Origin of the sequence: Flavisphingomonas formosensis (assembly GCF_009755815.1) — a bacterium.
GTDB classification, from domain to species: Bacteria; Pseudomonadota; Alphaproteobacteria; order Sphingomonadales; family Sphingomonadaceae; genus Flavisphingomonas; species Flavisphingomonas formosensis.
Genome location: NZ_WRPK01000007.1, coordinates 221,425 through 278,120, shown reverse-complemented (window position 1 = coordinate 278,120; position 56,696 = coordinate 221,425). Strand labels below are relative to the sequence as shown.

Here is a 56,696-nt window from a genome sequence, read left to right as displayed (position 1 = left end):
CGGCGGCGCGCCCGATTTCGCGCGCGCCGCGATGCGCTCGCCGGGTGGGCTCTCGATGATCCTGATGCCGGCGACGGCGCGCGGCGGCACGGTCTCGCGCATCGTGCCGCGGATCGAGGCGCCTTCGGTCTCGCTGGCGCGCACCGACGTCGACGCCGTCGTCACCGAGCATGGCGTCGCGATGCTGCGTAATGCCTCGCTCGACGAGCGGGCGGAAGCGTTGATCGCGATCGCCGCCGAACCCGCCAGGGACAGTCTTTCCCGCGCGTGGCATAGCCTGCGCCGGTCTATGTGAACGCGGCACACGCCGCATCGAGGGAGCAGGAAATGGTGGAAGTGACGTTCGTGACCCACAAGGGCGAGAAGAGAACGGTTGAGGGCCATGAGGGTGACAGCGTCATGCAGGTGGCGCTGAACAACGGCGTCGCCGGCATCCTGGCCGATTGCGGCGGTGCGCTCTCCTGCGCCACCTGTCATGTCCACATCGCGCCCGAGTGGATCGAGAAGGTCGGCCGCCCGGGCGTCGAGGAGGAAACGATGCTGGAGATGGCGGTAGATCCCGACGAGACCAGCCGCCTGTCCTGCCAGATCCCCCTGACCGGCGCGCTGAACGGTCTGGTGATCAACCTGCCCGCCTCGCAGCTCTGAAACGGATCATGCATATGTCGGGATTGCTCGCAGGCAAGGTCATCGCCGTTACCGGCGCGGGACGCGGCATCGGACGCGCGATCGCGATGGAATGCGCTGCAGAGGGCGCCGCGGTCGTCATCAACGATTTTGGCGGCTCACTCGGCGGCGAAGGCATCGATGCGGGGCCCGCCGCCGAAGCGGTCGCCAAGATAGCCGCTTCGGGCGGCCGGGCTGTGGCGAATGTCGCCAATGTCGCCGATCCCGCAGGCGCGCGATCGATCGTCGACGATGCCATCCGCACATTCGGACGGATTGACGGCATCATCAATAACGCCGGCATCTCGCGCGACGCCATGTTCCACAAGATGAGCGCGATCGACTGGCAGGCGGTGCTCGACGTCCACCTCGGCGGCAGCTTTCATCTTTCGCGCGCCGCCGCGCCGCATTTCCGCGAGCAGGGCGGCGGAGCCTTCGTGCACATGACGTCGACCTCCGGACTGATCGGCAATGTCGGCCAGTCCAACTATTCGGCGGCCAAGATGGGCGTAATCGGCCTTTCCAACTCGATCGCGCTCGACATGAAACGCTTCGGCGTGCGCTCCAACTGCGTCGCACCCTTCGCCTGGAGCCGGATGACCGCCAGCATCCCGGCGGAAACGGAGGCGCAGAAGGAACGGATCGAGCGACTCAAGACAATGACGCCGGAGACGGTGGCGCCGATCGTCGCCTATCTCTGCTCCGATGCGGCTGCGGATGTAACCGGTCAGATCTTCTGCGTCCGGCGCAACGAGGTATTCCTGTTCTCGCCCCCGCGTCCGGTGCGCTCGGTCCATCGCCAGCAAGGCTGGACGCCAGCGACGATCGCGGATGAATTGATGCCGGCGATGCGGCCGAACCTGTTTCCGCTGCAGGTATCGGCGGACGTTTTCGCATGGGATCCGATTTGAGACGCCGTTCGATGCATTGAGTCTTCTCCCGCGCTTGCGGGAGAGGACCTATCCGGCAATCATGAGCCTACGTCAGGAGGACGTCGCAAGCCGACATCATCCGGCCATGAGCGCGCCCGTCTCGTCGAGCGGCATGTGCGGGCTCCAGACGACTTCCCAGCTATTTCCCTCGGGATCGGCGAAATAGCCGGTGTAGAGCCCCTCGTCGCGATCGCGAATGCCGCTCGTTCCCCGTGCGCCAGCGGCGAGCGCGCGGGCGTAGATAGCGTCGACTGCCTCCTTCGATTCGACGAAGACCGCCGGCGAGCTGCGCGATCCCGTGCTCAATGCCTCGCCGCGTTCCGCGGCCAGATAGTCGCCGTTCAGGAACACGAGCACCGAGTGGCCGACCGTGTACATCGCGACATCGCCGAATGTCGCCCCCCCCAGGGCGTCCAGCCGAGCCCCTGCTCGTAGAGGGCACGCAGCGCCGGCACGTCCTGGGCACCGGTCATGACCATGCTGACGCGCTGGTCCATCGCGCCCTCCCCCTCAGCGCTCGAAGACGAGATGCAGTTCCTCCACCCCGAACACCGCCCCGCCCACGGTCCGGAACGGCGCCCCCTCCTTCAGCCGGAACGTCGGCAGCCGATCGAAGATCTCGTTCATCGCCACCACGAATTCGCGCCGCGCAAGGTGCGATCCCAGGCAACGGTGCGGCCCGTATGAAAAAGCGACATGCCGGTTGGCGGGCCGATCGAGGATGAAGGTGCGCGGATCCTGGAACTCGGCAGGATCGAGGCTGGCGTTGAAGGTTGGCACCGTCATCCAGTCGCCCTTCTTGAGCGTTACGCCGGCAATCTCGGTATCCTGCACCACGCGGCGGTGGTTGATGACGATCGAGTAGAGCCGCATGAACTCCTCGACCGCGGTCGGGATAAGGCTACGATCGGCGCGCAGCTGCGCCTGCAACTCGGGATGCGTCGCCAGATAGTGATAATGGAAGCCGAGCGACGAGGCGACCGTATCCAGCCCCGCGATGAACATCAGGAAGCAGATCCCGATCACCTCGTCGTCGGTCAGCGCGCGTCCGTCGACCTGCGAATGGGTCGCCCAACTGATCAGGTCGGTGCCGGGGTTGGCGCGCCTATCCTTGATAGCATTGCGCAGATAACCGACAATGTTGGCAGCCGCACGTTTGCGGTCCTCCAGACTGAAGCTCTTGAGCAGTCCCGCCTCCCACTCGAGGAACTGCGGCATCTCTTCAAGAGGCAGGCCCAGCAGTTGCAGGAACACGGAAACCGGGAAGGGCTGTGCAAACGCGCCGATGAACTCGACCTCATCCGCATCTGCAAACCGATCGACCAGGCTCGTCGCGGCAAGCCGTACGCCGGTTTCGAGCTTGCCGACCTCCTTAGGCGAGAACAGCGGATTGAGAAGCGCGCGAAACGGCGCATGATGAGGCGGATCGAGCTCTACCGGAATCAGATCCCAGGCTTCGTCGATCAGCGCGGAGAAGCCGATGCCGCCGCTACTGGAGAACAGCTCCGGGGTCTGCAGCACGTAGCGGATGTCCTCGGCACGCGTCACGACCCAGCAGCCCGGCAAAAGGTAATGGGTCGGAGAATAGAAGATCCGCGGCCCGGTCGTCTGCCAGGCGACGGCGCCGAACGGGTCGGTCGCGAAGCCCGGGCCGCTGTGGAAATCGGACTCGATAACCAGATCAGCGGGCACATGTGGCGGCACCGTTCGGGTCGCTTCCATCGCAAGCGCAGCATCGGCCATTTTCAGCAACTCCCGATCGTCTGTATCGCCGGAGACAGGGCCGGCCTTTCCCGCCGCTTTCTACACGCCGAGCAGTTTGCATGCAATATGGCAGATACACGCGATCACATCAAATCCGCCGCCGCCCGACTAGAAACGGCACGAGACATTCCACATCGGTGACCGTGGCCAGGATCGGCAGGGTGTATTCTAGTGAATGGCGGTGCGTTTCCGGCGTTCCGCCTGCCACGCAGTCCGCCGGGATCACCACCGAGAAACCGCGGTTCACCGCCTCGATCGCCGTGCCGATCAGGGCGATATTGGTCGAGACGCCGGTCAGCAGGAGGGTTTCGACACCAAGCCCGCGCAGGATCGACTCCAGTTCGGTGCCGTGGAAGGCGGTGATACCGTGCATCCGGTCGGAGACGATATCCGCCGGATCGGCGCCAAGCGCGCGGTGCAGCCAGGATTCAGGCCGATCGCGCCGGAGCAGCGGATTGCGCTTCATGATCGCCTGCAGCGGCGAGCAGGCAGGGAAGGCGTACGCATCGGGCAACAGCCGCACGGTGCAGTGAACTACCGGAATGGCAGCAGCCCGACATAGAGCGGCCAGCCCGGCAATCCGCGGCAGCACGCCTCGCTGCTCGACGTCCTCGGCCAACCCCTTGAACATCGCGATCGCCGGGTCGACGATCGCCGACTGGCATTCGGACGTCACCAGCGCCAGCCGCTCGCCGCGATCGATGCCCTTCAGTTTCGCTTTGGCCATATCCGCTCCGATCGTCCACGCCGCATCCATAGAGCCGGCTTGATTGCATGCAAAGTGAATGATAGCTCTGCGGACGAGAGCGGGATCGCAGGATCGCGTCAGGAGAGACGATGAACACGCACAGTTCGATGAGCAGCCTCGCGCCGATCCCGGATCATGTGCCGCCCCATCTGGTGCGCGACATCGACATATTCGGGCTGAAGCCGGTCGATGGCGACATCCATCTCGCATGGCATGCGCTGCACGACGGGCCCGACATCTTCTACACGCCGCGCAACGGCGGCCACTGGGTGTTCACCCGCGCGGAGGACATCCAGGAGGCCTATCGCAACCACGGCCTGTTCTCGAGCCGGATCGTGGCGGTGCCCTTCGTCGACACCGGCTTCCGCTTCGCGCCGGCCGAATATGATCCGCCCGAGGTCAACGAATATCGCAATGCGCTCGCCCCGGCGTTCTCGCCCAAGGCGCTGAAGCGCTACGACGAGATCGTCGGTGAGCTCTGCGCCGAGCTGATCGAGGGCTTCCTCGCCGACGGCGAATGCGAGTTCCAGAGCGCCGTCGCCCAGCGTCTCCCGATCGGCGTCTTCCTTGGCATGATGGATTTCCCGATGGAGGATGCCGCAATGCTCCTCCCGCTGGTCGAAGACCAGACGCGCAGTCCCAATCCGGCGGCCGTGCAGGCCTCGATGGACGCGATGATCGCCTATCTGGGCGGGAAGATCGCCGAACGGCGCCGCAATCCCGGCGAGGACCTGACGAGCAAGGTGATCGCCAGCACCATCCACGGCCGACCCGCGACCGAGCAAGAGGTGTTCAGCATGTGCATCAACCTGATGTTCGCAGGGCTGGATACGGTCGTCGCCGAGCTTGGCTTCTCGATGCGCTTCCTCGCGACCCACCCGGAGCATCAGCGCCAGCTCGCCGAGCAGCCGGAGATGATCCCCGACGCGACCGAGGAGCTGCTGCGCTATCACGGCATCACCAATCTCGCCCGCATGGTACGCGACGACATGGACTATAAAGGCGTGCGGATGGGCGCGGGCGAGCCGGTCGTCCTTTCGACCACCCTGTTCGGGCTCGACGAGCGCCAGTTCCCTGAACCGACCCGGATCGATTTCCGCCGCGAAAACAAGACGCACCTGATCTTCGGCAGCGGCCCGCACCGCTGCCTTGGCTCGCATCTCGCCCGGCTGGAACTGCGCAAGTTCCTGGAGGCCTGGTTCACGCGCATACCCTCCTTCTCACTCAAGCCAGGCGTGGAGGTGGTCGCGGAATCCGGCAAGAACAACGCGATGATCACACTTTCGCTCTGTTGGCCACGGTGAGCGGGTCGAACGCGATGCCCGGTTCTCGATCCGCAAGCGGCGAACGCCGGGGGACCGAGCCCATTACAGCGCTGACGGTCGAGCCCAAGCCGCCAGCACAGGGCACACTCTCTTCGTAAGCCACGCCTACCAGCTTCGCCATAGAAGGCGCGTCGATCGGATCTCGCGCAATCGTGAGCGCTCTTGTCTAGGGTCAGAACTCATTGGTCATATCCAGAAGATGACGGTGGCGGCGAGCGCGATGGCGGAGAAGAACGTGGTCGGGCATCGATCGTAACGCGTGGCGACCCGACGCCAATCCTTCAAACGGCCGAACATGATCTCGATGCGGTTGCGACGGCGATAGCGGCGTTTGTCGTATTTGATGGGCTCGTTGCGGGATTTTCGGCCTGGGATGCAGGGTTCTCCAAGGCATCCCTGAACCAGTCGGCATCGTAGCCACGGTCGGCGAGCAGCCATTGCGCCTTGGGCAGTTCGTCGAGCAGGGCCGCTGCGCCGATATAATCGCTGATCTGACCGGCGGTCATGAAGAAGCTCAAAGAGCGACCGTTCGCATCGGTAACCGCATGGAGCTTCGTATTCATGCCGCCTTTGGTGCGGCCGATCAGGCGTCCGAGGTCCCTCTTTTTATCGCGAGGCTTGATGCCGTGCGGTGCGCCTTCAGATAGGTCGCGTCGATCATAACCGTCTTCCGATCGGCGCCTGCGAAGGACAATCCTTCCATCATCCGGGTGAAGACACCCATCTGGCCCAAGCGCTTCCAGCGGTTGTACAGCGTCTTGTGCGGCCCATAATCTTTCGGCGCGTCCCGCCAGCGCAGCCCGTTGCGATCACGAAGATGATCCCGCTCAACACCCGCCGATCGTCAACCCGCGGCCTGCCATGGCTCTTCGGGAAATACGGCTCGAGCCGCGCCATCTGCTCGTCGGTCAGCCAGTAGAGATCGCTCACATCCAGTCTCCTTGCGGAGCCTGAATCAGATCGCGCCTCTCACATCAATGGGTCCTGACCCTAGCAACCCCAGATTCTACCAATTCAAAAACTGACCTGATTACGGTCGTATCGCTCACGAGCGGACCGCGAACACGCGCTGCGCTGCCATGAAAGGGATTTCGGTCGCGCTTTCAATCCCATGGTAATCGGGCATACGCAGCGGCTCGTTCAGGTACCAGTGCGGAGCGCGTCGGGTTCATGCCTCGCCGCTCCGCTTCTTCGAGATAATCGGATCATCACGCGGCGGTGCTGGAGATAGCGAGCGGAATTGCAGGCCGCGCGCACGCCGCGCGGTTGATGGGCGAGTTGATGCTCGATCCAGTCAGCCTGAAATTGTCCGCTTTCGTTGAGTACTGTGCTGGCGAGATCGCGAAAGCCGTGGACCGTCGCCTTGCCGCGCATGCCCATCCGGTACAGGATATCGAGCATGCGGTTCTCGCTGATCACCTCCGAACGGGCGCTCGCCATTGGAAAGAGGTAACGGGCCGCATATTACCCGTTTTCCGAAAGACGTTCAGACCATGAAGTTCCCTCAAGATCGGGATAGCTTGGGACGATAGCGGCACGAGATGCTCCGAGCGCATTTTCATCCGCTCGGCGGGAATGCGCCAGAGCGGCTTGGCACCATCGAGATCCTCGAACTCGGACCACTCAGCAAACAGCGTTTCCTGCGATCGGACCATCGTCATGATCGTCCAACGCACAGCGAGATGGCTCAGCCTTTCTCCACCGTCGGCGTTCAGTTGCGCAAAAAACCGGGAAGCTCCTTTGCGGCTACCTTGGACATATGCCGCACGGGTGTGGGGCGCGCCATTGTGGGGGAGAGGTCGCGGCACGGATCGCTGTCACAACGTCCGTCTGGAATGGCGTAGCGGAAGATCTCGCTGCAGTGATTTTTGACCCGATGAGCCATCTCGACGGAGCCGCTTTGCTGGATTTCGCGCAGCGCCTCGAGCATCTGCCGCGGCGTGATGTCCCTGATCGGTTCGTTGCCGATCACGGGGAAGATATCCCCTTCGAGACGCCGCATGATGACACCGGCATATCTGGCAGTCCAGCCGGCGCGGCGCGTGCCGTGCCATTCCCGCGCTACCGCCTCGAAGGTCGCCCCCGTAGCGGCAGCGGGTGGTTCGGCGTCACCATCAAGGATACCATGCGGCCGCGCAGTGGGCTTCATTCCCAAGATCAGCTGTGCCTTTACGGCTGCGCGCCAATCCCTGGCTTCCCGCAAGCTCACGTCAGGAGAGGCCGCCGCTCAGGAACCGCTGTTTGCCGTTCACCCTGACCGCGAGTCCCCAGGATTTTTCTCCGTTTGGTCTAACCGAGATGAAGAGGCCGCCTCCATCTGCTTTTTTATAAGCTGTTGGCTTGGGCTGGAGGGCCCTGAGACTGATATCGGTCAGCATCGCGTGTCTGCCTGGCTCGCCAAACTGTTGGTTTGGTGTTGGTTCGGAAATCGTTGAACAAACAAATAGCCGACAACAGCAACGCGCTGCAAGGCAAGCCTCTGAGCCGCACTGAGACACTAAGTCATTGATTTAGTTAAAAGACGAGGGGCGCACCGATCCATTCCGAGCACCTCTGGGATGGCCTGAAAATGGGTCGATGGTCGGGGAGACAGGATTCGAACCTGCGACCCTCTGCTCCCAAAGCAGATGCGCTACCAGACTGCGCTACTCCCCGACTGGAGCATCGCCTTAGTTTCCTCCGGCCGATGCCGCAACCCGGCCAGGCATGCATTATAAAAGGGCGCCAATCCATCTAGGAATGACGCCCTTGTTCTTGTCTATCCGTAAGCGATCACACCTTGTTGATCGCTCCCTTTACGGCACCTTTGGCTTTCTGCACGTCGCCCTTCGCCTCCTGGGCATCGCCTTCCGCCACGATATCGGGGCGATCCATAGCGTCGCCGATCGCGCGCTTCGCCTTGCCGACGGCCTCGTTCGCATGGCCTTTCAGCTTGTCCATCATCTCGCCCATCGCTGGTCTCCTTCGCTGCCGGCGCGGCCCACGCCGCACCCGTTGGAATTGCCAGATAAACGAGCGGGAAAGCGGCCTGGTTCCGCTGCTCGCCTCAATCGGCTTGGCACGCGCAGCGACAATGTGTCCGGGACGGCGGCAAGGAGCAGGATCGAACTGGTCGATGCGGCGAGCGAGAAGGGCGTTTGCGATCCGATGGCGAACGCCGCACCGCCTGCGCCGGTGGTAAACATCCAGACCACCAAATGCCATCAGCATCATCGGCGCCTGGCCGGCGCCAGCCAGGATTCAGATGGTCCCGCAGCTTATGGAAGAATTGGGTGCTCGCGCAGACGAGCCCGGCATAGCCGGCCCGATCCGTCTCATGCCCCTGCCGCTTGCGAAGAAGATCCTGCCCTCCGCGCCATCGGATTCAGATGAGGCCGGCAAGCGGGCTGGAGGGATCGGCGTAGCGGCGCTTGCCCATCCGGCCTGCGCGATAGGCAAGGCGTCCGGCCGCCACCGCAGCCTTCATGGCGCTCGCCATCATCACCGGATCCTTCGCCTCGGCGATCGCGGTATTCATCAGCACGCCGTCGCAACCGAGTTCCATCGCCGCCGCCGCATCCGACGCGGTACCGACGCCGGCATCGACCAGCACGGGCACCTTGGCCCCTTCTACCATCAGCCGGATCATCACCGGATTCTGGATACCGAGGCCCGATCCGATCGGCGCGCCGAGTGGCATGATCGCGACCGCGCCGGCATCCTCGAGCCGCTTGGCCGCGATCGGATCGTCGGCGCAATAGACCATCGGCTCGAACCCTTCCTTGGCAAGGATCTCCGTGGCGCGCAGCGTCTCGACCATGTCGGGATAGAGCGTCTTGGCCTCACCCAGCACCTCGAGCTTGACGAGCGTCCAGCCGCCCGCCTCGCGCGCCAGGCGCAGCGTGCGGATCGCATCCTCCGCCGTGAAGCAGCCGGCAGTGTTGGGCAGATAGGTGATCTTCTTCGGATCGATGAAATCGGTGAGCATCGGCGCCTTGGGATCGGCGATGTTCACGCGCCGCACGGCGACGGTGACGATCTCCGCGCCGGAGGCTTCGACCGCAGCGGCGTTCTGCGCGAAATCCCGGTATTTGCCGGTGCCGACGATCAGCCGGGAGTGGAACGTCTTGCCGGCAACGGTCCAGCTGTCGTCCACGACGGGTGCGGGATGGTCACCGCCGCCGACGAAATGCACGATCTCCAGATCATCGCCATCCTCGGCCAGCACCTGATCGAGCGTCGAACGCGGCACCACCTCGAGATTGCGCTCTACGGCCACCTTGGCCGGATCGAGGCCGAGCTCCTCGGCGAGGGCAGCCAGGGTCAGCCCCTGCGGCACGCGGCGATGCTCGCCATTCACCGTGAGCATGATCGTGCCGTCCGTCGTCATCGTCCTGAACCCTTGTCTGCTGCCTTTGCGCGAACGCGCATGGCGCCATATAGGGATCGGCCAAGCGACGCCGCAACCGAAAGGCACCCGATGGCCGATACCGTCTTCGTCCTCAACGGCCCGAACCTCAACCTTCTGGGTCTGCGCGAGCCCGAAATCTACGGCCATGACACGCTCGACGACATTGCCGGCCGGCTGGAGGATCAGGCGCGCACGCTCGGCCTCGTCATCGATATGCGCCAGTCCAACCATGAAGGCCATCTCGTCGATTGGCTGCACGAGGCCAATGCCGCCGGCGCCAGGGCGGTGCTGCTCAATGCCGGCGCCTTCACCCATACGTCGCTAGCGCTTTACGATGCGATCAAAGCGATCACGGTGCCGGTGATCGAGGTGCATCTGTCCAATCCGCACAGGCGCGAGGAATTTCGCCACAGGAGCTTCGTTGGACAGGCTGCAAAAGGAACAATCGCCGGCTTCGGGGCGCTATCCTATGCCCTCGCGCTGGACGCGGCGGCAAAGCTCTGACATGGGCGCCCCGACATCAACAACAAAGGGTCACTGATGAGCGACAAGAACGGCAGCGCGATGCAGGTCGATCCCGATCTCGTCCGTCAACTCGCCACTCTGCTCGACGATACGCGGCTGACCGAGATCGAGGTGCAGGATGGCGATCGCCGCATTCGCGTCGTGCGCAACATTTCGGTGCCCGCCCAGACGCTGTCCGTAGCCGCAGCGCCGGTTGCGGCCGCGCCCGTAGCCGTTGCCGCGCCGCAGGCCGCGCCGGTTGAAATTGCCAGCGCGGAGCATCCGGGAGCGGTCAAGTCGCCCATGGTCGGTACCGCCTATCTGGCCGCCGAACCGGGCGCCAAGCCCTTCGTCCAGCCCGGCGACAAGGTCGCTGCCGGCGTGACGCTGCTCATCGTCGAGGCGATGAAGGTGATGAACCCGATCGTGTCCCCACGCGGCGGCACGGTGAAGGCGGTGCTGGTCGATAATGGCCAGCCCGTGGAGTATGATCAGCCGCTCGTCATCGTCGAGTAAGGCACGCGCATGGCCATCCAGAAAGTCCTGATCGCCAATCGCGGCGAGATCGCGCTCCGTATCCACCGCGCCTGCCATGAAATGGGCATCAAGACGGTGGCGGTGCACAGCACCGCCGACGCTGACGCAATGCATGTCCGCCTTGCGGACCAGGCCGTCTGCATCGGCCCGCCACCCGCGACGGAAAGCTATCTCAACATCCCGAACATCATCTCCGCCGCGGAGATCACCGGCGCTGACGCGATCCATCCTGGCTATGGCTTTCTCAGTGAAAACGCCCGCTTCGCGGAGATCGTCGAGAGCCACAACATCATCTGGATCGGCCCCAAGCCCGAACATATCCGGACGATGGGCGACAAGATCCAGGCGAAGACGACCGCCGCTGCGCTCGGCCTGCCGCTGGTCCCCGGGTCCGATGGACCGCTGACCGATCTGGACGAGGCGAAGCGTGTCGCCGCCGAAATCGGCTACCCCGTGCTGATCAAGGCCGCGTCGGGCGGCGGCGGCCGCGGCATGAAGGTGGTCCCGAGCGAGGATCAGCTCGAGACGCTGATGGCGCAGGCCGGCAGCGAGGCCAGGGCGGCGTTCGGTGACGCCACCGTCTATATGGAGAAATATCTCGGCGATCCGCGCCATATCGAGTTCCAGATCTTCGGCGACGGCAACGGCAACGCCATCCATCTCGGCGAGCGCGACTGCTCGTTGCAGCGCCGCCACCAGAAGGTGCTGGAAGAGGCGCCCTCTCCCGTGATCAGCGCCGAGCAGCGCTCGGAGATGGGCGGCATCGTCGCCAAGGCGATGGCGGAAATGGGCTATCGCGGCGCCGGCACGATCGAGTTCCTTTACGAGAACGGCCGCTTCTACTTCATCGAGATGAACACCCGCCTGCAGGTGGAGCATCCGGTGACCGAGGCGATCACCGGCCTCGATCTCGTGCGCGAACAGATCCGTATCGCGGAAGGCCATCCGCTGACCCTCCGCCAGGAGGACGTCCAATTTCGCGGCCATGCGATCGAATGCCGCATCAATGCCGAGGATCCGCGGACCTTCGCGCCCTCCCCCGGCCTGGTGAAGCAGTTCCACGCGCCCGGCGGCATGCATGTGCGCGTCGATAGCGGCCTCTACGCCGGCTATCGGGTGCCGCCTTATTATGACAGCATGATCGCCAAGCTGATCGTCTACGGCACCACCCGCCAGGGCGCGCTCCGCCGCCTGCGACGTGCGCTGGAGGAATTCGTGATCGAGGGCGTGACGACGACGATCCCGCTGCATCAGGCGCTGCTCGACGATCCCGAATTCCAGGCCGGCGACTATACGATCAAGTGGCTCGAGGCCTGGCTGGCCAAGCAGGGGGCGTAACGCCTTTCCTTCATCCTCCCCCGCAGGGCAGGGTTATCGCATATTGCCAGCTGGGCGGATGCGGGCGTTTCTCATCCCCCCATCTTCGATGGGGAGGATGGAGGGCAGTGTTCATATGCGATAGCCCTCCCCAGAGGGGGAGGATGATTCTTGTTCTTGATTTGTTCCGACGGAACGCTATCCTTCCCGGATGCGCTCCAAGCCTTCCCCAGCCCGCGGCGCGACGCAGAACGCAACGAGCGGCCGCTTCAATCTTCCGCTCGCCGAGGCCGATGGCGACTGGCTGGATGCACGCGAGGAGATTGATGGTGCCGCGCCGCCGCTGCGCACCACCGTCACCGTCGAACGCCCGCGGACGATCATCGCGCGCAACCAGTCGCCCGACATCGGTTTCGATCGCTCGATCAATCCCTATAGGGGGTGCGAGCATGGCTGCATCTACTGCTTCGCCCGTCCGACCCATGCCTTTCACGACCTGTCGCCCGGCATCGATTTCGAATCGAAGCTGTTCGCCAAGCCCGACGCCGCAACGCTGCTGCGCGCCGAACTGGCCAAGCCCGGCTATGTCGTCTCGTCCATGGCGCTCGGCACCAACACCGATCCCTATCAGCCGATCGAGGAACATTGGGAGATCACCCGATCGGTGCTGCAGGTTCTGGCGGAAACCGGGCATCCGCTGACCATCACCACCAAATCGGACCGGGTGACGCGCGACATCGATATATTGGCGCCGATGGCGAGGCAGCAGCTGTGCGCCGTGGCGGTATCGATCACCTCGCTCACCCCCGCTATCGCACGCACCCTGGAACCCCGGGCACCGCGGCCGGAAAAAAGGTTGGCGGCGGTGCGCAGGCTGCGCGAGGCAGGGATTCCGGCCTATGTCTCGATTGCGCCGATCGTACCGGCGATCACCGATCACGATCTCGAACATCTGGTCGAGGCGGCGGCCGACGCCGGCGCGATCGGCGCTTTCTACATTCCGGTGCGGCTGCCGCATGAGGTGGCGCCGCTGTTCCGCGCCTGGCTGGACACGCACTTCCCGGACCGAGCGGGCAAGGTCATGGGCATGATCCGCTCGATCCGCGGCGGGCGCGACAATGATCCCAATTTCCACAGCCGGATGCGCGGCGAAGGCCCCTGGTACGACCTGATCCGCACCCGCTTCCAGATCGCGTGCAAGCGCTACGGCCTGAAGAACGAGCGCATTCGCCTGCGCACCGACTTGTTCCGCGCGCCGCCGGGCCCACAGCTCAGCCTTTTTTAGCCACGCCGCGCGGATAGGGCCGGAAAAGAACGGACGGATCATTTCGGCGGCGCGACAGCAGATGCGTTGGGCTACAGGCCCCGTTGATAGCCTCACCGCTCGCCCGATGGGCGAACGGAGCGATGACGACAGCGGAGAGCGAACGATGAAGATCGGCGTGTGCATGCCCTATATGGTGCGCGACTATGATCGCGAGCGGATTCTCACCTGGGCGCGCAAGATCGAAGCCGGGCCGTTCCACAGCCTGTCCTGCGGCGAACGGATTACCAACCACAGCTATGACATGCAGAGCATTCTCTGCGCCGCGGCGGCCGTGACGGAGCGGGTGCGGATCATGCCGTCGCTCTACGTGCTGCCGATGCGGTCCGCCGTGATGACCGCCAAGGAGGCCGCGACGCTCGACGTTCTCTCCGACGGCCGCGTCTCGGTGACGGTCGGCATCGGCGGGCGCGAGAAGGATTATCAGGCGGTCGGCGCACCATTCGAACGGCGCCACCAGCGTATGGACGAGCAGGCACTCGAGATGCGCCGGGTGTGGCGCGGCGAGCCGGTGTTCGAGGGCGCGGACGAGGTCGGCCCGGTCTCGCCGCAAGGCGCGAACATCCCGCTCTATGCCGGCGCGATGGGCCCCAAGGCGATCGCCCGCGCTGCCAAATGGGCCGATGGCATCTACGGCACCTCGATGGCCGGCGATCGCGAGGGGCATGAGCGCATCTTCGACATGGCCAAAGAGGCCTGGGTGAAAGAAGGCCGGACCGACAAACCCTATCTGGTCGGCAGCTTCTGGTACTCGCTGGCGCCCGACGCCGAGGCCGAGCTCAAAAGCTATGTCTATGATTATATGAAATATCAGGGCGAGGAGATCGGGCGTTACGTCGCTGACAGCATGACCCGCCATACGCCCGACGCCATACTGGAAGCGATCGACAATGTCCGCGCTGCCGGCGCGGACGAACTGCTGATCGTCCCCGCGACGGCCCATTATGACGAGGTAGACAAGCTGGCCGAGTTGCTGCGGTGAGGCACCTAAAGCCCCCTCCCCTCCGGGGAGAGGGTTATAAGGGGGCACGTCGAAACGGTGGCAAGCCGCGCCCCTGATGTCGACCGCTCTCTCGACGGGCCGTCCCCGGAGGGGAGAGGGAGTTAGGTCTTGCCCGCCCGTCGCCACCATGGCATCGCATCTGCGTATCCATAAAACAGATAGGATACGCATCCGCAGCCCCTGGGAGAGGAAATGCGATGAAATTCGGCCTGTTCTACGAACATCAGGTCCCGACTCCGTGGGACGAGGAGTCCGAGCTGCGCGTCTATCAGGAGGCGCTGGACCAGGTGGAATTGGCCGATCGGCTCGGTATCGACTATGTCTGGGAGGTCGAGCACCACTTCCTCGAGGAATATTCGCACAGTTCCGCGCCCGAGGTTTTCCTCGCCGCCTGCTCGCAACGGACCAGGAATATCCGGCTCGGCCATGGCGTGATGCTAATGTCGCCGCAGTATAATCATCCTGCGCGCGCCGCCGAGAGGATCGCGGCGCTCGATCTCGTCTCCCGCGGCCGGGTGGAATGGGGCACCGGTGAATCCGCCAGCGCGCTGGAGATGGAAGGCTTCAACCAGGATCCCGCGCAGAAGACCGCGCTGTGGCGCGAGGGCGCAGAGCAGGCCGCGAACATGCTGGCGATGACGCCCTATCCCGGCTTCCAGGGCCAATATTTCAGCATGCCGGCGCGCAACATCGTACCCAAGCCGGTGCAGAAGCCGCACCCACCGATGTGGCTGGCCTGCTCCCGCCGTGAGTCGATTCACCGCGCCGCGCGCATGGGCCTCGGCGCGCTTGCCTTCGCCTTCGTGGAGCCCGAGCAGGCCGCGCACTGGGTCCAGGAATATTATGACATCATCAAATCGGACGAATGCGTCCCGATCAGTCACAGGGTGAACCCCAATATCGCGATCGTCAGCGCCATGTCCGTCCACGCCGACGAGGCCGAGGCGATCGCGCGTGGGCGGGAGGGTTTCAAATTCTTCGGCTATTCGCTCGGCTATGTCGCCGCCTACGGCCAGCATCGGCCCGGCCGCTCCGAACTGTGGCGCAAGTTCAAGGAGGTGGAGGACACCATCCCCGAGAATAGCGGCCATGGCGGCATCGGCACGCCGGACCAGGTGCGCGAGCAGTTCGAACGCTATGAGAAGATCGGCATGGACCAGCTGATCTTCGTCCAGCAGGTCGGCAAGAATCGCCACGCGCATATCTGCGAATCGCTGGAGCTGTTCGCGCGCGAGCTGCTGCCTGCGTTCAAGGAACGCGATGCGATCCGCCAGAAACAGAAAGCCGAGGAGCTGGCGCCCTATATCGAGGCCGCGCTGGCGCGGAAGCAGCGCATGGCTCCGCTGGCCGAAGCCGCAATACCGACGATCGATTCCTACGGTCGCCGCAACACGACGGACATCAGCGTTTCCAAGCCCGAGGTGCTGGGCGATCGCGGTGGCGGCTTTTCCATCCCGAGCTTCGATCCGCATGCCCGCAAAGCCGCGATGGACATAGGCGGACAAGCGGTGATCGATCCGCACGCCCGAAATCCTGAAGGAGCGAAATAGCCGACGTCCATCGTCGTGCGCAGGCCGGGCGACGCAGAATGGCTTGGCCCCAATGTTCCACCCGCCGATACGGAGGCTCCATGTCGACCCGCCATCTCGTCGATCCGGATCTGCTGCCCACGCTGGATGTCTTCCCACAGTTCGAGTTCGATCGTGCCACCCTGTCCGCAATGCGCGCGGCACGGCAGGATCTCGCTTTGCCCGTTCCGGACGCTCACGGCATCACGATCGAGCGCCGCAGGATCGCCGGGGTCGGCGGACATGATGTAGGCATCATCATCTTTCGTCCCGAGCCGGCCGAGACCCCCTTGCCCGCGGTGCTGCACATCCATGGCGGGGGCTATGTGATGGGCACGGCGGAGATGAGCAGCGCCGGCAATGCCGTGACGGCAGATGCCGCCCGCTGCGTCATCGTCTCGGTCGATTACCGGCTGGCGCCGGAGACGCCGCATCCCGGGCCGCTCGAGGATTGCTACGCCGCGCTGAAATGGCTGCATGATGGCGCTGAAGAGCTGGGCGTGGATCGGACGCGGATCGCGGTCGCCGGCGAGAGCGCCGGTGGCGGCCTGGCCGCGGCCCTCGCCCTGCTCGCCCGCGATCGCGGCGAAGTGCCGCTGATCTTCCAGCGGCTGATCTATCCGATGATCGACGATCGTACCTGCGTGCGCGATGCGCATCCCTATGTTGGCGAGTTCATCTGGACTCCGGCTTCGAACCGCTTCGGCTGGCACGCGCTGCTCGGCGAGAAACCGGGCGGTGCCGGCATATCGCCATACGCCGCAGCCGCTCGCGCCGAGGATCTCGCGGGCCTGCCACCCGCCTATATCTCGGTCGGCTCGCTCGATCTCTTCCTCGAAGAGAATGTCGATTATGCGCTGCGCCTGACGCGCGCCGGCGTTCCCGTCGAGCTGCACGTCTATCCCGGCGCCTTTCACGGCTTCGAGCTCGCGCCGAACACACGGCTGGCGCGGGTCGCCGCACGCGATCGGCTGGAAGCGCTGAAACGCGCGCTGTACGGCGCGGGCTGAGCGCAGCGGTTCGAACCGCCGCGCTGGCAGAAGCCGCATCATAAGGATGGGGAGGATGGGATGCCGAACGCAGATCAGGGCAAGCTGACGGGACAAGCGGCGATCGTTACCGGCGCCGGCCGCGGGATCGGCCGCGCCGTGGCGCTGCGGCTCATGCGCGAGGGCGCGGCGGTCGCGATCGCCGACATCGCGATCGAACGAGCCCGGCAGACCGTCAGCGCGATAGAAGAAAGCGGCGGACGTGCCATCGCGCTTTCGGTCGACACTGCCAGCCGGTCTTCGGTGGATGCCATGGTCGCCTCTGCGGCGGAGGCGTTCGGCCGCATCGACATTCTCGTCAACAACGCCGCCATCGCCCGCAGCGCCCCGTTCCTGGATCAATCTGCGGAGGATTGGGCCGATCACATCGGCATCAATCTCTCCGGCGTATTCCACTGCTCGCAGGCGGCAGCGCGGGTGATGGCGACGGCCGGCTACGGCCGGATCATATCGATAACGTCTATCGCCGGGATGATGGGTCCGCTCGATTTCCCCGCTTACGGTGCTGCGAAGGCCGGCGTGATCGGCCTCACTCGCGCCATGGCGCTGGAGCTTGCCGATCACGGCATCACCGCCAACGCGATCGCACCGGGCCCGATCGACACGGAGTTGCTGCGCGAAGCCTGGTCGCCCGCAGCATATAGCGCGCGGGCTCAGCATATTCCGGTGGCACGGCTCGGTCAGGCCGACGAGATCGCCTATGCGGTGCTGATGCTCGCCGCGCCCGAAGCCGCATATATTACCGGCGTCGTGCTACCCGTCGACGGTGGTGCCGCGGCCGCCGGATCCTATATGTCGGAGAAGTTCCGGCGCCGGAGCGTTGAAGCGCCCGGCTGAACCCAGCTTGCGTCTAGGAGTCTGTATGGAAATGCGCCTTCGGCGCATGCTCGGCACCGGCCCTCTCCCCCACCCGGCCTCCCATAGAATACTGCCGTTGGGAGGCCGGGTGGGGGAGAGGGCCGGTGCCGCCTCGAAATGCGCGCTTCCGCGCATTTCCAAACAGACTCTAACAAGCCTCGGGCGACAGCGGCTTGAACACCAGCCGGTCAAGGATGGCCGCCATGTCCTCGGCGTCGATGTCCGTCCCCCGCTCCAGCCACCAGGCGAGGATGTTGAGCGTGGCGCCGACGGAATGGACGCTCAGCAGTTCGCCCGGCAGGTCTCCGCCCATGTCGACGCGATTCGCCGCGGAAAGCTGGATTGCGCGCAAGGTGATCTCCCGCCGCATCGCGTCGCCAGCCCCTACCAGCAACGCATGGCAGATCGCCCGCTGCGTATCGACGAACCGCGCCAGCTCCAGCGAGGCGGCGCGCGTCTCGGTTTCGCGCATCAGGGGGCCCATCAGCGCCAGCATGTCGAGGATCAGCGATTCGGCGATATCCGCCAGCAAGGCTTCCTTGCTGGGGAAGTGGCGAAAGAAGGTCGCATAGCCCACCGAGGCCCGTTTTGCGATTTCGGCCACGGTCAGCTCCGCGAACGGCTTTTCCCCCGCCAGCGCGATCAGCGCATCGCGAAGCGCCGCGCGCGATTTCAGGATTCGTGCGTCGACCGCGCTTGACGGCCGCTCGGTAAAGTCTATTTTATGATCCATACTATATCATAAATAGGGTGATGCTCATGAACGCTCAAGCCCATCCGCAGGCAGGCTGTCCTTTCCACAGCGGCGACGATCACCGCAAGTCCGCTGCCGCATCGGAAGGCGGCGGCACCGTGAAGCCCGATGTCCGCACGCAGACATTCGATCGCGCGCGCAGCGTGCTGCGCAGCGATGCCGCACGGCAAGCCGGCTTCATGGCCGAGCAAGTCAGCAAGATCGGCAGCGCGACGCGCCAGCCCATCCTTTTCCTGGAGGGCGAGGCGCATCGCGTGCAACGCAGCGCCACCGCGCGCTTCTTTACGCCCAAGATCGTCACGACCCGCTATCGCGATCTGATGATACGCCTGAGCGACGGCCTGATCGACCGCTTCAGGAAACAGAAGCGGGTCAAGCTCGACGACCTCAGCCTCGAACTGGCTGTCGCCGTGGCAGGCGACATCGTCGGCCTGACCGCAAGCGATCCGGATGGCCTTGCCAAACGGCTGGACGTCTTCTTCACCGGCAACTTCGATCCGCCCGGCAACAAGCTGCGCGCCTTCGCCAAATTCCTGCGGTCGCAATATCAGGTATTGTCCTTCTATTATCGCGACGTCGCGCCCGCGATCCGCGCCCGCAAGAAACACCGGCAGGACGACGTGATCTCGCATCTGATCGACGAAGGCTATAACGGCCGCGAGATCCTGACCGAATGTCTCGTCTATGGCGCAGCCGGCATGGCGACCACGCGCGAGTTTATCGTGATGGCGGCATGGCACATGCTGGAACGCCCGGAACTGCGCACCGCTTTCCTGGAGGCGAACGAGACCGGCAAGATCGCGTTGCTCGAGGAGATACTGCGCCTCGAGCCCGTGGTCGGCTATATCTATCGGCGCATGCAGGCGGATCTGCCGTCGTCTGACGGCGTGCAGGATGTGCGTCTCGGCAATGCGGTTGCGATAGACGTGCGCGCCGCCAATACCGACGAGGCCGCCTTCGGCGCTTGCCCGCGCGAGGTGATGCCTGGACGGAAGGTCAGCGCCAAATATGGCAATGCCGGTCTGGCTTTCGGCGATGGCGAGCATCGTTGCCCAGGGGCGCAAGTGGCGCTGCATGAAACCTTCCTGTTTCTGGAGCGACTGATGCAGGTTCCGGGACTGAAGCTGGAGCGCGCGCCCGACCTCGCCTGGAACCGTCTGGTAACGGGCTACGAACTGCGTAACGCCGTGATCACCTGCGACTGAACGGCAGCGCCGAGGGCGCGCCGGACCAGCGACAAAATAACGCTACGGCCAAATTAAAATAACGGGGAGAGGAAGCATGAAGAAATCGACGCCCGTGCTTTGCTTGGCGGCAAGCACGATCGCAGCCCTGACCGCGGCTTTTCCGGTACAGGCGCAGACCAGCACGGCCACCAAGACGGCAGCGGAGATAGGCGACATCGTCGTCATCGCGCGGCGCCACGAGGAATCGCTCCAAAAGGTTCCCGTGGCGATCACCGCCCTGTCGGGCAATGCCCTGGCAGAGCGGAGCGTCGTTTCCGTCGATCAACTGCGCAATTTCGCACCGGCGCTCAACATTTCCGGACAGGATCGCGGCGAGGCCACCTTCTACATCCGTGGCCAGGGTCCGGGGGTGCTGGGCGGCGGCCAGCGCAACTTCACCAGCGTCGCCACCTATTTTGCCGAGGTGCCGACGCCGATCGCCGGATCGGGCACGATCTACGATCTGTCCAGCGTACAGGTGCTCAAAGGGCCGCAAGGCACGTTGTTCGGCCGCAACACGACCGGCGGCGCGGTACTGTTCGAACCGACGAAGCCGTCCTTCGATCTCGGCACCTATCTGAAAGGCAGCTTCGGCAACTATAAGTATCGCGAGCTGGAAGCGATGCTGAACCTGCCGATCGTGCAGGATCTCCTCGCAGTGCGGCTGGCCGGCGACATCGGCCGCCGTCACGGCTTCACGCGCAACGTGGTGACCGGCCAGCGGCTCGACAGCCGCAACAACGATTCCTACCGCGTCTCGCTGTTGTTCACACCGACGCCCGATATCGAGAATGTCACGATCGTCGACAGCAATTTCCGCGACAATAGCGGCTCGGGCCAGATATTGCGGCAGGTGGATCCCGGCGCGAACCTCGGCAGCCTGCCGAATCCGCTGCTCTACGGCCCCAGCGCCACTCCGGAGACGATCGGGCTCAGCAATTTCCTCGGCCTGCCGCAAAGCTTCACCCTGACCGCCGGCAGTCCTGCCTCCAGCTATATCGCCTGCCTGCAATATCCCCTGCCCGGCTGCGCCACCGGGCCGTTCGGCGGCGCCGTTGCCGCGCTTCAGGCAGCCGCGGCAAATGGCGGCCTCGGCCTCTCCGGCCTCACGCCTCAGCAATTCCAGGCCGCCCTGGCGCAGCAGCAGGCGCTGGGCATCCGCCGCATCGCCAACCCGCGCTACCAGTATCGACGCAACCGCGATTTCGGCGTCACCAACAAAACCAGCTGGCAGATTTCTGATACGATCACGTTGAAGAACATATTCTCCTTCCGCAAGGAGAAGACCGCCGAGACGCTCGATCTGTCCGGTCCGCTATCCTATATCTACAGCTTCTATCCGGCCGGCTCGGAGCCCTATGTTCGCGGGTTCGAGCAATATACGGAAGAATTCCAGATCCAGGGCAAGATGCCTGATCTCGGCCTCAGCTACATCCTCGGCTATTATCACGAGCAGGCCAAGCCCGGAATTCACCAGGCCTATCGTTCGTACAGCTTCGGATCCATAATCAGCACCATCCAGGATTATAACGATAAAAGCGATGCCGTCTTCGGGCACATCGAATATAATATCACCAAAGGTCTGCAGCTCAGCGGCGGTATTCGATATACGCGCGACAAGCGCTTCGCCTCTTCCTCCAAGCTTACGGACGACGGCACCTGCAACCAGCCCGATCCCAGCCAGTTCGATCCGGTCTCCGGTCTGACCCCGAATGTCTGCCCGCAATCGTCAAGGGCTCGCTTCAGTGCGGTGACGGGCGACGCGACGCTCCAATATAATATCAACCAGCGCACCCTGGTCTATGCAGCATATCGCCACGGTTATAAGAGCGGCGGCTTCAACCTGCCGGCGCCGACCGCGGATACGCGCGTCTTCCGGCCGGAAACTGTCGACGATATCGAGCTGGGGCTCAAGGCGGATTGGGATATCGGCGTTCCGCTCCGTACCAATCTCGCGCTGTTCCACGACAAATATAAGAATATCCAGATCGCGCAGGGCGTGTTCAGCGGCGGCACGCTCGTCTCGGCGGTGCTGAACGCCGGCCGCGCGACCAACAAGGGCTTCGAGTTCGAGGGCACGATCGTTCCGTTCACCGGGTTCACACTGTCGGGCTTCGTCTCCTATCTCGATGCCAAATGTCAGGTGGATGCCGGCGAAGCCTGCCGTATCGGCCGCCAGATCGCCTATCAGCCGCACTGGAAATATTCGATCAACGGCCAGTATAAGCTGCCGCTGCCGGGCGATACCAACGTCACCCTGTTCGCCAGCTATTCCTATACCGGCAAGGTCAACACGTCCGACCCGGATGCCGTTCTGGTCGGACTGAAGGACTATTTCCCCGGTTACGGCACGCTCGACGCACGGATCGAGTGGAACGACGCGATCGCGAAGGGCATCGACCTCGCCGTGTTCGGGACGAACCTCACCAACAAGGGCTATTTCGTCGGCGGCTATTCGCTTGCGACCGATCTGGGCGTCGACGCGATTCTCGCGGGAGAACCGCGGATGTACGGCGCCTCGGTGAAATTCCACTTCGGGCGTTGATTGGCGGTCTGGCACAAGGAGACAGCGAATGAAGGCAGTTCAGGTGCTTCGCCACGGCGATCCTGCCGATGTCGTGGCGGTAGCCGAAACCGCCATACCGGATGTCGGGCCGGGCGAGGTCCGCGTCGCGGTATCCGCGGCGTCGCTCAACTTCGGCGATATCGCGCGCGCCCGCGGCGGCGTGGCGACGGTGATGGCGCAGCCGCCCTTCACCCTCGGCATGGATGTCTGCGGCGTGGTGGAAGCGACGGGAGCAGGGGGCGAGGCGTGGCTGGGCCGGCGCGTCGTCGGAATGACGAAGATGGCATTTGGCGGTATGGCCGAACAGGCGATCGTGCCGCTGGCGAGCCTTTTCGACGCGCCGCCTGAACTCGACGATGCCGAGGCGACGGCTTTCCTGCTGCCCTTCCACACCAGCTATCTTGCGCTGCAGCTGCGGGCGAAGCTGCAGGCTGGAGAAGCGTTGCTCATCACCGGCGCGGCGAGCGGCGTCGGCACGGCCGCCGTGCAGCTCGGCGCGGCTGCCGGTGCGCAGGTGATCGCGCTCGCCGGCGGCCCGGAGAAGGGCCGCTATTGCGAAAGCCTCGGCGCAGCGGCATCGATCGATCATCGGCAGGACGATCTGTTCGATCGGGTAATGGATCTTACCAGCGGGCGCGGTGTCGACGTCGCCTTCGACCTGGTCGGCGGCGAGCTCACCGAACCGATCTGGACCTGCATGGCGCGCGAAGGCCGCTACCTGCCGGTCGGCTTCAATGGCGACTCGCAGGGCGGCCTCGGCGGCAAGCCGCTGCGCAAGGTCTCCATTGGCAATTTCTCCGTGCTTGGCGTGATGCTGGCCTATGGCATGGCGGTCGGCCCGATGCGCCGCATGGGAATGAACCCGCATCCGCCGGAGATCGGGCAACAGGTTCATGCGGCGCTGTGCGATCTGGTGGCCGCCGGCCGGATCAGGCCAGCGATCGGGCAACGTATCCGCATGAATGCGGTGGGTGCAGCGCTTGCCGACCACGAGGCGCGCAAGACCTCCGGCCGAACCGTCGTCGACATTGCCGGATCGTGAAGGAGCCGCACCGATGGCCATGAACCCCGACATGCTCGCCGCCGCCGCCTGCGAACAGACCGGCCTCGACGATTTCGGCAGCGACAGTTTCCGCGAGGGACTGACGATATTGTGCGATTCCCTGTCGGCCGAGGCGCAGCTCAATCCGTTCGGGCAGATGGCACTGCCCGGCGCGATCGTCTCCGGGCTATCCAACCGTCTGCGGATCGTCGACTGGGCCAAGCGGCATCCCGAAGTCTCCGAAGAGCGGATCGAAGCGCCGATCGTCGTCGTCGGCCTGTTCCGCGCCGGCACCACCTTCCTCAGCTATCTGCTGGAAAAGGACGAGCGGCATCGCCCGTTGCTGCGCTGGGAGGCAGAAGCGAGCGTGCCGCCGCCGACGCCTGAGACGCTGCTCTCGGATCCGCGCATCGAAGCGGTTCGCGCGGCGAGCGCGATGGTCGACCAGATCAATCCTCGCATCCGCATCGTGCAGAGCGAGGAAGCGGATGGGCCGACCGAGTGCATCGGGCTGCTGAACCAGGATTTCAAAAGCGTGCTGTGGGAAGCCATGGCCAATGTCCCGGCCTATGGCGAATGGCTGTTCGCGACCGATCACCGATCGGCCTACGATTATCATGAGCGCGTGCTGCAGACGCTGCAGAGCGGCGGCGTCCGCGGCCGCTGGTCGCTCAAATCGCCGTCTCATGCGCTGCATCTGGATGCGCTCACCGCGGTCTATCCCGATGCGCGGCTGGTGGTCATGCATCGCGATCCGGTGGTGCTCTGCGCCTCGGTCTGCAGCCTGATCACGACGCTGACGAGCACCTTCTCCGATGCCGATCACCGCCGCTACATCGCCGATCACTGGACGGAGATGCTCGCCCGTTCGATTGCCGCGATCGATGCGTTTCGCGATGCCAACCCGAACCATCGGATCGTCGACGTGCGCTACGCCGATCTGGCGAACGATCCGATCGCCACCATGGGCCGCGTCTATGCGTCGTTCGGCGACGAGCTCGACGGACAGGCGCTGGCCGCGATGCAGGACCATGTCGAGTCGCATCCGAAGGGCCGTTTCGGGAAACATGGCTATGATCCCGAGGAGTTCGGCCTCGACGCCGGTGCGATCGCTGAACGCTTTCGCCCCTATGTCGAACGCTACGACATTCCGCTGGAGACGATGCGCGAACCCTGAACGGCGCCAGGTGCGGCTGCGATTCCCGCTGGCGGACGGAAGGGTGCGATGCCCGCCCGGCCAGGCGAACGTGGCCGGATCACACGTCTTGTCTGCATCGTCGCGTTTCCACAGCGGCCTTCGGCTGCTACTCTCCCAGGCGAGCGTGCTCTGCGACGATCGCGCAAACGAAAATGGGAGAGAAAAATGCCCGACTATGATCTGCTCCTCACGGGGGGCCTGATCGTCGATGGCAGCGGCAGCGAACCGTTCGTCGGCGATATCGCGATCAAGGGCGATCGCATCGCCGCGATGGGCACGGTCGAGGGTAGCGCGACACGCACCGTCGATGCGAAGGGGCTGATCGTCACGCCCGGCTTCGTTGACGTGCACACCCATTATGACGGCCAGGCGATCTGGTCCGACCGGCTTTCGCCCTCCTCCAACCACGGCGTGACCACCGTCGTCGTCGGCAATTGCGGCGTTGGCTTCGCGCCCTGCCGTCCGTCCGATCACGACTTGCTGCTCAAGGTGATGGAAGGCGTGGAGGATATTCCCGGCGTGGTGATGGCCGAGGGCCTGCCGTGGACGTGGGAGACCTTCCCCCAATATCTCGATGCGCTCGACGCGAGGGCCCGCGACATCGACGTCGCCGTCTACCTGCCCCACTCGCCTCTGCGCGTTTATGTAATGGGCGAGCGCGGTGCGGCGCGCGAGCCGGCGACCGACGACGATCTGCAGCGCATGCGCACACTCGCCAAGGAAGCGATCGAGGCCGGCGCGATCGGCTTCGCCACCTCCCGCGTGTTCATCCACCGCACCTCGGACGGCCAGCAGATACCAAGCTTCGAGGCCGATCAGCGCGAGTTGATCGAAATTGCCCGCGGCATGAGCGATGCCGGCGAAGGCATCGTGCAGGCGGTGCTGGCGATCGCGCCCTGGGAGCAGGAACTGGGCATGCTCGGCGAGGTCGTCTCCGAGAGCGGCCGCCCTGCCACCTTCACCTTCGGCGCGCCCAATTCCGGCGCGAAGATCTGGAAGGAAGGGCTGGAGATCGTCGAGCGGTTGAACCGCAACGGCCCGCCCGTCACCGCGCAGATGTTTCCCCGCCCCGTCGGCATGATCGCTGGGCTGGAGCTGTCCACCCATCCCTTCACCCTCTGCCCCAGCTTCAAGGCGATCGAGGCACTGCCATTGCCTGAGAAGCTGCGGATCATGCGCGATCCCGATTTCCGTGCAAAGCTGGTCGCCGAGGCGCCCGAGGAAGGCCATCCGCTGACCCAGATGGCGCGCAACTGGGAATGGATGTTTCCATTCGGCGATCCGCCCAATTACGAGCCGCCGCTGGAAAGCAGCATCGCCGCCGAAGCCAAGCGCCGCGGCCAGACGCCAGCCGAGGTCGCCTACGACATGCTGCTGGAGAAGGATGGCAAGGCGATGCTCCTGCTGCCGCTCGGCAATTATCACGAAGGCAAGCTCGATGCGGTCGGCGAGATCATCCGCCATCCCAATGTAATCGCCGGTCTCGGCGACGGCGGCGCGCATTACAGCGTGATCTGCGATGCCAGCTTCACCACCTTCACTCTCGCTTATTGGGTGCGCGACCGCGAGCGGGATCGGCTGGAGCTGAGCGAGGCCGTGCGTTTCCTGACGCATGATCCGGCCAAGACGGTGGGCCTTGAGGATCGCGGCCTGCTCGCCCCCGGTTACAAGGCCGACGTCAACCTGATCGACCTCGACCGGCTGAAGCTGCTCGCCCCCGAGACGCGCTACGACCTGCCCGCCGGCGGCCGCCGGCTCGACCAGCGCGCCGAGGGTTATGTGATGACCATCGTCTCCGGCGAGATCACACTCGAGAACGACCGGCCGACCGAAGCGCGGCCGGGCAAGCTGGTGCGCGGTGTCCGGGGCGTGCCGGAAGTGGCGGGGTAGGTCTCAGGTCACCATGCCTCGCTAATCCCCCTCCCCTCCGGGGAGAGCTGCGGCATTCGCCCGTCGCTCATTGGAAACTTTTCTTCGTCATTCCAGCGAAAACGAAAGCTGGGATCGCTTCCGCGGTCGCGCGGGCGCCTCTCGAGAGCGATGCCAGCTTGCGCTGGCATGACGTCTGTTTATGCAACGCTCCGGCGCGCGGGAAAAGCTTCAGAAACAAGCGAAATCGCGCCGTCAGCGCGCCGGCAGCCGCCCGATCAGCTGCGCTCCGTCGGCCAGATGCACTCGACATCATCGTCCGCCGACAGCCGCCAATTGCGGATCACGCCCACATGGACGCTCACCCGCTGCGCGCACGATAGTTTTAGCCTCGGTAGAAATTTGAAAAGCCCCTCTCCTGGCCGCTGCCATTATTTGAATTTAAGTTCAAACTTGAATTTTAGTATATTTATCTGTATCGAGCCGGGCATCGGAGAGAATCAGGGAGAGATGAGATGCCGATGCCCAACGATGTTCCCGTGATCGACACGATGCTCGGCATCCCGAGCAATGCCGCCCGCACCGACTGGTATGACTGGTTCCGCCCGCTGCTGCGCGACCGCGAGAGCCTCGATGCCTTCGAGATGCCGGCGCAGTACATGTTCAAGGGCGTGCCCGACATCGGCGAGCAGGCGGATTATCTGGCCTGGACGATCGGCGAGATGGATCGCTTCAACATCGCCAAGGCGCTGGTCGGCTTCGATCCCTCGCTGGTCGGCCGCATCCGTTCCGAATATCCCGATCGCTTCGCCTTCGACCTCCCGCTCGATCCCAATCGCGGCATGGAGGAGGTCCGCCGGATCAAGCAGATCCACGCCGAATATGGCCTCGCGGCAGTTAGCGTCTTCCCCGCGGGCACCTGGCCGCAGGTGCCGATCAACCACAAATATATGTTCCCGATCTACACCGCCTGCTCGGAGCTCGGCCTGCCGATCCTCCTCAATGTCGGGGTACCCGGGCCCCGCATCCCGATGGAGAATCAGAAGGTCGAGCATCTCGACGAGATCTGCTGGTTCTTCCCCGATCTCAAGATCGTCATGCGCCACGGAGCCGAGCCCTGGGAGGCGCTGGCCGTCAAGCTGATGCTCAAATGGCCGAACCTCTATTATTCGACCAGCGCCTTCGCGCCCAAACATTATCCCAAGGCGATCATCGATTTCGCCAACACGCGCGGCGCCGACAAGATCATCTATGCCGGTTATTTCCCGATGGGCCTCAGTCTCGACCGGATCTTCCGCGAACTCGAGGACGTTCCCTTCAAGGACGAGGTCTGGCCGAAATTCCTCGCCGGCAATGCCCGCCGCGTCTTCAACCTGGGAGAGTGACGATGTCCGACAGTCTCACCGATGCTCGCACCCCGCCGGTCGCGGTCTGGAGCCAGCTCCAGGCGCTGAAGGGCGATGCGCTCAAGGCGTGGCGCATGGCCGAGCCCGAGAATCGTCGCTCGATCGAGAGCCGCAACCTCGATCTGCCCTTCCCCTTCGGCTGGTATGTCGCCTGCTTCTCCGACGAACTTGCCGTCGGCGAGGTCAAGCCGCTTTATTATTTCGACACCGATCTCGCCATCTGGCGCGGCGAGGACGGCACTGCGCGGATGATCGACGGCTATTGCCGCCATCTCGGCGCGCATCTCGGCTATGGCGGCCGCGTAGCCGGCAACGACATCGAATGCCCCTTCCACGCCTGGCGCTATGACGGCGCCGGCGCGGTCACTGATATTCCCTATGCCCGCACTATTCCGCCGCAGGTCCGCAAGCCCTGCGATCACCAATGGCCGGTGATCGAGCGGAACAAGTGCATCTGGTTCTGGTATCATCCCCATGGCACCGCGCCGATGTGGGACGTCGAGGAGCAGGCCGAGACCGCCGATCCCGAATGGACCGACTATGAACATCATGAATGGTATGTCTGGGGTTCGCTGCAGAACATGGCGGAAAACGGCGTCGACGCCGCCCATTTCCGCTACATCCACGGCACCGCCGACTTTCCGGACTATGCGCTGACCTCCGAAGGCCACAAGCGCACCGGCGTCGTCCATTCCAAGATGGACACGCCCTGGGGCAAGGTCGACGGCTCGATCGCCTATGGCACGATCGGCCCGGGCCAGAGCTACACCCGCTTCGGCGGCATCTGCGACACGCTGCTCGTCTCGGCGGTCACGCCGGTCTCGCAGGACAAGGTGCACGTCCGCTTCGCCTTCACCCAGCGCCGCTCGGACAAGGAGGGCGAGAAGGCCGGCGTGGCGCGTGGTATCATCAAGAATCTCTGCCGCCAGCTCGATCAGGACAAGGTGGTCTGGGATCGCCAGCGCTACATGCCGCAGCCGGTGATCTGCGACGGCGACGGCCCGATCGCGGCCTTCCGCCAATATTACAGCCAGTTCTACGCGGAATATGAGCCGGATCCGGCCAAGAAGATCGCCTCGCTCAACATGGTCCGCAAGGCGAAGCGGTGACTTCAAGCCCTCTCCCGCTGCCGGGAGAGGGCCTTCTTATTCTTAGTCATGCTGAAAGGCGTTCAGCGTGACGCCTTCAGGACGTTGCCCCCCGCCCCATCACCAGTTCCACCGCCACCCGCGCCGCCTGCTCCAGCTTGGCGCTCAGCGGATAGGCCTCGTCGAGCCGCCACAAGAGCACGATGCCGCTGTAGAGCCCGAGCAGCATCTCGCCGAGATCGCGCGCCGGCACGTCGCCGCGCACCCGCCCCCTATCCGCTGCGGTCGTCAGCGCTGCGGTGAACGCATCGACCAGCCGCCCCGACCAGCGATCGCCCCCGGCCGCGACCGCCCAGCCCTGTTCGGCCGGGTCGAGCAGCCTGCGCGACAGCGCCGCGTTCGCCTCCAGCCGCGTCGCGCTGCCGACGAAGATCCGGTGAAGGCGCGCGGCGACCTGCGTCTCGGCGGCGTTGGCCTCCTCGATCAGCGTCTGGAAGGCTTCGTTATTCTCGGCGATCAAATCGACGACGATATCCGCCTTGGCCGGGAAATAGTTGAACAGCGTGCCCCTCGCGACATCCGCGCGCTCGGCGATCTCGTCCATCGTGGTCGCGCCGACGCCGGACGCGGTGAAGCAGGCGCGGGCCGCCGTCAGGATGGCGCGGCGCGTGCGCTCCTTGTTCTTCTCGCGTCGCGACAGTATCGCGCCGGCCGCAGCATTGGTCATCGCCTGCCTCCTTCCCGGCCTCGCCGGGGAGCATAAGGGCAGGGACTTACACCATATTTGATCTGCAGTTCAAATATGGATTCAAGATCATCTAACTAAGTGCCGCACAAAAAGGGCCGCGGCCGGCACGAGGAGAGAAACCGGCCGCGGCAAGGAGAGGCTCGTTCAGTCGGCGTTACGCACGCGATGCGGGATGTCGTCGCTTGCGATCAGCACGCGGTGCATCACCCGCGGGAAATCGCCATAGTCGCGCACCGCATAATGCAACCCCGCGCGATTGTCCCAGAAGGCGACCGAATTCTTCCGCCAGCGGAAGCGCACGCTATGCTCGGGCTTCTTCACCTCCGCGTAGAGCCGTGCGAGCAGCGCATCGCCCTCGGCGCGGTCCAGGTCGACGAAGCGCGGCTTGAGACTGAAATTGATCCAGAAGATGTCTTCACCGGTCTCAGGATGGGTCCTGATCACGGGATGCGAGACCAGCGGATAGATCTCGTTCGCCTTGGCGAGCGCCGACTGGAAATCGTGAATGACATAGAGATTGTCGATCTTCTCGCGCAGATCGGCGGGCAGACCGCGCAGGATCGATCCGCCATTGGCCCAGATCGTGTCGCCGCCGACGTCAGGAATATGCTCCGCGCGCAACACCGCGCCGAGCACCGGGTTCAGCCGCCAGCTCGTGTCGGTATGCCAGTGATTTTCGCGCTCGTCATATTTCTTGAAATCCTCGGCCGCGATTGGTTGGATGATGCGGTGCGTCTGCAGCCCGCCCGACGGATGAGCGTAGAGCTCGCCGAAATTACGCGCGAAATCGAGCTGCTGGTCACGCGAAATATCCTGATCGCGGAAGAACAGCACCTTGTGCTTGAGCAGCAGTGCATAGAGTTCGTCGCGCACCGCCCGGTCGAGCGGCTTGCCGAGATCGACTCCGCCGACCTCCGCGCCGATCACGGGGGTGAGCTGCTCCACGCTGAGCGTGCCAGTGGCCGGTACATCGATCGGCGAACGGGTTTCTTCGATTATTGCCATGGGAGACTGTCCTTCATCTGGGCCTCGCAGGCGGAGGCGGGACGAAGAACAGCTATTATGCCGCCGGAAATGGCTCCAACGCGTTTTTCTGAACAGCATGTCAGGAGAACTGATATGGTTTTCCGGCGTCCCTGCCAGCGGGATAGCAGGGGCCGCCCCGTCGTCCGGTTTCCCCACTGTAGGGCACAACATTCACACATCGGTGCCGATGTACTTTTTCTTCTTCGTCATCCCGGACTTGATCCGGGATCCATTCGCCGCAGCGCCACTCATAAGGTGCAACGCTGCGGCGTAGGAGAACCATGGCGATCCCATCGTTTCTTCGAATAGGGCCAGAAGCTTATTTCACTGTGAGGAATAATTATTGATCTTGAATAGCCAGCCGCCTTTCATTCGGCCGTCAGCGGTCGCGCAGCGCGCAGAATGGGGGACGATATGGCGGGTCGAATTGGCGGCATGCGACGCCTGATCGGCATGGTGGCTACGGCCATGCTTCTCGGCATCTCCGGCCCGGCATCGGCGGAGACGGACTATCGACCCATCACCCCCACCATGGCCGACCGTACTGTCACCCTGACCGGTCACGACCTTTCCATCGATCAGCTCGTCGATATCGCACGCTTCGGTGCGAAGGTGCGCGTGGCGGACGAGCTGAGGGACGGCGCGGCCGCCTCCTTCGGGCTCATCCTGCAAGCGCAGGCGGAGAAGGTGCCGGTCTATCTCTTCAACCGCCTACCCGGCTCCGGACGCGAGCAGGCCTCGCTGGTCGGCGATCCCGATTCCGAGACGTTCAAGGCGGAGATCGCACGACGGTATGCGCCGCCCGAGACGCCGCAGCTGCCGGCCGGCTTCGGGGAGGACATCAAGGACGAAGAGGTCGGGCGCGCGATGCTCGCCGTCGATCTCAACAATATGCGCTACCTTGCGGCCAGCCCCGCCTATGTGCAGGGCATTGCCGATCTGCTCAACCATGGCGTGACGCCGGCGGTCTATTGGCGCGGCGCGATCGGCGAGGCGGATTTCGTGCCGACCGGACAGACGCTGCGCGGGCTCGGCCTCGCTTATTTCAAGGGCCGCAGGATGCCGGCCGCCGAGGCGCTCAGCGCCGCGGGCCTGCATCCGATCCAATTTGCCGGCGCCGACGGGAACCTGGTCACGACGAGCGCGCTCTCGGCCGGCTTCGCCGCGCTGCTGGTCTATGACCTGCGCCGCTTCCTCGGCTGGCACGACCTCATCTGGTCGATGGATCTCAACGCGATGAACGGCAGCATCGGTCCGCTGTCCCTGCCGGTGCAGTCCACCCGTCCCTTTCCCTGGGCGAACTTCGCCGCCCGCCGCGTGCTCGAGATGCTGAAGGGCAGCTACGTCTTCAACGGCGAATATCGCATCATCCAGGATCCCGAGAGCCTTCGCGCGACGGTCTGGCGCGCGGGCAGCGTCTGGCAGTCCTGGGCGCGGCTGCGCGACACGGTGCTGATCCAGATGAACTCGACCGATCACAATCCCACCATCCGTCCGGGCTTCTCGCCCGGGGATTCGTGGGAGCTCGCGACGCCGCAGCTGCTCAAATACCATGTGAAGGGCGGCCGCTGGAGCAACGGCATGGGCGGCTACATCCTCTCCAACTCGAACTGGGATCCTTATCCGCTGGTGGATGACGTGGAGGCCTTCTCGATCCCGCTGACCAATTTGATGGTGGCGGTCGTCGAGCGGGTCCACCGCTTCGAGGACAGCTTCTTCACCGTTACCGACCCGAAGGAGGTCCTGAAGACCCATGGCCAGCCGGGCGGTGCAAGCGGTGTCGGCGGCAGCGGCGGGGGTGGCGGCATCATCGATGCGCTGTGGCAGGAACTGAAGCCGCTCGCCAACCCGGTCGCCCCCGACGGCGTCACCGCCGATCGCGGCGTCGGCGATCTCGATGCCGTGCCGATGCTGAAGCTGATGCGTCTGCGTCAGGCGATGGGCATCGCCCAGGACATGCTGGGGCAGGACATGCTCAACGCCGCCTTCTGGATGGATATTCGCAAGCTCGAGGATCCGGCGCGCAGTTTCGGGCCCGCTCCCACCAGCCTGTGGACGACGCTCCGCCAGCTCGTGCCGTTCCAGCGCCAGCCGAGCCTCGGACCGGCCGGAACCGCCTCCGGCCTGGCTACGACGCCGGCCGCCCTGTCCGACACGCCCGCCAACCTCGCCTCCAGCTTCCTCAGGAGCCACGCGCCCGACGAGTTCGACGCGGCGATCGCCGTGCCGATGCCGGGCGGAGAGCCGGTCATCCCCCGTGCGGGGCTGACGCGCGCATCGCGCTGAGCTCCGGGGCTACAGCGCCCGGATCGCCTCTGCGCTGAGCTCGGCCAGATGCCGCGCCGCCTCTCCTCTTTGCTCGGCCTTCAGCAGGATGCAGGTGACGTTGGGCAGCGGCGGCAGCGCCGGCGCCTCGAGCACGGGCAGGTCGCGCAGGAAAAGGCTGGTGCGGCAGGTGACGCCAAGCCCGGCCGATACGGCGGCACGCAGGGTGGAGAGATTGGGCGTCTCCACCGCGATCCGCCACGGCTGGCCCGCCGCATCCAGCGCGGCGATCGCCGCCTCGCGAAAGCGGCAGGGCTTTTCCAGCACGGCGAGCGGCAGCACGTCCGCCCCGGCCAGCCCCTCCTCGCCAAACCAGCGCATCGGCGCGCTACGCAGCGCATGCTCATCGCGCGGGCCGGCATAACCGATCACGATGTCGAGCTGGCCGCGCTCCAGCATGGTCTGCAATTCCGCCGTGCCGGCGACGCGCGCGAAGATCTGCGCCTCCGGATGAAGCTCGGAAAAGCGAGCCAGCAGGCCGGTGAGCAGCAGATCGGCAAAATCCTGCACCATGCCGACGCGGACCGGCCCGATAAAGCGCCCGGCGCTGATCGCGGCCAGTCCTTCGTCATGGATCGCCAGCATCCGACGCGCATAGCCGAGCAGCAGCTCGCCCGCGGCGGTCAGGGTCAGCCGCCGCCCCTCGCGTTGGAACAACGGCTGCTGCACCAGCTCCTCGAGCCGCTTGATCTGCAGGCTCAACGCGGATTGGGTGACGAATACCTGCTCCGCTGCATTGAGCATCGATCCGGTGTCGACGATCGCGACGAAGCTGCGCAGCATGGTGGTAGGCAGGTTGACGGCCATTCGCGCTCCTTCGAATTACCGCTATTGTCTATCTTATCAGTAGATTTAATGGATAATGATATTCTTGATTCGCCTAAAGTCTTTCTCCACGACCCCGCACGACCAGAATTTATCAAACGATTTCAATATTATATGACCACATATAAGCACATCTCATACGTTAGGTGAAGCATACTCTATTGATTCAGTAGAGAATAATCCGGCTTGATGCGGCCATGAAGAAGCCCGGATCCCCCTCCTTCACCCTACGCCCCGGCCGCTGGCTGTCGCCCCTGCTGCTGCTGCTCTTATGGGAAGCGGCCTCGCGCACCGGCCTCATCCCGCCGCGCACCCTCGCCGCGCCCTCGGCCGTGATCGAGACGCTGGCGGAGATGATCTGGTCCGGCGAGCTGCCGTCCAACCTGCTCGTCTCCTTCGGCCGCGTCGCAATCGGGCTCGGCATCGGTGTCTCGCTCGGTATCGTGCTCGCGCTGGTGGCCGGCCTCTCCCGCTCCGGCGAGGTCGCGATCGATCCGCTGATGCAGATCAAGCGGGCGATTCCGGTGGTGGCGCTCGCGCCCTTGTTCATCGTCTGGTTCGGCATCGGCGAGACGCCGAAGATCGCGCTGATCGCCTTCGCCACGCTGTTTCCGGTGTATCTCAACCTCTATAACGGCATTCGCGGTGTCGACGTCCGGCTGGTCGACATGGGGCGCAGCTTCGGCCTCGGCCGGGCGCAGGTGATCGGCCATGTCCTGCTCCCCGGCGCCCTGCCCTCGCTGCTCGTCGGGCTGCGCTATTCGCTCACCATCGCCATCGTGATGCTGGTGATCGCCGAGCAGATCAACGCGACCGCCGGGCTCGGCTATCTCGTCAACAACGCCCGCGATTTCATGCGGACGGACATCATCGTGGTGTGCCTGATGGTCTATGCGCTGCTCGGCCTCGGCGCCGATCTCATCGTTCGTGTCATCGAAGGCCGGGCCCTTGCCTGGCGGCCCTCGCTGGTGGAGGCTTGATCCCATGGCTTTGACGCTCGCATCTCCGGGCGCGGAATCGCCCGCTCCGGTAGCCGCCGTCGTCCGGTTGCGCGGTTTCTCGCGCGTGTTCGGCGAGACGGTGGTGCTCGACTCGCTCGATCTCGATATCGCCCCCGGCGAGTTCGTCGCCCTGCTCGGCCGCTCGGGCAGCGGCAAGACCACCCTGCTGCGCACCCTCGCGGGTCTCGACAGCCGGCATGAGGGGCAGGAGGTCGCCATTCCTTCGGCGCGTGCCGTCGTCTTTCAGGATTCGCGGCTGCTGCCGTGGAAACGGGTCTGGAAGAATGTCGGCCTCGGCCTGCCCGGCAAGGATGTCCGCGCCCGTGCCGAGGCGGCGCTGCGCGAGGTCGGCCTCGGCCATCGCCTCGACGCCTGGCCGCTCACCCTCTCCGGCGGCGAGGCACAGCGCGCCGCGCTCGCCCGCGCGCTCGTCCGCGAGCCGCAGCTCCTCCTGCTCGACGAGCCGTTCGCCGCGCTCGATGCGCTCACCCGCCTCAGGATGCACGAGCTGGTGCTGAGCCTGTGGCAGCGGCATCGCCCGGCGGTGCTGATCGTCACCCATGACGTCGACGAGGCGATCGCGCTTGCTGATCGCGTGCTCGTGCTCGACAAGGGCCGCATCGTCGCCGAGGAGCGCATCGAGGCGGAACGCGGCCAGCGCACCGCGACGGTCCGCCGCCTGCGCGCCGTGCTGCTCGGCCATCTCGGCGTCGAAGCGGCCGAGGGCTCCTATGCCGATCTGGTGGCGCATCCGCGTTCCACCTGGCTGGCGGCGGCCGAATGAACGCCCCGGCCCCGATCGATACGGCCGGCGCCGATGCCGCGCCGCTGCACGATTTCGTCGCGGCGCTCGGCGGCCTGGTCGACCGTGCCGACGAGGCGGCGATCCTGTCCGAAGGCAGCCGGCGGCTCGCCGATCTCGTCTCTCGCGACGGTTGGCTGCCCGCCGCCTATGCTGCGCCCGATCCCAGCCGCTACCAGCAATATCTGCTCCATCGCGATCCGGCCAACCGCTTTTCCGTCGTCAGCTTCGTCTGGGCGCCCGGTCAGGCGACGCCGGTCCACGATCATCGCGTCTGGGGCATGGTGGGCGTGCTGCGCGGCGCCGAGCTGGTCGAGGATTTCGCCCGCCGCGACGACGGCCGCCTCTTCCGTGTCGGATCGCTGCGCACCCTTGCCGCCGGCGAGGTGGAGAGCTTCTCGCCCGCCACCGGTGACATCCATCGCGTCGCAAACGCCTATGACGATCGGGTGTCGATCAGCATCCACGTCTATGGTGCCGATATCGGTGCCGTCGAACGGGCGACCTACGATGCCGATGGTACGCCCAAACTCTTCATCTCCGGCTATGCCGCCCTGCCAGCATTGATCCCATGACACAGACATATACTCCTGCCGCCGTTCGCCAGGCCCTGCTGCTGCGCGCCGAGATCGCCCTGATCGACGTACGCGAGGAAGCCGCGTTCGCCACCGGCCATCCCCTCTTCGCCGCCCAGATCCCTCTGGAGCGCATCCAGATCGAGGCACCCTCCCGCCTGCCCCGCCGCGACGTGCCGATCATCCTCTACGACGATGTCGAAGGTTTCACCGACGCAGCCGCAGAGCGCTTCGCCGCGCTCGGCTACAGCCGCGTCCACAGGCTCGAAGGCGGCCTCTCCGGCTGGCGCAATGCGGGTTATGAGCTGTTCGAGGACGTCAATTCCTATTCCAAGGCGTTCGGCGAACTGGTCGAGCATCGCCGTCGCACGCCGTCCCTGCCCGCCGGCGACGTCCAGGCGCTGATCGACGAGAAGGCGGACATCGCGATCCTCGATGCGCGCCGGTTCGACGAATATGCGACGATGAGCCTGCCCGGCGGGATCAGCGTTCCCGGCGCCGAGCTCGTGCTGCGTGCGTCCGCGATCGCGCCCGATCCGGATACGACGATCATCGTCAACTGCGCCGGGCGGACGCGCAGCATCATCGGCGCACAATCGCTGATCAACGCCGGCCTGCCGAATCGCGTCGTCGCGCTGCGCAACGGCACGATCGGCTGGACGCTCGCCGGCCAGGCGCTCCAGCACGGCAGCAGCGCGCGCTATCCCGACGTCGATGCCGGCGCGCTGGACGAAGCCCGTGTCCGCGCCCGCCAGGTCGCCTATCGCGCCGCAGTCAAGCGCGTCGACGCCGAAGCCCTGGCCGCGCTGGAGGCGGATCACGCGCGCACCCTCTATCGTTTCGACGTGCGCCCGCCGGAGGAATATGCCGCCGGCCACGCCCCCGGTTTCCGCAATGCTCCGGGCGGCCAGCTCGTCCAGGAGACCGACCATTTCGCCCCGGTGCGCGGCGCGCGCATCGTGCTCGCCGACGATCTCGGCGTACGCGCGGACATGACCGCGTCCTGGCTCGCCCAGCTCGGCTGGGAAGTCTATGTGCTCGATGGCCGGCCGGACGTCTCCGAGACCGGCGATCCCCACGCCTTGCCGCCGCGCGGCGCGCAGGGCCGCTATCGCCGCCCCTATGAGGGCACAGACAATCCCGCCGCCGCCATGCAGGCCTATCTCAAATGGGAATATGGCCTCGTCGATCAGCTCGCGCGCGACGGCACGCACGGCTTCTACGTCATCTGAACCCCACAGGAGGTACGGCCATGTCCGTCAAATTCATCGGCTATATCGGCTTCAACAACAATTCCGAGATCCACGCCGTCCCGCGCGGGCGCGAGCTCGACCGCGACTATGTCGAGGCCGCGGCGCGCGCTCAGGAGGAAGGCGGTTTCGATCGCGTCCTCATCCCGTTCGGCTCCAATTCGCCGGAAAGCCAGATCGTCGCGGCCCATGCCGCCGCGATCACCACGAAGCTCGGCTTCCTGATCGCGCACCGCCCCGGCTTCACCCAGCCGACCCTGGCCGCGCGCCAGCTCGCCACGCTGGATCAGCTCTCCGGCGGCCGCATCGCGGTGCACATCATCACCGGCGGTGCGGACGAGGAGATGCAGCGCGACGGCGATGTGTCCACCAAGGCGCTGCGCTACGCGCGCACCGACGAATATCTCACCGTGCTGCGCCGCGAATGGACAGCGGACAAGCCGTTCGATCATGACGGCGATTTCTATCGTATCCGCCAGGGCTGGAGCGCGGTGAAACCCACCAATCTGCCCGTCTTCTTCGGAGGATCCTCGCCGGAGGCGATCGACGTCGCCGGCCGTCATGCCGACGTCTATGCACTGTGGGGCGAAACCTTGGCGCAGGTGCGCGAAGCCGTAGCCACTATTCGCGCGTCCGCCGCGCGCTACGGCCGCCGCCCCGGCTTCTCGCTGTCGCTGCGTCCGATCATCGCCGATACCGAGGAAGCCGCCTGGAAACGGGCCGACGAGATCGTCGAGCGGGTGCGCGCCCTGCGCGCCGATGCCGGCCTCAAGACCAGCGATCACACCCCGCCCAATGCCGGATCGCAACGCCTGCTGCAGACGGCGAGCGCCGGCTATCGCGCCGATACCCGCCTGTGGACGGGTCTCGCCGCCGTGGCGGGCGCGCAGGGCAATTCCACCGGCCTCGTCGGCACGCCCGAGCAGGTCGCCGACGCGCTCCTCGATTATTATGATCTCGGCATCGATCATTTCCTGATCCGCGGTTTCGATCCGCTCGGCGACGCGATCCAATATGGCCGCGATCTGATTCCGCTGGTGCGCGATCGGGTCGCCCGGCGCGAGGCCGCCCGCGAAGCGGAGCGACAGGTCGCGTGAGACGTTTCGCTGCAACGCTGTCCCTGCTGCTCGCGCTCGGCGCGTGCGGCCGGGGCGGAACATCGTCCGATGACGCCGGCGTGCTTCACGTCGGCAGCCAGCGGGGCGGCACCAAGGCGCTGATGCTGGCATCCGGCGCACTGGACGGTGCGCCCTATCGTATCGAATGGTCCGAATTTCCGGCCGCCCAGCATCTGCTCGAGGCGATCGGCGGCGGCGCGGTCGATGTCGGTCTTACCGGCGACGCGCCCTTCATGTTCGCCTATCAGAGCGGCAGCCCGGTGAAGGCTGTCGGCGCGCAGGAAGCGCCCGAGCGGCCGGCGGGCGCGCTGGCCATCGTCGTTCCGGCGGGCTCGCCCGTCCGGACGCTCGCCGACCTCAAGGGCAAGACGATCGCGACGACACGCGGCTCGGTCGGCCACTATCTGGTCGTGCGTGCGCTCGCCGCCGCCCATCTGCCGCTCGACTATGTGAAGCTCAGCTTCCTCGCGCCGGGCGATGCCAAGGCCGCGTTCAGCAGCGGATCGATCGATGCCTGGTCGATCTGGGTGCCTTATCTCAGCGCCGCCACGCTGGAGCACGCCCGCACTATCGTCGATGGGCGGGGCCTCGTGCGCGGCATCGGCTTCGACGTCGCCAATGATTCCGCAGCCGCCGCCAAGCGGGAAATCCTCGCGGATTTCCTCAAGCGCGAGGCGAAGGCGCTGGATTGGGCCGCCACCCACAAGGATGCCTATGGCGACCTGCTGGCGAAGGAAACCGGCCTGCCCCAGGCAATCGCACGCGATTATGCGGAGAAGAACCAGCGCCTTCGCGTGCCGATCGATGCCGCATTGATCGCCGAGCAGCGCCAGGTGCTGGAGGATTTCACGGCGGCCGGCGCGGTTGCGGGCAAACGCGATCTCAACGCCGCCTTTGATACGTCGTTCAAATAATGATCGGTCGAATGCTTATCAAATCGACAAATAGGCAAGTTTCTATTTCTAATAAAAATGCAGGAATAATTTCGTCAGCAGAAAATTAAGCTGCTTTGCCCTTGAAGGGCAATGACGAATAGACACACCACAAGCTTAAACATCTTTTCGAGCGGGACGCGCGCACCGGATTTTTCGGATGCGAACTTGCGCGCCTCCGCACTGGAAATTGTTGGGGGACACCGATGCAATTCTCTGTTTTTCGTGGCGGCAGCGCCCTTGCCCTCGTTTTCGCTGCGCCAGGCCTCGCCCACGCCGCCGACGCGGCGCCCGCGCCGATCGTCACCGCCGACGCCTCGGAGGCGGCGGAAGCGGACGGCAACACCATCGTCGTCACCGGCGTGCGCGGTTCGCGGCCGCGGACCATCGCCGACAGTCCCGTCCCGATCGACGTGATCAGCCCGCAGGAGTTGAAGGCCACCGGCCGCACCGGCCTCAAGGAGATTCTCGGCAACGTCATCCCCTCGCTCACCATGCCCGCGCTCGGCGGCGGCGGCACCTCGGCCAGCGTCCGGCCGATCTCGATCCGCGGCCTGTCCGGTGACTATCTGCTGGTGCTGGTCAACGGCAAGCGCCGCCACACCACGTCGCTGATCAACAATCTCTCGCGCATATCGGGCGGCTCCACGCCGGTCGACATCGATCTCATCCCGACCAACGCGGTCGGCCGGATCGAGGTGCTGCGCGACGGCGCCGCCGCCCAATATGGCTCGGACGCGATCTCCGGCGTGATCAACATCATCCTCGACAGCGCGCCGGAAGGCGGCGAGTTCACCTCGACCGCCGGCCAGCTCTACGAAAAGGGCGGCGCCCTGCTTCAGCAGACGATCGGCTATGGTACCCGCATCGGCGACGGCGGCTTCATCCGCGTCTCCGTAGAGGGCAAATATCACGACCGCGCGGACAGCTCCGCACTGCCGGTCCCCAACATCTATCCGCTGGTGAACGGCAAGCCCGATCCGCGCGAGGCCAATGCCGATCATGTCATCGCCGGCGGCTATGGCCGCTCGAACCGCGACAAGATCATCAACGGCTCCTACAATGCCGAGCTGCCGGTCGGCCAGAACTTGACGCTCTACAGCTTCTCGACGCTCAGCTACCGCGACATCAAGGACGCGCGCGGCGCCGCCTTCCCCTCGCCCACCGGCTATGGCGGCCAGACCAATACCCAGGGCCTGACCTCGCTGCCGCAAATCTATCCGGGCGGCTTCCAGGCCTATCGCCGCATCTGGGAGTGGGACTGGCAGGCCGCGGTCGGCCTCAAGGGCGGCCTCGGCGCGGGCTGGGATTTCGATCTGTCGTCGAGCTACGGCAAGGATCATGTCAAGCTCGGCGCGGAAGGCACGCTCAACCCTTCGCTCGGCCCGTCGAGCCCGACCAGCTTCTTCATGGGCAAGCAGGTCCAGTCGCTGTGGGTCAACAATATCGATCTCACCCGCAGCTACGACATCGGCCTCGCCGAGCCGCTGGCCGTCGCGGTCGGCTTCGAACATCGCTGGGAGAAGTTCCAGAACATCGCGGGCGAGCCCGACAGCTATCGCGACGGCGGCTACATCATCCCCAAGGACGGCACGCCCTTCGGCAACACCTATGGCGGCAGGGCGCCGTCGCCCGGTCTCGTCTCCTTCACCGGCACCTCGCCGGCGGACGCGACCTCGCTCAGCCGCAACAACTATGCCGCCTATGTCGATCTCTCGACCAATATCACCAAGCCCTGGTTCGTCGGCGTCGCCGGCCGCTTCGAGCATTATGACGACAGCGCCGGCAATACGGCGAGCTGGAAGGTCTCGACCCGCTACGATCTCGGCAGCGGCTTCGCGCTGCGCGGCGGCGTCAACACCGGCTTCCGCGCGCCGTCGCTGGCGCAGACCGGCTTCTCGACGACGCAGAACACCGTGACGGTGATCGGCGACCAGCGCGTCTCCACCACCTCCAAGTTCCTCCCGGTGAACAGCGCCGCGGCGATCGCGCTCGGCGCCAAGCCGCTGAAGCCCGAGAAGTCGCTGAACTTCACCGCCGGCGCGACGTTCGAGCGCGGGCCTTTCCGCATCACCGTCGACGGCTACCAGATCCGTGTCGACAACCGCATCGTGAAGACCGATTTCCTCGGCACCTCCGCCAATGGCGGCAGCGCGATCAAGGCGATCCTGCTCGCCCAGGGCATCACCGGCGTGGATAGCGCGCAATTCTTCACCAACGCCGTCGATACGCGCACCCGCGGCGTGGACGTCGTCGCCGAATATACGCTGCGCACTTCGGCGCTCGGAACCCTTCGCTTCAACGCCGCCTACAGCTACAACAAGACCAAGATATTGCACGTCATCGACACGCCGACGCAGCTCCAGAATCTCAAGGATTCGAACGGCAATCCGGTCAGCGTGGCGTTGTTCGGGCGCCAGGTGCAGCGCGATCTCATCGCGGCGACGCCGCATAGCAAGGTGGTGCTGTCCGGCGACTGGTCGTTCGGCCGCTTGCACAGCCTGCTGCGCCTCACCCGCTATGGCAGCTATGTCGAATCGAGCACAGTCGCGGCGAACGACCGGAAATTCGGCGCGAAATGGGTGACGGATCTCGATATCGGCTATGACCTTAGCGACCACGTCACCCTTTCGGTGGGCGCCAACAACCTGTTCGACGTCTATCCCGACAAACATGGCATCGTCGCCTATGACGGCTCCGGCCTCTACGGAAATTTTGCGCCCTTCGGTTTGAGCGGCGGCTTCTATTATGCTCGGGCTGCCGTGCGATTCTAGAGCGCAGTGCGCTTAATCTGGCTCATTCACGCCACCCGCGTCACCCCAGCGGAAGCTGGGGTCATTCTCCACAGCCACCCGACTGCCTGTCGAGAGTGATGCCAGCTTCCGCTGGCATGACGGTTCAGATTAACGCTCGATGCTGTAAAGCCTTTAACGGAGCATCGTTCGACGAGCAGCTATAGAAGAGCGAGCCGCCGGGATTCCACGGAGCATCAGCCACGGCGCCATCGCCGGCAGGGCTCTCCGGATCGTTGCCGGCAATCGATCTTCGGCGCGATGATCGTCCGCGGAGGATGCTGAGCTCAGGGCTCGAGCACGACCTTGATTGCCCCGCTCGTCCGATCGCGCGCCAGGTCGAAGGCTTCGGAGGCGGCTTCCAGAGGAAGGCGATGGCTGATGATCGTCTCGGCGATGCGCGGATTGCCGGCCAGCAGAGATGCCGCAATGTCGATGTCCCGCACCGCGCCGTTGCGGGCATAGCTGGACGAGGCCACGATCTTCAGCTCCTTGGCCGCCACCTCGAAGGCTGGCAGCTCCAGTCCGCCCCAATAAGTCGCGAGGGTCAGCACGGTGCCGCCCGTGCGCGCGAGGCGTACCGCCTGGGCTATGGACTCCGATGTGCCTGCGCAATCGATCACCACCTCATGTTCGCCGGCCGGATCAGCGGTCGCGCCGAGCCGCTCGCCCGCGAGGCGCTGCGCATCGTGCCGCGCGGCGAGCGCGACCGGCAGCCCCATGCCCCTGGCGACGGCCACCGCCGAAAGCCCGATCGAACCGCCGCCCACCACGGCCAGGCGATCGCCGGGCCGGACCCCGGCACGCGCGATGCCGTGCACCGCCACGGCGATCGGCTCGGCCAGACAGGCATCCTTTGCGGACAACCCTGCCGGCAGCGGCACCAGGCAGCGCTCGGGCACGATCACCTCCTCCGCCATGCCCCCGTCCCGTCCGAGGCCGAGCGTGATCGCGAACGCACCCAGCGCACAATGATGATAGGCGCCCGCCGCGCAGGCCGGGCATTCGCCGCAGACCGCCAGCGGCTCGATCGCCACTGCCTGGCCATTTTCGGCAATGCCCGCCATCTCATGGCCGAGATTGGCCGTGATCGGATAACCGGCGGCGAGCAAATGGAGATCCGATCCGCAAATGCCCGCGGACGCGATCCGTACCCTGACGCCTTCGCCGGACGGCCGCTCCACCTCGGCCACATGCACATGCCCTTCGGCGCACCGGACTGCCTTCACCCGCTCTCTCCCATCTGTTGTCGGCGCGAACCTGCCATGCCGGGGCCGACCGCGACAGAGTCTTCGCACCGGATGTACCGAAAATGTATCTCGCCATTCCCGCGAGAACGAGAATGGCGAGACCGTCTTTGATTATCTTCCCGCTCCGGGAAGGAGAGTGCCTCAAAAGCTCAGCTTCGCCTCCACTCCGAAGCGCCGCGGTTCACCATAGATCTTGCCGCCGAAACCCAGGCCGCCGAAATCGACGCCGTAGAGCACTTGATCCTCGTTTAGCAGATTTTCCCCGAACACCGAAATCTCGCCCTTCAGTCGCTGCCCAAGCGGAATGTCGGTCAGCGAGACGCGTGCCTCAACGCTGTTCGTCGCCGGGGAATCGACCGATTTGTTGAAGACGTTCACCGTGTCGTTGGGGTAGAAATAGACGTGGCTGCGATAGGCATAAGATCCGCGCACCGTGAACTGTCCATAGCGCGTCGGTTCGAAATCATATTCCGCGGCGACATAGGAGTTGAACTTCGCGACGTTGGGAAAACGTGCCGAATTCGAGATATCGCTGATCATGTTGTTCGCCGGATTGAGAAACAGGAACTGCTTGTACTTCGGATCGGTATAGCCAAGTGATCCCGTCAGGGTCAGGCCTCGCACCGGTATGGCGGTGACTTCCAGCTCGACGCCCTTGAAATCGGCCTTGCCGGCGTTGACCAGCAGCGTCGAGGCACCGGCGCTGCCCGATGCGAATTGCGGCACCTGAAGATCATTATATTTGCTGTAGAAAGCCGCGACGTTGATCCGCAGATGCCGGTCGAACAGATCGGTCTTCGCACCGATCTCATAAGAGGTCAGCTTCTCGGGCTTGAACGAATTGAGCCCGATGAACTTGCCCTGCGCATCGGTCAATCCCGGCGCGCGCGGGTTGAAGCCGCCGGATTTATACCCTGTCGAGATCTTCGCATAGGCCAATGTCGTCGGCGAGAACTGATAGCTCACCGATCCCAGGAAGGAGACATTGTCGAAGCTCACCGTATCCGATCCGTTGGACGCATCCGGAATGCCGAAGGACGTGTTCTGCAAGGTCAGCTGCTTGTGATCCTTGGTGTAGCGGATGCCACCGGTCAGCTCGAGTTTCTCGTCCAGCGCCTGCGGCCGCCAGCTCAATTGGCCGAACGCAGCATAGGAGCGCGAGCGGGCATGATATTTCGCCTCCGGCTCCAGATTGATGCCGACATAGAAAGGAGTCGACGTCTGGCTGATATTGGTGAGGAAGGTCAGGCTCTGGTGATTGTCTTCGGAGACATGCTCGTTGAAATAATATGCACCCACGACATATTTGAAATCGCCGATCGTACCGAGCAGCTGCAGTTCCTGCGAAACCTGCCACTGCTTCTGCGGCCCGTTATAACCATTATAGGGCGTGACCGACTGGACACTCACCTCGAAGGTCGTCGGATTGAGCACCAGTCCCTTAAGATCGCCATTGCCGCTCAGCGCCAGCGCGTTGAAGAGATAAAGCTTGCGATAGCCGGTGATCGACTTGATCGTGAAGGCGGGCGACGCCTCGTAGCTCATCGTCAGATTATGGCCCTGGCTGATTGTCTTCGACGTGTAGAAGTCGCCATAAGCCGACTGCTGCTGACCCGATTTCAGTCTCTTGTCCGGGCTGTATTGCAGCTTCGCCCCGCCCAGCGATTCCGATTGGCTGTAATAAGCGAGCGCCACGTCGCTCAATGCGCTGGTCTGGAAAAAGGGGTTGGCGCCGGTACGGCGATCATAGTCGTAGCTGTAATTGAGCTGGAACGGCCCGAAATCCCCCCGCAGCGACGCCATATAGGCATTGACGTGCAGCGAGCCGGGATCCTTGCTCCTGGGCGTGAGCGTGTTATCGAAATAGCCGTCGCGATCACGGTGATAATAGACGAACGAAGCAGAAAAGGGCGAATTGCCGAGCTTGCCGGTATCGAAGCGGCCGCGTGCGAACCAGTTGTTCCGCGTGCCGTATCCGCCCTTCACCGTGAAGCCCATCACGTCGGCCGGCTTCTTCGAGATCAGCTGGATCGCGCCGCCGGTCGTGTTGCGCCCGAACAGCGTGCCCTGCGGTCCGCGCAGCACCTCGATCCGCTCCAGGTCGACCAGGTCGAAGATCGATCCCGCGCTGCGTGCCACATAGACGCCGTCCAGATAGATGCCGACCGCGGTGTCCAGCGCGAAGGACGGATCCGTCTGGCCGATACCGCGTATGTTGATCGACGCTGCCGAAAGAGCGCCGGATTGCTGGTTGATGACCACGTTCGGAGCCACCTGGCCGACCTTGTCGACCTGGTTGACGTTGATCTTCTCAAGCGTCTGCGCGTTCAGCGCGGTGATCGAGATCGGCGTCTTCTGCAGCGATTCCGACGTACGCCGCGCCGTCACGACGATGTCCTGGATGGTGCCGCCGTCGGGCGCGTTCGCCGCCTGCGCCGAAGCGCCTTCGGGTAACAGCGCGTAGGCCAGCGCCATCAGACTGGCCGGCCACAGCCTTCTTCCCATGCGATATGCACTTGTCCGTCCGCGCATGATATCCCTCCCCATCAGTTGTCGACGCTCGTTGATTCGAAACGTCTTTCCAACACACCGGGCTATCGCTCGATCAGATCGTCTATTCGGCGACAGTCCGATTTATTGAGCCGAGCTTGTTCAGAAACTCGGGAAGTCGATCGGCCTCTTTTACGTAAAACATCAATGGAACGTCGAAGTCGGTCACACCCGCCTCGATCGATTCGTGGAGATGATCGATCGTACGATCGATCGATACTGCCCCGGACGCATCGAAATGGATCGCGGGGGCGGCGCGCACCCGCAACCGCTTCGTGATCCCGTAGCGGTCCCGCAACAGGCCCTCCAGCCTGGCCCGACCTTCCGCGATGAAGCCGGGATCCGGCTTGATGCAGGACCATCCGGCATCGAACTCGGCGAAATAGCGAGCGTTGGCCGCGCTCGGCGCAAAGCCGAACCAGAGCTTCAGCGGCGAGTGTTCCGCGCTGCCCGGCAAGCCCGGCGAACACCAGATCTTCTCGAAATTGACATGCTCGGACCGAAACGTCGCCGGCCGCTCGAGCCACAGCGCGCGGCATGCTCGCATCTGATCGAACAGCATGTCGCCGCGCGCGGCGAAGCTCTGCCCGCTCGCCACATATTCCTGCTCCTGCCAGCCCGTGCCGACGCCGAGCTGGAATCGCCCGCCGGAGAGGCCGTAGAGCGTCGCCACCTGCTTGGCGAGCAGCACTGCCGATCGCAGCGGGGCGATGAGCACGTTGGTGACGAGATCCACCCGCCGGGTCGCGCCGGCAACGGCGGCCAGCACCGCCATCGGTTCCGGCCAGCTGTCCGATGGCGCGACCGTCCAGGCGCCGAACGGATAGGTCGCATCGTCGCCGAACACGACATGATCGGGCATCACGATGCCGTCGATGCCGGCATCCTCGATCGCCCGCGCCTGATCGACATAGCGGGCGAGATCGCCGCCGAAGAGCCGGTCCAGGGTCAGTATGTTGAGGTTGATCGTCACTCGGTTCGGCATCGCGGGCGCGTCTTTCGCTCGAGGAATCAGGGCAGCTCGGGATGCCGCGCGGCCACCCGTTCGATCGACCGGACGATCGCGTGGAACCGGTCCTCGATCAGGGCTCGGGCTCGCGGATGGGTGATCGCATAGGCTTCGTCCGCTTCCACCGCCTCGATCGCGACGGCGGCGACGACGTCCGCACCGATGGTGAGGTCGTTCGCCGGCGCCGCGTCGATCAGCCGCTGCACCGCCTCGGCGGAGAGCCCCCCGCCCTCGCCCGGACGGTTGCGATCGCTCGCCAGGATCGCGGTGTCGACCGACCAGGGGCACAGCGCGGTCACCCCGATGCGGTCCGCCGCCAGCTCGATACGCAACGTCTCGCTCACCGCCAGCGCAGCGAATTTCGAAGCCGCATAGACGCCGCAGCCCGCGCTCGTCACGATGCCGCGCAGCGAGACGGTATTGAGCACATGCCCCGCCCGCGCCGCCCGCATTCGCGGCACGAACGCCTCGATGCCGTGGACGAGGCCCATCAGGTTGACATCCATCGCCCAGCGCCAGTCGCTCGCCCGCGCATCGCCGAGCGGGCCGAGCACCAGCACGCCGGCATTGTTGCAAAGAAGGTCGCACCGCGCAAAACGATCGTAGACGGAGTCCGCAAAGGCCCGCATCGCATCGCCGCGGCTCACGTCCACTTCCCGCACCAACGTCGCCACGCCGTGCGCCTCGGCGAGCCGCGCGGTCTCCTGCGCCGTCCCGATTTCGATATCCGCGATCGCCACCGCCATGCCGCGCGCCGCGCAGCCGAGCGCGAGCGCACGTCCGATTCCGCTGCCGCCGCCGGTGACGGCCATCACCTGGCCCGCCTCTATCCGCATCCCCTCACCTCTTCGCCCGTTCGTGCGGGTTCCCTGAGTGGTGAAGAGCCTAAGCGAGCCTCGAAATAATTACAACAGTGTTGAAGTTTCAGAACGGTGAGCTAGTTATTTCATCTGTTGGCGGGCGGGATCAGCTTGGGCAGGACGGGCGCATGACGGAATTGGAAGACGCGCTCGATCGCTATCGCCGGCTGCGCGACGGCTTCGTCTGGAACGTGCCGGAGGATTTCAACTTCGCCCGCGACGTGGTCGATCGCTTCGCCGCCGATCCGGATCGGCCCGCCACTCTCTATCGCGACGCCGCGGGCGGCGAAACGCGCATCACCTATGCGCAGATGAGCGACGCGATCCACCGCTGCGCCGGTCTCTACGAGGCACTGGGTCTTGCGCCGGGCGAGCGCGTGATCGTCATCCTGCCGCGCATTCCCGAGTGGCAGATCGCCACCGTCGGTGCGCTCGCCGCCGGGCTGGTCGCGATCCCGACGTCGATGGCGGTGCTCGGCCCGAGTGACATCGCCCACCGCGTGAGGCACAGCGGCGCGGCCGTCGTCGTCGCCACGCCTGGCGTCGCCGCGCATATTGATGCACTACGCATCGAGCTGCCGAGCCTGCGCCATTTCCTGCTGGTCGAGGAGGAAGGCGCGGCCCGACCCGGCTGGACCGGCTTTCGCACCGCGCTCGCCCAGGCGACGCCGACACCGGGCCGGCCGACCCGCGCGAGCGATCCCGCGCTCGTCTTCTACACGTCCGGCACCACCGGCCGGCCTAAGGCGGTGCTGCACAATCATTGCTACACCTATACGGGCACGCGCCAGGCCTCGATCTGGCACGGTATCCGGCCGCACGATCGGTTCTGGCCGACCACCGGCTGGGCGAAGGCGGCATTTGGCCCCTGGTCGGTCGGTGCCGAGATGGTGATCGTCGATCGCGCCTTCGACACGGCCGAGCAGATCGCGCTCATCGAAGCGCTGGAGCCCGATGTCTTCTGCGCGCCGCCGACCCAATATCGTCTGCTCGTCAAGCACGGCATTGCCGGCCTGCGCGTGCCGCGCCTGCGTGAGTGCGTCGCTGCGGGCGAGCCCCTGAATCCCGAGGTGATCCGCGCCTGGAAGGCCGAAACCGGCATCACCATCCGCGACGGCTACGGCCAGAGCGAGGCAGGGCTGCTGATCGCCAACCTCGCCGGCATGCCCGAGCGGCCGGGATCGATGGGCCTGCCGCTGCCCGGCTATCATGTCGCCATCATCGACGCCGAAGGGCACGAGCTGGATCCGGGAGAGACCGGCGACATCGCCGTGCGCTATCCCGCCCCCGGCCTGTTCCTACGCTATTGGCAGGATGAGGAAGCGACCGCGCGCACCCGGCGCGGCGACTGGTATCTCACCGGCGATCGCGGCTGGCGCGATCGTGACGGCTATTTCTGGTTCGTCGGCCGCTCCGACGACGTCATCATCTCGGGCAGCCACCGCATCGGCCCGTTCGAGGTGGAGAGCCTGCTGGTCGAGCATCCGGCGGTGATGGAAGCTGCCGCCGTGGCCCAGCCGGACGAGATGCTCGGCCAGTCGATTCGCGCCTTCGTCGTGCTGCGCCCCGGCTATGCCGCGTGCGACGCCCTGGTCACGGAGCTGCGCCGCCGCTTCGATACCGACGCGGACAGGCACAAGATGCCTGCCAGTTTCCATTTCGTCGAAACGCTTCCGAAGACAGCAACCGGCAAGATCCGGCGCGCGGAATTGCGCACTGCAGCAGAGTAGCCGAAGCTTAACCTCAGATTACAAAGTCTCTATTTAACAGCACATGGATGAGCTCTTCCCTCAATTCACCGACGGATCGAGGCATTTTAGCGGATAAGATGCGACGAACTGAGCTGGATGAGGGTTGGTTGCGCATGAGCAACGCACAGACCCCGCTCCGCCCCGCCATGACCGCAATTGCCGCGGCCATCGCTTTTTCGTCCACGCCGCTGTTCGCGCAGGCCGATCCTGCCGCGACGACCACCGCGCCTCCGGTCATCGACGCACCGCCGCCGGTCGCCGCCTCGGCCCCGAGCCTGCCGTCCGCCGCGCCGGCTCCCCAGGCGGCGACGCCCGCCAGTCAGCCGTCCGGCCTGTCGAGCGTGACCGTACCGGACATGGCGGCAGATAGCGCGGCGACCAACGCACCGGCCTCCGCTGGCGGCGCCGACCAGGCCGCGGCGACCGGCCGGACGGCTCAGTCGGCGCGCGCCACTGCTTCCCGCCCGGTTTCGTCGCGCAGCGCCGAGGCCACGCCCAAGGCGTCTGCCCCTGCGCCGAAGGTAGTGGCCTCGGCGACGCCCGCCCCGGTCCGCAGCCGCGCAGAGGCGGCTCCGCCGGCAGCGACTGTCGCGCCCACCGCCGCAGCGACACCAACGCCCGCTCCGGCGCCGACCGCACGAAGCACCGCGCAGAATGACGACATGCCGATTGCCGGCGCGGCCGGTGTCGGCCTGCTCGCCCTGATCGGTGGCGCCTTCGCGATCGGCCGCCGCAAGGGCCGGAACGAGGAAGAGGACGCGCTGGAGACCGCCTATGAACCCGTTTCGGAACCGGTGATGGCGCCCGCCCCGCGCGAGCCTGCCGCCGCGCCGACGCCGGTCCCGGTCATGGCCCCCGCGATTGCGCCGGAGGCACCCGCCGTCGCGCGCAGTGAGCAGGACCGCGCTGCGGCCACCCCCACCCAGAACATGCCGCAGGGCTTTGATCTCTCGCGTTTCGGCCGTCACGTTCAGGCCGCCTATGCGGGACCGACGCCGGACAATCCGTCGCTGTCGCTGCGCCGCCGGCTGAAGCGAGCCGCTTTCTTCGACCAGCGCGAAAGCATGGCGACCGCTCAGCCCGCGGCGCCGGACATGCCCGCCGCCAAGCCCGAGCCGGCCGCCCAGCGCCGCACCGAGCGGGCCATGTCCCGCCCTGGCAAGCTGGCGTCTCGCTTCACCTTCCGGCCGGCCTATCAGAGCTGACCGGCAAGCGGCCCTGTCGTACCACCGCCGGCGCCCTCATCCGTCTCGTGCGGGTGGGGGCGCCTCGGCATGCGCGGCTTTCCCCATCTCCCCCATCATCTTCGCTTCCGCCTGGGCATGTGCCAGGAAATCGGTGCGATGGCCCGCCGCCGCGATATTGGCGAGGCAGAACCAGAATTCGAAGCGGGTCGCAGAGCGGAACTGGTCCAGCGTCGCCTGGTCGAACAGATAGTCGCGCAAATTCGCCATATAGATTTTGGTCAGCATGTCCGCGATCAGGCCCGCAGGGAAATCGGCGTCCAGTTGGCCGCGCGCGATCGCCTCGGTGATGGCACGCTCCATCCATCCCTTCTCCTGCGCCATCAGCCACCAGGGATTGGGGTTCAGATTGCCCTCATAATAGCGGGTCATCAGCATGCGCATGATCGGCTTCTGCGCCGCGCTGTCCTCGGAAATGATGCGATAGGTGGATTCCACGATCGCAAACAGCTTCTCGATCGCCTCATGATCGTCGATGCGCGCGAGATCGTCGGCCACCCGCTCGTGATTGTCGGCCATGACGGCTTCGAGGATCTGATCCTTGCTACCGACCAGCGCGTAGAGGGTGTGGACGCTGAGCTCGGCTTCCTCGGCCAGCCGTCGGGTGGAGAGGGCGTCGATACCGCCGCTCGCCAGCAGGGATTTCGCCGCCTGGATGATCTGCTGCTTACGCCGCGCCTTGCCCTTCTCGCGTACTCCAGCCATCGCTGCCTCAGTCCTGCTCGATCGTTCGCCCGTGCCTTAAAGGGCTTTTCGGCCGCGCAGAAGCGTCATCGCGGCGCGGCGCGGCCGATCCGCTTGCCCATCGCCCGCACGATCGCCGGCCAGGGCGTCATCTCTCCGTCGCTAAACGCCAGGTCGAGATAGGCTGGAACGGCAAGCGACGGCGGCAGCGCCACCGATCGGAAAAAGGGCTCGTCCCCCGGCTTCGCCCCGCCCAGCGGCGGCGGCAAGCGCGCCTCGAGCTCCGCCCGATCGCATCCCATAGCCAGGCAGAGATGCACGCTGCTGAACGGCGCGGTCCGATCGTGAACCAGCTCGATCGCCGCCGCACGCTCCCCCTCCGCGCCCTCGCAGACGATCATCACGATGTCGTTCGCCGATCCGATCTCGAGCCGCCACGCCGGCAGGAAAGCTGCGAGCCGGGCGATGAAATCCTCCCAGGCCGCGCCGTCGAGATCGCGCTGCGACAGGCTGATGCCGACATGGTCGATCGCCTCCGCACGGGCGGTCAGGCAGTCGATCAGCGACTCCGGGTCCGGCGGCGTCAGCGCAAGGCCCGGCACGATCGGTACCGTCGCGGCGGACGACGCCGAACGCTCCGCTGCCGGTACGATCTCCAGCCACGCGTCGCCGGCGCCCAGCCGGATCGCCCCCGTTCCTGCGAAACCCGCATCCAGCGCGCAGTGACGAAAGGGCGGACGGCCGGTCCGCATCGCCGCCAGCAGCCAGGCCAGCGGGTCCGGATCCGCCGCTCCCGGCACAGCGGGCAGCTGGAGCGAAAGGCGGGTCACACCGCGCTCGCCAGCGCGGCGCCCAGATCCGCGAGATCCTCGTCCTCCTGCTGCCCGGCCCCCGAAACGCCCACGGCGCCCGCCACCATCCCGTCGATCAGGATCGGCGTGCCGCCCGATGCGGCGATGTATCCCGGCTGGGACAGCATCAGATGCCGCTCCTCCTCCGGGGAGGACATCACATAGGCTTTCCATGCCGATGTCCTGCGGCGCGACGCAAAGGCCGTCCACGCCTTGTCCTGTGCGATCTTACGGCAGATCGGCGGCGCATCCTCATGCGCCGCGAGCCCGATCAGAGCGCCCGTGCCGTCGACCACCGCGACGAACACCGCCTTGCCGTCGGCGCTGGCCTGTTCGAACACCCGATTGAGGATACTTAATCCCATCGCCCCGGTGATCGTGCGCCGCGCCTTCGTCCCCTCCATGCCGCCCTCCATCACAGCGTGACCATCAGATTGGCCCAGCCCTTCACATATTCGGTCTTGTGCGTGCGCGATGCGGCGAGATCGACCGTATAGGGCGGCAGCGCCGCCATCGCCTCCTCGATCGCGACCATTCCCTCCATGCCGGCGACATGCACGCCGAGGCAACGATGGATGCCGTTGCCGAAGCCCATCGTCCGCCGGTTGCCGCGATCGATACGATAGGCATCGGGCGCGTCGAACTCGGCGGGATCGCGATTGGCCGCGGCGAACATCAGCATCGTCTTCTGCCCGGGCTGGATGACGATGCCGTCATAGGCGATGGCCTCTGTGGCGGTACGCCCCTGCATCTGCGTCGGCATGTCGAGCCGTACCGCTTCCAGGAACGCCGCCTGGGCCAGCGCCGGATCGGCGGCCAGCTTCGCCCGCTCCTGCGGATTTTCCCACAGGCGATGGAAGGCCGCGCTGATGCTCTTCGGCACGGTATCGCCCGCGCCGATCTGCAGGTTCAGCACGATGAAGATCAGATGATCGTCGCTGATCGCGGGATCCGCGCGCTGCCGCTCGATCAGCGCGGCGAAGGCGCCGGTCGCTTCCCTCCGGCCGGCCCGTATGTCGCGTAGTATCTCACCGATATAGGCGATGAACTCGACGCCTGCCTCGGCTCCCACCGCGGTATCGCCCGGTCGATCGGGATCGCGATGGAAGAATTTGTTGGTCCAGCGCATCAGCTGTGGCAGGTCTTCGCGCGGCAGGCCGCTGAGCCAGCAGCCGACCGCGACCGCGATCGGCCCGGCATAACCCATCAGCAGGTCGCCGCCGCCCGCGGCGCGGATCGCGGCGATCCGCTCGCGCGCCTCATGCCGCGCCGCCTGCTCCAGCCCGCGCGCGGCGCTGGCGGTGAACAGCGGATTGAGCGCGCCGCGATACAGCCGGTGATCCGGCGGATCCATCTGGCTGACCATGAACGGATTGGCCGGCGCGCCGAGCAGTAGCTGGGATGGGGTAATGCCGCCGGCCACCGAAAGGCCGGGCAGCTTGGAGAGCGTCCAAATGTCTTCGAAGCTGGAGAAGAACCACGCGTTGTAGCGCTCGAGGAACAGCCGCGGCGTCTCGCGGCGCAACTGCGCATAGAGCGACGTGGGATCGCCTTCGATCACGAGCGGCATGAACGGATCATAGTCGCGTGCCGCGGCTAGCGGCTCGGGGCTCGTCATGGTCATGAGGCGACGGCGAGGTCTTCGGGGCCGAAGCGATGGCCGAGCACGGTGAAGCGCTCCTCGCGCCGCTCGGCAATGCGCCAGCCTGCCGGGGTGCGCACCAGCCGGTCGATATATTGCGCACCGACCACCATGTGCTTCACCTCGCCCGTGGCGGTCCGCATGCCGTTGACGTTGATCGTATAGCTCTTGCCGGCGGCGCGATCGCCATCCAGCTCCACTTCCACATTGGTCGTGAAATGCTGCATCTCGGCGATCGGCGTCAGCACCTCCGCCAGCCAGGCCTTCACCTCCGGATAGGCCCCCGCGATCCCGCCCGCACATGTGTAATCGAGCTGCGCGTCCGGCGTGAACACTGCGTCCAATGCATCGAAAGCCCGTTCGTCGAGCGCGCGGGCATAGCGCTTGAGTAGGGTCTCGATCGCCGCCTGGTCGATCAGCGCGCGTAGCGCGTCCTGCAAAGACGCCGCATCCATCTCCTCGCCCCCTATTTATCAGAACGTTAGTGCATTATTGCATCACTGTTCTGAAAAAACAAGCGTCAGAGCAGGCGGTCGCGATCTTCGGGGCGGGGCAGCCAGCAACTCTCCAGCCGGCCGAACAGGCGGTAGCGGTTGCGCGCGATCAGCCGATAGACCGGGTCGCGCAGCGCGCGCGGCACGAGGCGGAGCAGGCTGGCGGTTTTCCACGGCCAGCCGAGGCCGGCATAGATGGCCAGAACGGCATCGCTGTCGCGCAGCATGTCTTCGCCGGTGACCAGGATGATCGTATCCGGATCCTCGGGATCGATGCCATGCCGGCGGAACAGTGCGGCGCCCACCTCGCCCTGAATCGGAGCCAGCAGGAAGCGCCGCGCGCGATCGTGGCGCAGCACGAACCGGGCGTTGGCCGAGCAGAGCACGCAAAGCCCGTCGAACAGGATGATCGGCTTGTCGTCGCGGGCGGCCATGGCCCTGCTTCGTACGAACCGCCACCGCTGGCAAGGCCGCCACGAAGATGTTGACTTGCGCGCGCAGGGCACCTAGGCGGCTGCGCGATGTCTCAGCCGATCGTCACGCGCATTATTACCAAAACGCCCGCTCCGGCGGACGTTCTTTGGCGCGCGCGGTGATCCCGACGACATAGCGCCAAAGGGCCCCGCCGGGAACGGACGGGGCCACGCCAGACAAGGTCCCGTCCTCCCCGCTCCAGCACAAGGGAAGACGACATGCTCGACCAGACTGCCACCCTCTCCGAAAGCCGCCCGCGCAGCGCGGCTGCCCCCGCCATCGCGATCGTCGGCGCCACCGGCGCGGTCGGCGTCGAGCTGCTCCGCTGCATCGAGCAGCGCCGCTTCCCCCATAGCGAGGTCCGCCTGCTCGCTTCGGCCCGTTCCGCCGGCCGCACCTTGCCCTTCGACGGCGGCGAGCTGACCATCGCCGAACTGACCGAGAACAGCTTCGACGGCATCGACATCGCGCTCTTCTCCGCCGGCGCCACCATCTCCCGCCGCTTCGCCAAGGCGGCGGTGGATGCGGGCGCGGTCGTGGTCGACAACAGCTCCGCCTTCCGCATGGAGGCGCATGTGCCGCTGGTCGTGCCCGAGGTGAACGGGGCCTCTATGGAGCGCCACAACGGGATCATCGCCAATCCCAATTGCGTCGCTGCGATCATGACCATGGCGCTCGCCCCGCTCCACCGCGCCCATCCGATCCGCCGCCTCCAGGCCGCCACCTATCAGTCCGCGTCCGGCGCCGGCGCCGCCGCGATGCAGGAGCTGCGCGACGCGACCGCCGCCTACCTCGACGACCGCCCCTTCCAGCCGCAGGTGCTGCCGCATCCCTATGCGTTCAACCTGTTCAGCCATAATGCCGACGTCGATCCCGAGACCGGCTATAATGGCGAGGAACTGAAGGCGATGGCCGAGACCCGGCGCATCCTCGGCACGCCGGAGCTGCCGATCGGCATGACCTGCGTGCGCGTGCCGGTGCTGCGTGCCCACTCGATCGCGATGACCGTCGAATTCGACGCACCGGTCTCGGTCGACGAGGCCCGATCCCTGCTCGCCGTGGCGCCGGGCGTGCGCCTGGTCGACGATCGCGCCGGCAACCATTTCCCGATGCCGGTCGAAGCCAGCGGCATCGAGGACGTGCTGGTCGGACGCGTCCGCACCGATCTCGGCGATCCGAGCGGCCGCTCGCTCTCGCTGTTCGTCTCCGGCGACCAGCTGCTGAAGGGTGCTGCCCTCAATGCCATCCAGATCGCCGAGCAGCTGCTACCGCGCTGACTCCCCACCTTTTCATCCTCCCCCGCAAGGGGGAGGGGGACCACCCGCAGGGTGGTGGAGGGGTTCCCGCTTACGACAAGCG

General features: G+C 65.3%; 52 protein-coding genes, 1 tRNA gene and 1 pseudogene (1 of these 54 running past the window's edge). 30 read left to right on the top strand and 24 right to left on the bottom strand.

Annotated features, from left to right (window positions below; translation table 11 throughout):
• The 3 genes in view from GQY20_RS20040 to GQY20_RS20030 are tightly spaced (at most 32 nt apart) and all read left to right on the top strand, a layout consistent with a single transcriptional unit that may run on beyond the window.
• Positions 1-295 carry the final stretch of an acetyl-CoA hydrolase/transferase C-terminal domain-containing protein gene (locus GQY20_RS20040; RefSeq protein ID WP_157218910.1) on the top strand. The gene continues 941 nt to the left of window position 1, outside the view, so only the last 295 of its 1,236 coding nucleotides appear in the window; its start codon lies beyond the left edge, outside the window; the stop codon is at positions 293-295.
• A gap of 32 nt (positions 296-327) precedes the next feature.
• On the top strand, positions 328-648 hold the full coding sequence (locus GQY20_RS20035) for a 2Fe-2S iron-sulfur cluster-binding protein (RefSeq protein ID WP_157218909.1): 321 nt from the start codon (positions 328-330) through the stop codon (positions 646-648).
• Positions 649-662: 14 nt separating this feature from the next.
• Positions 663-1,577, top strand: coding sequence for an SDR family oxidoreductase (locus tag GQY20_RS20030; RefSeq protein ID WP_157218908.1), 915 nt, complete (start codon positions 663-665; stop codon positions 1,575-1,577).
• Positions 1,578-1,673: 96 nt separating this feature from the next.
• Here GQY20_RS20030 and GQY20_RS20025 read toward each other — a convergent pair whose 3' ends face one another.
• The 3 genes from GQY20_RS20025 to GQY20_RS20015 form a co-directional block, all read right to left on the bottom strand.
• On the bottom strand, positions 1,674-1,976 hold the full coding sequence (locus GQY20_RS20025; RefSeq protein WP_157218907.1) for a VOC family protein: 303 nt from the start codon (positions 1,974-1,976) through the stop codon (positions 1,674-1,676).
• Between the two features lie 132 nt (positions 1,977-2,108).
• On the bottom strand, positions 2,109-3,341 hold the full coding sequence (locus tag GQY20_RS20020) for a cytochrome P450 (protein ID WP_157218906.1): 1,233 nt from the start codon (positions 3,339-3,341) through the stop codon (positions 2,109-2,111).
• Between the two features lie 109 nt (positions 3,342-3,450).
• The gene (locus GQY20_RS20015; RefSeq protein WP_157218905.1) at positions 3,451-4,089 is read right to left on the bottom strand and encodes a cysteine hydrolase; all 639 of its coding nucleotides are present in this window, start codon (positions 4,087-4,089) and stop codon (positions 3,451-3,453) included.
• 110 nt (positions 4,090-4,199) lie between these two features.
• On the opposite strand from GQY20_RS20015, the gene GQY20_RS20010 reads away from it, so the two are divergent.
• On the top strand, positions 4,200-5,414 hold the full coding sequence (locus GQY20_RS20010) for a cytochrome P450 (RefSeq protein WP_157218904.1): 1,215 nt from the start codon (positions 4,200-4,202) through the stop codon (positions 5,412-5,414).
• A 207-nt stretch (positions 5,415-5,621) separates the two neighbouring features.
• Here GQY20_RS20010 and GQY20_RS32950 read toward each other — a convergent pair.
• From GQY20_RS32950 to thiS, 7 genes and pseudogenes are all read right to left on the bottom strand, one after another.
• A pseudogene (locus GQY20_RS32950) lies at positions 5,622-6,365 on the bottom strand (IS5 family transposase).
• A 210-nt stretch (positions 6,366-6,575) separates the two neighbouring features.
• Positions 6,576-6,836: a hypothetical protein gene (locus GQY20_RS20000; protein ID WP_157218903.1), complete on the bottom strand. Its 261-nt coding sequence runs from the start codon at positions 6,834-6,836 to the stop codon at positions 6,576-6,578.
• A 310-nt stretch (positions 6,837-7,146) separates the two neighbouring features.
• Entirely contained in the window at positions 7,147-7,584 is a 438-nt protein-coding gene (locus tag GQY20_RS19990; RefSeq protein ID WP_157218901.1) for a tyrosine-type recombinase/integrase, read from the bottom strand.
• A gap of 61 nt (positions 7,585-7,645) precedes the next feature.
• On the bottom strand, positions 7,646-7,813 hold the full coding sequence (locus tag GQY20_RS19985; protein ID WP_157218900.1) for an Arm DNA-binding domain-containing protein: 168 nt from the start codon (positions 7,811-7,813) through the stop codon (positions 7,646-7,648).
• Between the two features lie 200 nt (positions 7,814-8,013).
• Positions 8,014-8,090, bottom strand: a tRNA-Pro gene (locus tag GQY20_RS19980).
• Between the two features lie 117 nt (positions 8,091-8,207).
• Positions 8,208-8,645 carry a CsbD family protein gene (locus GQY20_RS32945; RefSeq protein WP_332836101.1) on the bottom strand — a complete coding sequence of 146 codons (438 nt, stop codon included), beginning with the start codon at positions 8,643-8,645 and terminating at the stop codon, positions 8,208-8,210.
• Between the two features lie 154 nt (positions 8,646-8,799).
• Positions 8,800-9,804: a sulfur carrier protein ThiS gene (thiS, locus tag GQY20_RS19970; RefSeq protein ID WP_157218899.1), complete on the bottom strand. Its 1,005-nt coding sequence runs from the start codon at positions 9,802-9,804 to the stop codon at positions 8,800-8,802.
• Positions 9,805-9,894: 90 nt separating this feature from the next.
• On the opposite strand from thiS, the gene aroQ reads away from it, so the two are divergent.
• The 8 genes from aroQ to GQY20_RS19930 all read left to right on the top strand — a co-directional run bounded on the left by aroQ (position 9,895) and on the right by GQY20_RS19930 (position 17,964).
• Positions 9,895-10,329, top strand: coding sequence for a type II 3-dehydroquinate dehydratase (gene aroQ / locus GQY20_RS19965; RefSeq protein WP_157218898.1), 435 nt, complete (start codon positions 9,895-9,897; stop codon positions 10,327-10,329).
• A 36-nt stretch (positions 10,330-10,365) separates the two neighbouring features.
• Entirely contained in the window at positions 10,366-10,845 is a 480-nt protein-coding gene (accB, locus tag GQY20_RS19960; protein WP_157218897.1) for an acetyl-CoA carboxylase biotin carboxyl carrier protein, read from the top strand.
• 9 nt (positions 10,846-10,854) lie between these two features.
• Positions 10,855-12,204: an acetyl-CoA carboxylase biotin carboxylase subunit gene (accC, locus tag GQY20_RS19955; protein ID WP_157218896.1), complete on the top strand. Its 1,350-nt coding sequence runs from the start codon at positions 10,855-10,857 to the stop codon at positions 12,202-12,204.
• Between the two features lie 190 nt (positions 12,205-12,394).
• Positions 12,395-13,468 carry a PA0069 family radical SAM protein gene (locus tag GQY20_RS19950; RefSeq protein WP_157218895.1) on the top strand — a complete coding sequence of 358 codons (1,074 nt, stop codon included), beginning with the start codon at positions 12,395-12,397 and terminating at the stop codon, positions 13,466-13,468.
• A gap of 145 nt (positions 13,469-13,613) precedes the next feature.
• On the top strand, positions 13,614-14,489 hold the full coding sequence (locus tag GQY20_RS19945) for an LLM class flavin-dependent oxidoreductase (RefSeq protein WP_157218894.1): 876 nt from the start codon (positions 13,614-13,616) through the stop codon (positions 14,487-14,489).
• A gap of 218 nt (positions 14,490-14,707) precedes the next feature.
• A complete protein-coding gene (locus tag GQY20_RS19940) occupies positions 14,708-16,060 on the top strand; it encodes an LLM class flavin-dependent oxidoreductase (protein ID WP_157218893.1) in 1,353 nt (450 codons plus the stop codon).
• An 80-nt stretch (positions 16,061-16,140) separates the two neighbouring features.
• Positions 16,141-17,088 carry an alpha/beta hydrolase gene (locus tag GQY20_RS19935; RefSeq protein WP_157218892.1) on the top strand — a complete coding sequence of 316 codons (948 nt, stop codon included), beginning with the start codon at positions 16,141-16,143 and terminating at the stop codon, positions 17,086-17,088.
• Between the two features lie 60 nt (positions 17,089-17,148).
• Entirely contained in the window at positions 17,149-17,964 is an 816-nt protein-coding gene (locus GQY20_RS19930; RefSeq protein WP_157218891.1) for an SDR family NAD(P)-dependent oxidoreductase, read from the top strand.
• 169 nt (positions 17,965-18,133) lie between these two features.
• On the opposite strand, the gene GQY20_RS19925 is transcribed toward GQY20_RS19930, so the two are convergent.
• On the bottom strand, positions 18,134-18,718 hold the full coding sequence (locus GQY20_RS19925) for a helix-turn-helix domain-containing protein (RefSeq protein ID WP_157218890.1): 585 nt from the start codon (positions 18,716-18,718) through the stop codon (positions 18,134-18,136).
• Between the two features lie 26 nt (positions 18,719-18,744).
• Between GQY20_RS19925 and GQY20_RS19920 the strand changes: the two genes are divergently transcribed.
• The 7 genes from GQY20_RS19920 (at position 18,745) to GQY20_RS19890 (ending at position 29,155) form a co-directional block, all read left to right on the top strand.
• Positions 18,745-19,944 (top strand): cytochrome P450, encoded by a 1,200-nt coding sequence (locus GQY20_RS19920; RefSeq protein ID WP_232476165.1) that lies wholly within the window; start codon positions 18,745-18,747, stop codon positions 19,942-19,944.
• Between the two features lie 76 nt (positions 19,945-20,020).
• The gene (locus GQY20_RS19915; RefSeq protein WP_157218888.1) at positions 20,021-22,510 is read left to right on the top strand and encodes a TonB-dependent receptor; all 2,490 of its coding nucleotides are present in this window, start codon (positions 20,021-20,023) and stop codon (positions 22,508-22,510) included.
• Between the two features lie 28 nt (positions 22,511-22,538).
• Entirely contained in the window at positions 22,539-23,573 is a 1,035-nt protein-coding gene (locus GQY20_RS19910; protein WP_157218887.1) for an NADPH:quinone oxidoreductase family protein, read from the top strand.
• Between the two features lie 13 nt (positions 23,574-23,586).
• Positions 23,587-24,750: a sulfotransferase family protein gene (locus GQY20_RS19905; protein ID WP_157218886.1), complete on the top strand. Its 1,164-nt coding sequence runs from the start codon at positions 23,587-23,589 to the stop codon at positions 24,748-24,750.
• 186 nt (positions 24,751-24,936) lie between these two features.
• Positions 24,937-26,661 (top strand): N-acyl-D-amino-acid deacylase family protein, encoded by a 1,725-nt coding sequence (locus GQY20_RS19900; RefSeq protein ID WP_157218885.1) that lies wholly within the window; start codon positions 24,937-24,939, stop codon positions 26,659-26,661.
• A gap of 500 nt (positions 26,662-27,161) precedes the next feature.
• On the top strand, positions 27,162-28,025 hold the full coding sequence (locus GQY20_RS19895; RefSeq protein ID WP_332836100.1) for an amidohydrolase family protein: 864 nt from the start codon (positions 27,162-27,164) through the stop codon (positions 28,023-28,025).
• Between the two features lie 2 nt (positions 28,026-28,027).
• Complete coding sequence (locus tag GQY20_RS19890; RefSeq protein ID WP_157218883.1) at positions 28,028-29,155, top strand: aromatic ring-hydroxylating oxygenase subunit alpha; 1,128 nt, start codon at positions 28,028-28,030, stop codon at positions 29,153-29,155.
• A 76-nt stretch (positions 29,156-29,231) separates the two neighbouring features.
• Here the strand turns inward: GQY20_RS19890 and GQY20_RS19885 are convergent, their stop codons facing one another.
• Together GQY20_RS19885 and GQY20_RS19880 are read right to left on the bottom strand one after the other, a co-directional pair.
• The gene (locus tag GQY20_RS19885; protein ID WP_157218882.1) at positions 29,232-29,861 is read right to left on the bottom strand and encodes a TetR/AcrR family transcriptional regulator; all 630 of its coding nucleotides are present in this window, start codon (positions 29,859-29,861) and stop codon (positions 29,232-29,234) included.
• Between the two features lie 165 nt (positions 29,862-30,026).
• Positions 30,027-30,887 carry a TauD/TfdA dioxygenase family protein gene (locus GQY20_RS19880; RefSeq protein ID WP_157218881.1) on the bottom strand — a complete coding sequence of 287 codons (861 nt, stop codon included), beginning with the start codon at positions 30,885-30,887 and terminating at the stop codon, positions 30,027-30,029.
• Positions 30,888-31,322: 435 nt separating this feature from the next.
• On the opposite strand from GQY20_RS19880, the gene GQY20_RS19875 reads away from it, so the two are divergent.
• On the top strand, positions 31,323-33,194 hold the full coding sequence (locus GQY20_RS19875) for an aromatic amino acid ammonia-lyase (protein WP_157218880.1): 1,872 nt from the start codon (positions 31,323-31,325) through the stop codon (positions 33,192-33,194).
• Between the two features lie 9 nt (positions 33,195-33,203).
• On the opposite strand, the gene GQY20_RS19870 is transcribed toward GQY20_RS19875, so the two are convergent.
• Entirely contained in the window at positions 33,204-34,040 is an 837-nt protein-coding gene (locus GQY20_RS19870) for a LysR substrate-binding domain-containing protein (protein ID WP_157218879.1), read from the bottom strand.
• Positions 34,041-34,255: 215 nt separating this feature from the next.
• On the opposite strand from GQY20_RS19870, the gene GQY20_RS19865 reads away from it, so the two are divergent.
• The 7 genes from GQY20_RS19865 to GQY20_RS19835 all read left to right on the top strand — a co-directional run bounded on the left by GQY20_RS19865 (position 34,256) and on the right by GQY20_RS19835 (position 42,510).
• Complete coding sequence (locus tag GQY20_RS19865; protein ID WP_157218878.1) at positions 34,256-35,038, top strand: ABC transporter permease; 783 nt, start codon at positions 34,256-34,258, stop codon at positions 35,036-35,038.
• A 4-nt stretch (positions 35,039-35,042) separates the two neighbouring features.
• The gene (locus GQY20_RS19860; RefSeq protein ID WP_157218877.1) at positions 35,043-35,843 is read left to right on the top strand and encodes an ABC transporter ATP-binding protein; all 801 of its coding nucleotides are present in this window, start codon (positions 35,043-35,045) and stop codon (positions 35,841-35,843) included.
• Positions 35,840-36,436 (top strand): cysteine dioxygenase family protein, encoded by a 597-nt coding sequence (locus GQY20_RS19855; RefSeq protein WP_157218876.1) that lies wholly within the window; start codon positions 35,840-35,842, stop codon positions 36,434-36,436. The genes GQY20_RS19860 and GQY20_RS19855 overlap by 4 nt, the downstream gene beginning before the upstream one ends.
• Positions 36,433-37,668, top strand: a complete 1,236-nt coding sequence (locus GQY20_RS19850) for a rhodanese-like domain-containing protein (protein WP_157218875.1) — start codon at positions 36,433-36,435, stop codon at positions 37,666-37,668. Before GQY20_RS19855 ends, GQY20_RS19850 begins: the two co-directional genes overlap by 4 nt.
• Positions 37,669-37,688: 20 nt before the next feature.
• On the top strand, positions 37,689-38,783 hold the full coding sequence (locus tag GQY20_RS19845) for an LLM class flavin-dependent oxidoreductase (RefSeq protein ID WP_157218874.1): 1,095 nt from the start codon (positions 37,689-37,691) through the stop codon (positions 38,781-38,783).
• A complete protein-coding gene (locus GQY20_RS19840) occupies positions 38,780-39,718 on the top strand; it encodes an ABC transporter substrate-binding protein (protein ID WP_157218873.1) in 939 nt (312 codons plus the stop codon). Before GQY20_RS19845 ends, GQY20_RS19840 begins: the two co-directional genes overlap by 4 nt.
• A gap of 224 nt (positions 39,719-39,942) precedes the next feature.
• Complete coding sequence (locus GQY20_RS19835) at positions 39,943-42,510, top strand: TonB-dependent receptor plug domain-containing protein (protein ID WP_157218872.1); 2,568 nt, start codon at positions 39,943-39,945, stop codon at positions 42,508-42,510.
• 305 nt (positions 42,511-42,815) lie between these two features.
• On the opposite strand, the gene GQY20_RS19830 is transcribed toward GQY20_RS19835, so the two are convergent.
• From GQY20_RS19830 to GQY20_RS19815, 4 genes are all read right to left on the bottom strand, one after another.
• Positions 42,816-43,757: a zinc-dependent alcohol dehydrogenase gene (locus GQY20_RS19830; protein WP_157218871.1), complete on the bottom strand. Its 942-nt coding sequence runs from the start codon at positions 43,755-43,757 to the stop codon at positions 42,816-42,818.
• 162 nt (positions 43,758-43,919) lie between these two features.
• A complete protein-coding gene (locus tag GQY20_RS19825) occupies positions 43,920-46,253 on the bottom strand; it encodes a TonB-dependent receptor (RefSeq protein WP_232476164.1) in 2,334 nt (777 codons plus the stop codon).
• A gap of 139 nt (positions 46,254-46,392) precedes the next feature.
• Positions 46,393-47,313, bottom strand: coding sequence for a TIGR03619 family F420-dependent LLM class oxidoreductase (locus GQY20_RS19820; RefSeq protein ID WP_157218869.1), 921 nt, complete (start codon positions 47,311-47,313; stop codon positions 46,393-46,395).
• A gap of 26 nt (positions 47,314-47,339) precedes the next feature.
• The gene (locus GQY20_RS19815; protein WP_157218868.1) at positions 47,340-48,173 is read right to left on the bottom strand and encodes an SDR family NAD(P)-dependent oxidoreductase; all 834 of its coding nucleotides are present in this window, start codon (positions 48,171-48,173) and stop codon (positions 47,340-47,342) included.
• A 152-nt stretch (positions 48,174-48,325) separates the two neighbouring features.
• Between GQY20_RS19815 and GQY20_RS19810 the strand changes: the two genes are divergently transcribed.
• Together GQY20_RS19810 and GQY20_RS19805 are read left to right on the top strand one after the other, a co-directional pair.
• On the top strand, positions 48,326-49,927 hold the full coding sequence (locus tag GQY20_RS19810) for an acyl-CoA synthetase (protein WP_157218867.1): 1,602 nt from the start codon (positions 48,326-48,328) through the stop codon (positions 49,925-49,927).
• A gap of 134 nt (positions 49,928-50,061) precedes the next feature.
• The gene (locus tag GQY20_RS19805) at positions 50,062-51,153 is read left to right on the top strand and encodes a hypothetical protein (protein ID WP_157218866.1); all 1,092 of its coding nucleotides are present in this window, start codon (positions 50,062-50,064) and stop codon (positions 51,151-51,153) included.
• 36 nt (positions 51,154-51,189) lie between these two features.
• Here the strand turns inward: GQY20_RS19805 and GQY20_RS19800 are convergent, their stop codons facing one another.
• The 6 genes from GQY20_RS19800 to GQY20_RS19775 all read right to left on the bottom strand — a co-directional run bounded on the left by GQY20_RS19800 (position 51,190) and on the right by GQY20_RS19775 (position 55,297).
• The gene (locus GQY20_RS19800) at positions 51,190-51,897 is read right to left on the bottom strand and encodes a TetR/AcrR family transcriptional regulator (RefSeq protein WP_157218865.1); all 708 of its coding nucleotides are present in this window, start codon (positions 51,895-51,897) and stop codon (positions 51,190-51,192) included.
• A 65-nt stretch (positions 51,898-51,962) separates the two neighbouring features.
• Complete coding sequence (locus tag GQY20_RS19795; protein WP_157218864.1) at positions 51,963-52,706, bottom strand: hypothetical protein; 744 nt, start codon at positions 52,704-52,706, stop codon at positions 51,963-51,965.
• On the bottom strand, positions 52,703-53,131 hold the full coding sequence (locus tag GQY20_RS19790) for a GlcG/HbpS family heme-binding protein (RefSeq protein ID WP_157218863.1): 429 nt from the start codon (positions 53,129-53,131) through the stop codon (positions 52,703-52,705). The genes GQY20_RS19795 and GQY20_RS19790 overlap by 4 nt, the downstream gene beginning before the upstream one ends.
• Positions 53,132-53,142: 11 nt before the next feature.
• Positions 53,143-54,351 carry a cytochrome P450 gene (locus GQY20_RS19785; RefSeq protein ID WP_157218862.1) on the bottom strand — a complete coding sequence of 403 codons (1,209 nt, stop codon included), beginning with the start codon at positions 54,349-54,351 and terminating at the stop codon, positions 53,143-53,145.
• Entirely contained in the window at positions 54,348-54,824 is a 477-nt protein-coding gene (locus GQY20_RS19780) for a nuclear transport factor 2 family protein (protein WP_157218861.1), read from the bottom strand. The genes GQY20_RS19785 and GQY20_RS19780 overlap by 4 nt, the downstream gene beginning before the upstream one ends.
• A 65-nt stretch (positions 54,825-54,889) precedes the next feature.
• A complete protein-coding gene (locus GQY20_RS19775) occupies positions 54,890-55,297 on the bottom strand; it encodes a thiol-disulfide oxidoreductase DCC family protein (RefSeq protein WP_157218860.1) in 408 nt (135 codons plus the stop codon).
• Positions 55,298-55,555: 258 nt separating this feature from the next.
• Between GQY20_RS19775 and GQY20_RS19770 the strand changes: the two genes are divergently transcribed.
• Positions 55,556-56,614 carry an aspartate-semialdehyde dehydrogenase gene (locus GQY20_RS19770; protein ID WP_157218859.1) on the top strand — a complete coding sequence of 353 codons (1,059 nt, stop codon included), beginning with the start codon at positions 55,556-55,558 and terminating at the stop codon, positions 56,612-56,614.
• Positions 56,615-56,696: the final 82 nt, after the last annotated feature.

Bases quoted from the DNA above. Each gene is read 5' to 3' on its own strand.
- GQY20_RS19855 (WP_157218876.1), top strand. From the start codon at position 35,840: ATGAACGCCCCGGCCCCGATCGATACGGCCGGCGCCGATGCCGCGCCG.
- GQY20_RS19940 (WP_157218893.1), top strand. From the start codon at position 14,708: ATGAAATTCGGCCTGTTCTACGAACATCAGGTCCCGACTCCGTGGGAC.
- GQY20_RS19780 (WP_157218861.1), bottom strand. From the start codon at position 54,824: ATGGATGCGGCGTCTTTGCAGGACGCGCTACGCGCGCTGATCGACCAG.
- GQY20_RS19985 (WP_157218900.1), bottom strand. From the start codon at position 7,813: ATGCTGACCGATATCAGTCTCAGGGCCCTCCAGCCCAAGCCAACAGCT.
- GQY20_RS19930 (WP_157218891.1), top strand. From the start codon at position 17,149: ATGCCGAACGCAGATCAGGGCAAGCTGACGGGACAAGCGGCGATCGTT.
- GQY20_RS19820 (WP_157218869.1), bottom strand. From the start codon at position 47,313: ATGCCGAACCGAGTGACGATCAACCTCAACATACTGACCCTGGACCGG.
- GQY20_RS19935 (WP_157218892.1), top strand. From the start codon at position 16,141: ATGTCGACCCGCCATCTCGTCGATCCGGATCTGCTGCCCACGCTGGAT.
- GQY20_RS19880 (WP_157218881.1), bottom strand. From the start codon at position 30,887: ATGGCAATAATCGAAGAAACCCGTTCGCCGATCGATGTACCGGCCACT.
- GQY20_RS19925 (WP_157218890.1), bottom strand. From the start codon at position 18,718: ATGGATCATAAAATAGACTTTACCGAGCGGCCGTCAAGCGCGGTCGAC.
- GQY20_RS20025 (WP_157218907.1), bottom strand. From the start codon at position 1,976: ATGTACACGGTCGGCCACTCGGTGCTCGTGTTCCTGAACGGCGACTAT.
- GQY20_RS19775 (WP_157218860.1), bottom strand. From the start codon at position 55,297: ATGGCCGCCCGCGACGACAAGCCGATCATCCTGTTCGACGGGCTTTGC.
- GQY20_RS19910 (WP_157218887.1), top strand. From the start codon at position 22,539: ATGAAGGCAGTTCAGGTGCTTCGCCACGGCGATCCTGCCGATGTCGTG.
- GQY20_RS19870 (WP_157218879.1), bottom strand. From the start codon at position 34,040: ATGGCCGTCAACCTGCCTACCACCATGCTGCGCAGCTTCGTCGCGATC.
- GQY20_RS19770 (WP_157218859.1), top strand. From the start codon at position 55,556: ATGCTCGACCAGACTGCCACCCTCTCCGAAAGCCGCCCGCGCAGCGCG.
- GQY20_RS19845 (WP_157218874.1), top strand. From the start codon at position 37,689: ATGTCCGTCAAATTCATCGGCTATATCGGCTTCAACAACAATTCCGAG.
- accC (WP_157218896.1), top strand. From the start codon at position 10,855: ATGGCCATCCAGAAAGTCCTGATCGCCAATCGCGGCGAGATCGCGCTC.
- aroQ (WP_157218898.1), top strand. From the start codon at position 9,895: ATGGCCGATACCGTCTTCGTCCTCAACGGCCCGAACCTCAACCTTCTG.
- GQY20_RS19810 (WP_157218867.1), top strand. From the start codon at position 48,326: ATGACGGAATTGGAAGACGCGCTCGATCGCTATCGCCGGCTGCGCGAC.
- GQY20_RS20000 (WP_157218903.1), bottom strand. From the start codon at position 6,836: ATGCTCGATATCCTGTACCGGATGGGCATGCGCGGCAAGGCGACGGTC.
- GQY20_RS19885 (WP_157218882.1), bottom strand. From the start codon at position 29,861: ATGACCAATGCTGCGGCCGGCGCGATACTGTCGCGACGCGAGAAGAAC.
- GQY20_RS20010 (WP_157218904.1), top strand. From the start codon at position 4,200: ATGAACACGCACAGTTCGATGAGCAGCCTCGCGCCGATCCCGGATCAT.
- GQY20_RS19905 (WP_157218886.1), top strand. From the start codon at position 23,587: ATGGCCATGAACCCCGACATGCTCGCCGCCGCCGCCTGCGAACAGACC.
- GQY20_RS19790 (WP_157218863.1), bottom strand. From the start codon at position 53,131: ATGGAGGGGACGAAGGCGCGGCGCACGATCACCGGGGCGATGGGATTA.
- GQY20_RS19860 (WP_157218877.1), top strand. From the start codon at position 35,043: ATGGCTTTGACGCTCGCATCTCCGGGCGCGGAATCGCCCGCTCCGGTA.
- accB (WP_157218897.1), top strand. From the start codon at position 10,366: ATGAGCGACAAGAACGGCAGCGCGATGCAGGTCGATCCCGATCTCGTC.
- GQY20_RS19920 (WP_232476165.1), top strand. From the start codon at position 18,745: ATGAACGCTCAAGCCCATCCGCAGGCAGGCTGTCCTTTCCACAGCGGC.
- GQY20_RS20030 (WP_157218908.1), top strand. From the start codon at position 663: ATGTCGGGATTGCTCGCAGGCAAGGTCATCGCCGTTACCGGCGCGGGA.
- GQY20_RS19890 (WP_157218883.1), top strand. From the start codon at position 28,028: ATGTCCGACAGTCTCACCGATGCTCGCACCCCGCCGGTCGCGGTCTGG.
- GQY20_RS32945 (WP_332836101.1), bottom strand. From the start codon at position 8,645: ATGCTGATGGCATTTGGTGGTCTGGATGTTTACCACCGGCGCAGGCGG.
- GQY20_RS19990 (WP_157218901.1), bottom strand. From the start codon at position 7,584: ATGAAGCCCACTGCGCGGCCGCATGGTATCCTTGATGGTGACGCCGAA.
- GQY20_RS19945 (WP_157218894.1), top strand. From the start codon at position 13,614: ATGAAGATCGGCGTGTGCATGCCCTATATGGTGCGCGACTATGATCGC.
- GQY20_RS19850 (WP_157218875.1), top strand. From the start codon at position 36,433: ATGACACAGACATATACTCCTGCCGCCGTTCGCCAGGCCCTGCTGCTG.
- GQY20_RS20035 (WP_157218909.1), top strand. From the start codon at position 328: ATGGTGGAAGTGACGTTCGTGACCCACAAGGGCGAGAAGAGAACGGTT.
- thiS (WP_157218899.1), bottom strand. From the start codon at position 9,804: ATGACGACGGACGGCACGATCATGCTCACGGTGAATGGCGAGCATCGC.
- GQY20_RS20020 (WP_157218906.1), bottom strand. From the start codon at position 3,341: ATGGCCGATGCTGCGCTTGCGATGGAAGCGACCCGAACGGTGCCGCCA.
- GQY20_RS20015 (WP_157218905.1), bottom strand. From the start codon at position 4,089: ATGGCCAAAGCGAAACTGAAGGGCATCGATCGCGGCGAGCGGCTGGCG.
- GQY20_RS19950 (WP_157218895.1), top strand. From the start codon at position 12,395: ATGCGCTCCAAGCCTTCCCCAGCCCGCGGCGCGACGCAGAACGCAACG.
- GQY20_RS19800 (WP_157218865.1), bottom strand. From the start codon at position 51,897: ATGGCTGGAGTACGCGAGAAGGGCAAGGCGCGGCGTAAGCAGCAGATC.
- GQY20_RS19835 (WP_157218872.1), top strand. From the start codon at position 39,943: ATGCAATTCTCTGTTTTTCGTGGCGGCAGCGCCCTTGCCCTCGTTTTC.
- GQY20_RS19815 (WP_157218868.1), bottom strand. From the start codon at position 48,173: ATGCGGATAGAGGCGGGCCAGGTGATGGCCGTCACCGGCGGCGGCAGC.
- GQY20_RS19865 (WP_157218878.1), top strand. From the start codon at position 34,256: ATGAAGAAGCCCGGATCCCCCTCCTTCACCCTACGCCCCGGCCGCTGG.
- GQY20_RS19785 (WP_157218862.1), bottom strand. From the start codon at position 54,351: ATGACCATGACGAGCCCCGAGCCGCTAGCCGCGGCACGCGACTATGAT.
- GQY20_RS19805 (WP_157218866.1), top strand. From the start codon at position 50,062: ATGAGCAACGCACAGACCCCGCTCCGCCCCGCCATGACCGCAATTGCC.
- GQY20_RS19915 (WP_157218888.1), top strand. From the start codon at position 20,021: ATGAAGAAATCGACGCCCGTGCTTTGCTTGGCGGCAAGCACGATCGCA.
- GQY20_RS19825 (WP_232476164.1), bottom strand. From the start codon at position 46,253: ATGGCGCTGGCCTACGCGCTGTTACCCGAAGGCGCTTCGGCGCAGGCG.
- GQY20_RS19875 (WP_157218880.1), top strand. From the start codon at position 31,323: ATGGCGGGTCGAATTGGCGGCATGCGACGCCTGATCGGCATGGTGGCT.
- GQY20_RS19900 (WP_157218885.1), top strand. From the start codon at position 24,937: ATGCCCGACTATGATCTGCTCCTCACGGGGGGCCTGATCGTCGATGGC.
- GQY20_RS19895 (WP_332836100.1), top strand. From the start codon at position 27,162: ATGCCCAACGATGTTCCCGTGATCGACACGATGCTCGGCATCCCGAGC.